We start from the raw sequence: 57,671 nt of genomic DNA, 5'->3' as shown, positions 1-57,671 counted from the left end.
GTCAATGTACGTATTATTGCGGCCACTCACCAACATCTAGAACAACTAGTAGCGGCGGGGGATTTTCGTGAAGACCTCTTTCATCGCCTCAATGTTATTCGAGTACACCTACCGTCACTCAAAGATCGCCGCCAAGATATTCCTCAACTCGCGCACCACTTTTTACAACGTGCCGCTGATGAACTGAGTGTTGAAGTTAAATCACTCCATCCACAGACCGCAGAAAAACTGACCCAATTACCGTGGCCGGGTAATGTACGTCAATTAGAAAACATCTGCCGCTGGCTAACAGTAATGGCAAGTGGTAATGAAATACTACCATCAGATTTACCGCCAGAAATCATCGAAACAACAGTGACAACGCAAGCTAACACTCAACCTCAACACTGGCATCAAGGCTTAGAACGGTGGGCGCAACAGGCTCTACAGCAAGGCGAAACTGACTTATTAGCAGAAGCACTGCCCCAGTTTGAAAAGATTCTGCTTGAAACGGCCTTGCAGCATACACATGGCCATAAACAAGAAGCGGCAAAATTACTCGGCTGGGGAAGAAACACCCTCACTCGTAAGCTCAAAGAATTGCATATTTATGATTAAAATCCATGAGCACTGCACAATCCAATGGTGACGACAATTTGCACCAACGCACATTTATCTGCAACAGTGGTGAATGTCATTTAGCGATTGCGTATACTTACACCACCATTATCTTTGGAAAGTATAATAATCATGATAAACAAAGATCTTCCACTTACGGATATTCACCGCCATCTTGACGGCAATATTCGCCCTCAAACTATTTTAGAGCTTGGTCAGCAATTTAATATTATCCTGCCCGCAACAGAAATTGAAGCCTTGCGCCCACACGTGCAAATTGTTGAAGCAGAACCAAGTTTAGTCGCTTTCCTCAGTAAATTAGATTGGGGTGTAGCGGTATTAGGTGATTTAGAGGCTTGTCGTCGTGTTGCTTACGAGAATGTTGAAGATGCACTTAATGCTCAGATTGATTACGCTGAATTGCGTTTTTCACCTTACTACATGGCAATGAAACACAACCTGCCAATTGCAGGTGTGGTAGAAGCCATAGCTGATGGTGTTGCCGCAGGTTGCCGTGATTTTGGTATTAAAGCAAACCTCATTGGTATCATGAGCCGTACATTTGGTACTCAAGCTTGCCAGCAAGAACTTGATGCGCTACTTAGCCATAAAGACCAATTAGTGGCGATTGATCTTGCCGGTGATGAACTTGGTCAACCGGGTACCCAATTTATCTCACACTTTAAACAAGTTCGTGATGCAGGGTTACAGGTAACCGTTCATGCAGGTGAAGCAGCAGGACCTGAAAGTATGTGGCAAGCGATTAATGAGCTTGGTGCCGTCCGTATTGGTCATGGTGTTAAAGCGGTTAACGATCCTAAATTAATGGATTACCTTGTTGAGCATCGTATTGGTATTGAATCTTGCATTACTTCTAATATTCAAACCAGTACTGTAGCAGACATTACTCAACACCCTGTTAAAGCTTTCCTTGAGCACGGTATTTTAGCTTGCTTGAATACTGATGATCCTGCGGTTGAAGGGATTGAGCTGCCTTACGAATATGAAGTTGCTGCACCTAAAGTCGGTTTAAGCACCGCCCAAATTCGCCAAGCACAAATCAATGGACTAGATCTAGCATTCTTATCTGCGGCAGAAAAGCAGGCGCTACGAGATATCGCCAGCAAACGTGGTTAATCACAACAAGTCATAATAACGTCGCGCTAACGACCAATAATGCACATAACAAAACGCCTCGGTTTCACGTGAAACCGAGGCGTTTTTTATAACAATATTACTAAGAATTAACTAAGGATTAGATAACCCGTGAGAACTGCTGCTGGCGAGCACGATTACGTAAATATTTATCAAAACACATACAAATATTACGAATCAACAACCGCCCTTTTAGCTCAACATAAATGATATTGTCACCCACAGTCACTAATTCATCACCAATGAATGTCTGTAGCAATTGTAAGTCTTCGCTAAAATAGCTATCAAAATCAATATTAAATTCAGTTTCAATCGCACGTTTATCTAATTGGAAATTACAAATTAATGCTTTAATCACTTCACGACGTAACAAGTCATCAGCGTCTAAGGTTACCCCTTTCCACAATGCCGTTTGTTGTTCTGCCATTTGGCTATAATACAATTTCAATTCTTTTTGGTTTTGCGCATAACAATCACCAATCATTGAAATAGCAGAAACACCCATACCTAATAAATCACAATCACCTTGGGTGGTATAACCTTGGAAATTACGGTGCAAAATACCATCACGCTGCGCAACCGCTAATTCATCATCCGGTAACGCAAAGTGATCCATACCAATAAACTGATACCCTGCCCCCGTTAACGTCGCAATCGTATCTTGTAAAATGGCTAACTTTTCTGTTGCTGACGGTAATTGATCTTCATGAATTTTACGTTGAGCGGCAAACAAGGTCGGCATATGAGCATAGTTAAACACTGATAATCGACCCGGTTTCATGATTAACACTTGCTGTAATGTCTCAGCAAACAATGCTTTGGTCTGTAATGGTAAACCATAAATTAAATCAAGGTTGGTTGAGCGATAACCTAACTCACGCGCGCGTTCCACCATCGCAAAAATAAAACCTTCATCTTGCTCGCGGTTAACTAACTTCTGCACGTCTTTATTAAAATCTTGCACCCCGATACTTAAGCGGTTGAAGCCTTCATTGCGAAGGTGGTCAAGAATACTCAATTCAATTTCACGGGGATCAACTTCAATACTGATTTCAGCATCAGCATCAAAATTAAATGCACTGCGTAGTGCTGTCATTAAACGACTAATTTGTGCCGCCGTTAAGAATGTAGGCGTACCGCCGCCCCAGTGCAATTGACTCACTTGACGATCACCAAGTAAGGTCGCACGTTGCTTAATTTCTTGCTCAAGCACATCTAAATATTGATCTGCTTTATCTTGATGGCGCGTAATAATTTTATTACAGCCACAGTAGTAACAAAGCTTGTGACAAAATGGGATATGGATATAAAGTGATAGTTTACGATCAGGATATTGCTGACATGCCATCTCAAATTCAGCAGAAGTAAATGCTTGATTAAACTCTAGTGCGGTCGGGTAAGAAGTATAACGCGGGCCTGAATAATTATATTTTTCAATCAGGGCCTGATCCCAAATAATCTGCTCATTTGACATGACATTGTTCCAATTTGGTGAAGATAGAATAAATAGAGTGTGTCACCATTTGACGAAAAGTAAAACCTATCCCTGTTGTTCAATTTACACTCTGAACAAAAACAAACACCGCCAATAAATGGCGGTGTTAATAATAACGATAATGAGTTAAACCTTGGTTGACAGGATGGCATCTAATTCAAGTTTAATATCAGCTTGTAGACGAGACTCAGCTTTCATGCGTTCAAGATCAAATCGCATTCGGCTTTGTTTTTCTATTTGCTGACGCGCATCGCCACGCGGCATATCTTTAACGACTTGATACAAATCAGTTAATGCCGGATACGTTGCTGCAAAATCAACATGTTTATCTGCTTGCAACACTTCCATTAATTTATATAACCGAATCGCGGCTTCAGACATATCACACTGTTCTTGTTTACATGCCATTGCGATAATAAAGACGCTTTCTAATATATTGTCGTTTCTAGCTTTAATTGCTTCAGCTTGTTGCTCAGCAGCGCGGGCTAAAAACAATTTATGCCGTTGTTGCTGTTTAGAAAGCTTAACTAATAACAATCCAGCGTATATTGCTAATCCAACCACAATGACGCCACCAATAACAAACAGAAGTGTTATTCCCTGCAACGGTTACTCCTTATCGAAATTATCAAAATCCATATTTTCAAATTGCGCTAATAAATCATCATCTGAACGAGGCTTTGACTTAGCTTTAGCGCTTTCTTTCACTGGCGCAGCAACGTCTTCAACAACATCTAATAAACCAAGTTGCTTCATTAAACGTTCAATGCGATCTAACTTAAGGTCAACTTGCTTTTGCAAACCAGCCCCTAGTTTTTCACCAGCATCAATACGATCTAATAACACCATCAATTGAGCATCATTTTCAAGCATTGCAAGCTCTTGCTCTGCTGATAAACGACGCTGTTGTTTATTTTGTGGTTTTTTAGGCTCAACAATAAGTGGAACTAATTTTTTACTGCCTAAACGTGGATCTTTTTTCTGGCCACCATTACGCTGCTTATTATCTTCAACAGCTGAATGACGACTACCTGATTTTAAGCCTTTACGTTTTTTCGCCTTTTGGCGTTCACGTGTCTCAACATCAACTTTAGTATTTGATTTTTCACGGTATACAGCAGGGCCTTCAGAACCTACGGTGCGCGCTCTTTTTTTACGGGTCATTACTGGGGTTTCCTCAGCAAAATCACATCATTTCCAACAAACTCAACTTCAAGGCCATCTCGTTGTGCTAAAAAGCAAAACGTATCATGACAAAAAAAGCTAACATGGGTTGGGTCGTTCTTGTAGTACCAATGCGCAAAGGCATCAGTGTCGGTTACTAGTTTAGTCATAATCCCAAGCCAACCGCCGGGTTTGACTAAACGTAGCAACAGCCCCCATTCCTTCGCAGGCTGATAAAAATGCTCGATTGCTTCTGTGCAAGTAACAAAATCATACTGACCCTTTAATACTACAGATTGTGCTGCAAAATAAGGATCGTAGATTGTCATAGTATACCCCATTTCAGTCAACATCACTGACAAGGTCGGCCCGGGGCCGCTACCAAAATCCAACCCTAATAACGGGGGCGGTGGTAATCGTGTCACAAGTGGTGTTGCTAACCGCCCTAAAAATTGTCGATAATTATCATCATCAGGGTTATTCCGATGTTGATCATAAACAGATTTTTCTTGGGACGATATTAAATGGGTTGTCGGATCGGCATAAATTAATGCACATTGTAAACAGCGAAAATAATCACGTTTAGTATCTGCTACTAGCCATAAATTATCTTTACTACCACAAAGTGGACATCTATCCATTGTCTTCTCCACAACGACTGAATGTTTACGAACAGCAGCAGCGGTGTAAAATCGAGCGGGCTATTCTATACCCAATTGCAGTTAAGATGTAGTTCTGCTGACAAATTGTTCAATTTATTCAGCTATTATATCGGGATAAGAAGTAAAATATCACATGTAAATCATGAGAATAACCTTCACTCACACCAAAATTTAGACGAAAAAAAAGCAATAGGTCTGCACCTATCGCTCTATGGGGTAAGCTATGAGCTTATAATTCTGTCTAGTCTTTCCGTAACCAGCAAGCAACGTCCCGGTTTAACAAATATCCATTTATTATAATTGCGGTCCATGCCAATATTGTTCGTCACTATCCTAGTGAATTTTCGCATCCATTTTTACCCATCCATGGTGTAACAACTTATCCTAAGTTGGCGATCCCTATCGCAATGTTACGCTCCAATAACTATACCACCATCCTTATGCGATACATCGTCCTGATGTACCTGAGCTATATTACTATAGCTACCCTCTATTCCTTGAGTGTCTACCTTGACAATCCCTACGCATCCCGCGTCTATTCTAGTCTCCTGACCAGACGTCCTGTGCTTCCTTTAAGCATCCAATGCTTAAGCTATCCTAGCGCTTCCTTCCTGTGTCGCATTCCTTGTCGACAGGGAGTAATTTACCTGAAGTCATTATTAAAACAATGTATCAAGATCACACTTTTCAACACGTATTTATCAGCAATAAACAAGTGTCTGTTCTATAAAACAAAAAAATAATCGACTACAGATCAAATCATTATAATTACCATCAGCAATGGTCAATCTCTTACAGCGCTACAGGCGAATTCACCGTTACTAAAACATTAAAAAAAAGTAACGTCAGGCAACTTTTCACATAAAACGGCTAATACCGTCATTAATGCAACCCACCAACATAAGCAGAGAGTGCTTCAATTTCATTATCATTAAGCTTAACCGCCGCCGAACGCATCATTGCATTGAGGTCGTTATTACGTGCGCTGGAGCGAAATGCTTGTAATTGTAATTGAATATATTGTGCATTTTGACCCGAGATTTTGGGGAACCCCGATAAGCTGGTGCCATTACCGCGTGGGCCATGACAACTGATACACGCGGCAATACCCCGGTCGGAATCGCCAAAACGGTATAATGGTTCCGCAATCGCAATCACATTCTCAGGCGTGGTATTACCAGAAATAGGCAGAGAAGAAAAATACGCACCGAGATCGGCCATATCGGTAGCTGATAATGCCGCAGCCATACCCGCCATAATTGCATTACTACGACCTTGAGCACCGCTACTGGTCACGGCTAATTTATAATCAGCAAGTTGTTTTACTAAATAATCAGCATGTTGGCCTGCTAACTTAGGGTATTGTCCTATTATTACATTACCATCATTACCATGGCATGCGACACAAGTGGCGGCTTTTAATTTACCCGCATCAATGTCTCCTTGTGCCCAAGCCGAATAACTTGCCATCAGAGTAAATATTAAAACTAATTTTTTCATGACATTCCATTTATAATTATAGAGCTTCCGTACCACAAGTAATGCTCAGTGACATGGTATACAATACGACCATAAACCAAACACGGTTTAATATATCTTAGACAATTTCACAAAAAAGCGCTTTTTTTACAACATCAGCGCTTGACGGAGTTAACAGTGAATCAACCTCTCAACTATAGAAATACCAGTTTTATCACAAGTGCACCGGACATTCGTCACTTGCCACAAGATGCCGGCGTTGAGATCGCATTTGCTGGTCGCTCCAATGCGGGTAAATCAAGTGCACTAAATCGCCTAACCGATCAAAAAGGTTTGGCTCGTACTTCTAAAACCCCAGGCCGTACGCAATTAATCAACATGTTTGAAATCATTAATGGCTGTAACTTAATTGACTTACCAGGCTATGGTTTTGCTCAAGTACCGCTTGAACTCAAACTAAAATGGCAAAAAGCTTTAGGTGAATACCTGCAACGCCGTGAATGTTTACAAGGTTTAGTGGTATTGATGGATATTCGTCACCCAATGAAAGACCTTGATCAGCAAATGATTAATTGGGCAATTGAAAGTAGTTTGCCAGTATTAGTACTATTAACTAAAGCTGACAAATTAAAAAGCGGTGCGCGTAAAGCACAAGTATTAAAAATCCGTGAAATGTCGAAAGAATTTGGCGGTAACGTTCAGGTTGAAGCTTTCTCTGCATTGAAGGGAATTGGCGTAGATCAAGTACGTAATAAACTTGATGAGTGGTATGCACCAGAACTAGAACGTCAGCGTGTATTGGCCGCTGACGATAGTGAAGTTTTTAATCTGCCGTCAGCAGAATAAACACCACACTAGACTAAAAATACCCCACCGTCATTGGTGGGGTAAATACAAATAAGTAACGTTAACAAATCGTTGTAATAACTTTCAAGAAATGCCCCCATTCGACACCTCTCTGCGTTAAATCTTCTACTACTCCTGATCACGCGACATTATTTTAAACAAAAAACAAGCTCACTAATTGTTAATAATTTAATCTTTTTGTGGAATAAAATTACATCGTCAATTGTTTAAAAAAAAACCAAAAAAAAAGCCATTCTCAATGCCGAGAATGGCTATTCCATGTCTTTGTTTGTCGGCAAGTCATTATTACTGACCCACAAAACCAAATATGAACAAGAAGCTGTAATCATTATAGCCTGCCAATTTTAAATTTAAAGTATTTACTCTAAAAAATATGCTAACAAATACAAATCAGCCTCGAAAATAGATCAACCAACCAAAAATAAGTGAGACTTATCATAAAAAAGCAGCAATATTGTTACTTTAGCGTGAAAAACAAACACAAATAAGCCGCGACAAACATCGAAGATAGAAATAATAAAAAAGGAAATTAATGCGAGAATATCGCTATAGCGCAGATAAATTTGATGTTGGCACCATAAAAAACGCCCCAGTCCAATAAATAGACTGGGGCAGCTGAATCAGCCAAATCCAATAACGTGAAACAAAAGGTCTGAAAGATAGAACATCTTACCTCTGTACCCTACGTCATCAACTGTATATCAATTGCTCAGTTTTTGGAAGTCTTTGTTGTAGTTTTTTTTCATAATATTGTAAGTAATTTTTACATATTCGTTCTTAATTTTAACAAAAAAATAGCTAATCTTACGATCAGCTATCATTTTTTGATCAAGAAATAACAGTATTAATTAGTGGGCTTGATCCCAGTTATCACCGCAACCAGTATCGGCAATTAATGGCACGGCTAACGTTGCCGCTTGCTCCATTAACTCACGTACTTTAGCGGTAACGCTGTCTAATACTGAAGCTTCTACTTCAAACACCAATTCATCGTGTACTTGCATTAACAAACTAACTTGCCCTTGTGGTTGCTGTTGTACCCATTCATCAACGGCAATCATGGCAAATTTAATAATATCAGCAGCTGTACCTTGCATTGGAGCATTGATTGCTGCTCGTTCAGCCGCTTTTCGACGTAAACCATTACGCGCTTTAATATCAGGAAGATACAAACGACGACCAAATAAGGTTTCAACATAACCAAGTTCAGCAGCACTATTACGGGTACTTTCCATGTATTCTAAAACGCCGGGGTAGCGTTCAAAATACACATTCATATAGTCTTGTGCTTCATTACGACCCATATCAAGTTGCTTGGCTAAACCAAATGCACTCATGCCGTAAATTAAACCAAAGTTAATGGCTTTCGCGCGTCGACGTTGCTCAGTACTCACATCATCAATCGCTAACCCTAAAATTTCAGCGGCGGTTGCAGCGTGAATATCTTTACCATCTCGGAATGCATCCAGCAGCGCTTGGTCACCCGAAAGATGCGCCATAATACGCAATTCAATTTGAGAGTAATCGACTGCCAGAATTTTATAACCCGGTTTAGCAACAAATGCTTGGCGAATACGACGCCCTTCTTGATTACGAACTGGAATATTTTGTAGGTTAGGCTCGCTTGATGATAGACGCCCCGTCACCGTTCCAGATTGATGATAAGAAGTATGAACACGGCCTGTTACTGCATTCACCATTTTAGGTAACTTATCAGTATAAGTGGATTTTAATTTCGCTAAGCCACGGTATTCTAATAACAATTTAGGTAATGGATAATCTAACGCCAACTCTTGTAGTACTTCTTCATTCGTTGAAGGCGTACCTGAAGGAGTTTTTTTAATAACCGGTAATCCCATTTTTTCAAATAGAATCGCTTGTAATTGCTTTGGTGAACTTAAATTAAATTCTTCACCCGCTAATTCATAAGCCAGTTTTTCTATTTCATCTAATCGCTGTGCTAATTCGATCGATTGCGCCCCTAACAAAGCAGAATCAATGTAAACACCGGTACGTTCCATGCGAGATAATACTGGCACTAACGGCATTTCAATTGTTTCAAATACTTTATTCAGCTTTTCATCTGCTACAACTTTTGGATATAACGCATGATGAAGACGTAGCGTAATATCAGCATCTTCAGCAGCATACGGTCCTGCTTGCTCAAGATCGATTTGATTAAAGGTTAATTGTTTCTTACCTTTACCGGCAATCTCTTCAAAACTGATATTTTTATGCTCAAGATAACGTAGCGCTAAGCTGTCCATATCATGGCGACCAACAACGCTGTTATAAACATAAGATTCAAGCATGGTATCAAATTTAATACCCTGCATATCAATGTCATAGCGTGCAACAATGCTGGCATCAAATTTTAAATTTTGACCCACTTTAGCTAAATTTTTATCTTCTAATAATGGTTTTAATTGTGCTAAGACCCAATCACGATCAAGTTGCGCTGGCGCATCAAGATAATCATGAGCAACAGGCACATACGCCGCTTTGCCTTCTTCAACCGCAAATGACACCCCAATTAAATTAGCGGTCATGTAATCAAGACCATCAGTTTCAGTATCAAATGCAAATACATCGGCATTTTTTAGCTGGGTTAACCAATGATTAAAACTTGCTTCATCAAGGACGGTTTCATAACCACTACGATCAATCGTTGGCGCAATGATTTTAGGTTCAGTTGGCGCAGTTGCTGCACTTTCATCAGCAACAATGCGGCCATCACTGCCATCCAACATTTCGGTTAGCCAGCGACGGAACTGTAATTTACCAAACAATTCAGTTAGTGCATCAATGTCTGGTACACCTTTACATAATTGTTCAGGGGCAAGTTCTAATTCAACATCAAGCTTGATCGTCGCTAACTTATAAGACATATAAGCCGCTTCTTTATTATCAATCAGCTTTTTAGCCATGGTTTTTGAGCCACGAAAGCCTAGCGCTGCAATATCATCAAGATTGGCATACAAAGTATCTAAGCCACCAAGACCTTGCAATAACGCTGTCGCCGTTTTTTCACCAACACCAGGAACGCCAGGAATGTTATCAGCCTTATCCCCCATTAACGCTAAGTAATCGATAATAAACTCAGGGCCAACACCAAATTTTTCCTTAACGCCAGCGGCATCCATCACCACATCCGTCATGGTATTGATCAAAGTAATATGTTGATCAACCAACTGCGCCATATCTTTATCGCCAGTACTGATCAATACCGGGATTCCTAGCTTAGAGGCCTGTGTTGCTAGCGTACCGATCACATCATCCGCTTCAACGCCAGAGATCGCGATCAACGGTAATCCCATCGCTTTGATCACTGCATGTAATGGTTCAATCTGGCCACGAAGATCCTCCGGCATCGGTGGGCGGTTAGCTTTATATTCAGGGTAGATATCATCACGGAATGTCTTACCTTTAGCATCAAAGATAACCGCAAAACGATCAGTTGAGAACTGACGTAACATGCTGCGTAACATATTAACCACACCATAAATTGCACCTGTTGGTTCACCATCTGAATTAGTGAAATTAGGGGCGGCATGGTAAGCGCGATAAAGGTAAGAGGATCCATCGATAAGGATCAATGGATTTTCAGGAATCGTAGCCATAAGGTTATTCTTATATCCGAGCGAAAGTAGTTCAGGTTAGGTCTATTATCGACCAATTTTATCCCTACACCACAGAAAAAATGCAATATTTACTAGAATGCCATGCTCAACCGCAACTGTTAACTGCTGTTTTGTGTTATTCATCCATTTTCTGTGGATAACTTTGTTAGTATTTAATTTACGCCAGTTGATCGTTTTTTATCTGAAAATAAAAATTACTCATGATTGTATTTATTTTCATATACTTAATAAGAAAGCTTAAATTAGATCCTCGATCCCATATTGATCATTGATTGTGGACAACCTTAGCTAGATAATCTTAACCAAGCCAATAATAACAACAATATAAGTCTATTTGATTAGTTAGGATGCCATTATGAAGAAAATTGCGGTAATTTTAAGCGGTTCAGGGGTATTTGATGGAACCGAGATCCATGAAGCAGTATTGGCTTTATTAGCCATCGAGCAACAAGGGGCAAGCTGGCACTGTTTTGCTCCCAACATCGATCAATATCAGGTTATTAATCACCTTACTGGTGAAGTCAGTCATGAAACCCGTAATGTTTTAGTCGAATCAGCACGAATTGCACGCGGCAATATTTTTGATGTCGCCACCTTGAATATTAATGACTATGACGCCTTGTTAGTACCCGGTGGATTTGGTGCCGCCAACAATTTATCTGATTTTGCACTCCATGGCAGCGCATGTCAGATCAACGAAGACGTTAAACAAGCCTGCCAAGCGTTTGCTCAAGCCAATAAACCTGCGGGTTATTTATGTATTGCGCCAACCTTGATCCCGCAGATCTATGGTCCCGGCGCAAAAGCCACGATCGGTAATGATCCTGACACTGCTGCTGCATTTAATACCATGGGAGGTGAGCATATTCAGTGCCCTGTTGATGATTTTGTGTTGGATCAGAAACGACGTCTATTAACCACACCGGCTTATATGTTGGCAACCAACATTAGTGAAGCGGCAACAGGAATCAATAAACTGGTACGAGAGCTAATAAAATTAGCATAAACGGCATAATAAACAGTAAACGCTTAAAAAAGAAAAAGCGACGCACTGTGTGATGCGTCGCTCAGCAAAAGTAGTAATCGGTTTTTAGCCCTACACTAAGCACCATTACCAAGCTGAAGTACACTGGAAGCAATGTGAGCAATGTCGTGCCTCAAGCATCAGAAAAAGGGGTTTCTCTGTTGTTTGAAAGCATGCTAATAATAACCATTCTCAACTAAAATGCAATATCTAATTGAGATTAATTCCCACTTAGAGCCACTGTATAACCTACCTCAACAAAAAAGTATTATCTCTTATTTAATCACGCTTGCCGTGTCAGAAAGTGATGATTGCTTTAATGTGGTTAGCTTATTAATTAAATAGTTAAGCAACACCCCATATAAAGGTACAAATAAACCCAAACTAATAATTAATTTAAAGCTGTAATCCACCAGCGCAATTTCAGTCCAATTTTGTGCCATAAAAGCGTCAGGGCTGTGATAAAACGCAATACTAAAAAAGGCAGTCGTATCAAGTGCATTACCAATAATGGTCGATGCTGTTGGCGCAATCCACCATTGCTTCATTTGACGTAGGCGATTAAACACCGATACATCCAATATTTGTCCCAATAGGTACGCCATAAAACTCGCGATCGCAATACGGGCAACAAAAAGATTGAATTCGGCCAAATGAGCAAAGCCTTGATATTGACCTTGAAAGAATAGGACTGACAACACATACGACACAATAAGAGCCGGAGCCATTACTCGCCAAATAATTTTACGAGCCATTCCGGCACCAAAAATACGTACCGTTAGATCTGTTGCTAAAAAAATAAACGGAAAGGTAAATGCCCCCCAAGTGGTGTGATAACCAAAAATAGTAAACGGGAGTTGAACGAGATAATTACTTGATGCGATCACTACTAAATGAAACGCGACCAAATATGATAAAGCCTTGTGCTGTTGAGCTGCCGAAAAAACAGTCGTTGTTACATTGAATGTAGCTGTATTAGCTGTTGTTGCGTTGGATTTGAATAAAGCAGTCATGAAAGACCTTTTTGTCATTGGGGGGAGGGAACCCAAACATTTTCATTGCCAGCGATAACCACCAGCAACACCAGGGCGGCGATTATACAGCACAGCATTTATTTGCCTAGTAGTAAGACAATAACTGTTGAATAAAAATTAAAGGCTCAATGTCATTCAAGGTCAGTAACTCCAGCCACATCGACGCGGTGTAATATTCAGCTTTAAGTAATAACTGACACCCTTCAAAGTCAATTAGCCACTGTTGAAGGTCAGCACTTTGCTCTTGTTCAACCAAGGTTGCATCTAAACGCTGTAATAATGCCATTGCAACCACAGCAAAATCATCAAATTCAAACACTGCGGGGGTAACAATTAACGTTCCCTGTTCAAGGTTTATTTGAAGCCAATTAACATCATTATCCATCATGTATTACCGCTAATTATGCTCATCGGCCGCCATTAAATGATCGCCAATCAATTGCAAAAATACCACCCCAAATTTTTCTAACTTACGCTGACCTACCCCATTTATCGCCAAAAACTCACCTTTTGAACTTGGTAAGCGCTCCGCCATTTCCATCAAACTAGCGTCATTAAAGACCACATACGGTGGAATATCATCGTCATCAGCAATCGCTTTACGTAGCTTACGTAACTTCGCAAATAATTTTTTGTCATACTGACGATTAGCCATTCGATCCACTTTACTGCTGCGAGCAGCAGTATCAAGCCGAGGAACCGCCAATGATAACGCCATTTCGGCGCGTAATAATGGTCGTGCTTGCTCTGTAAGTTGCAATACTGAATTACGGCTAATATTTTGGGTTAAGAATCCACGATGAATCAATTGGCGTAAAATACTGACCCAATATTCATGGCTATATTCACGCCCAATACCATAGGTGGTTAATTTATCATGGCCGTATTCACGAATACGTTGATTCTGCATTCCACGTAAAACATCAATAACATATGTAAGACCAAAATTCTGATTCACACGGTATACACACGATAAGGCTTTTTGAGCGGCTTCAACGGCATCAAATTGTTGCGGGGGATCAAGGCACACATCGCAGTTCCCACACGGTTGACGTTGATCTTCACCAAAATAATGTAATAACACTTGGCGACGACAACTTTGCGCTTGAGCAAATGCACCCATAGCATGCAGTTTATGCAATTCAACATCACGCTGTGCATCATGAGGTTTTTCATCAACACAACGGCGTAACCACGCTAAATCAGCTGGGTCATAAAGTAATAACGCTTCTGCGGGCAAACCATCTCGTCCAGCACGTCCGGTTTCTTGATAATAGGATTCAATATTACGTGGAATATCAAAATGAACCACAAACCGCACATTGGGTTTATTGATCCCCATTCCAAATGCTACCGTCGCGACGACCACATGAATATCATCCCGCTGAAAAGCCTCTTGAACAGCGCTGCGTTGTTGATACTCCATGCCAGCATGATACGCCGCCGCTCGAATACCACTTTCACACAATTTTTCGCTGATCTGTTCCACTTTCTTGCGGCTATTACAATAAATAATCCCGCACTGACCGCGCACCGTCGCCAAATAGCGGCTTAATTGTGTTAACGGTTTATGTTTTTCCCATAGGGTGTAGCGAATATTAGGTCGATCAAAACTGCCTAAATAACAATGAGGATCGGTTAACCCCAACCGACTAATAATGTCTTGTCGTGTTGCGTCATCAGCCGTCGCCGTTAACGCCATCACGGGCAACGGTGAAAATTGCTGTTTCAGTAGCCCTAATGCCGCATATTCTGGTCGAAAATCATGTCCCCATTGAGAAACACAGTGAGCCTCATCGACAGCAACCATCGCTAAATCAAGTTGCTGCAACCGTTCAATAAAATCACGCATTAGCACCCGTTCAGGCGAAGCATAAACTAACCGTAACTCGCCAGTTTGCATCGCATCAAACGTCGCTTGAATCTCTTCACGTGACATCGCTGAATGAATACAGCCAGCACTAACACCATTGGCATTTAATTGGTCGACTTGATCTTTCATTAGCGAAATAAGCGGTGAGATCACCAAGGTTAATCCCGGCATCATTAACGCTGGAATTTGGTAACACAATGATTTCCCGCCCCCCGTAGGCATAATCACCAAACAATCATTACCTGCCGTGATCGCATCAATCACGGCTTGTTGACCTTGCCTAAATTCTTGATAGCCAAATACATCCTGCAAAATTTCTTGGCTGGATAATAATGATGGCAATACGGACAAAGGAGCAACAGCTGACATGGTAAGACTCTTCGCTAAACAGGGCAGCCATTCTATACCTAAATGAGCATTAGATGCGAGTCAGCTCCTCGTTTACGCATTGATTCTTCTGATACCAAAAACACATACCTTAGCCATGATCAGCCACCTTATGCGGTAATACATCGTATCGTACTAACCGTTATCAATACCGTTTTCAGCTGCAATTTCTAGTTATTGTTTAATTTATCCATTTTAATGTAATACCTTTGCTGGTTATTACGTTCTCCATTCCCCAAAAAACAATTAACTAGATAATTAATAAGAAAAATAAATGATAACCTATCAAATACTCTCTTTTTTTTCATTGGTTAGTTATTCAACAATCATTACATTAACCTCAACCTGAAACGTTGAGAGCTCATGTTATTATTGTTATTTACTCCGTTAATCTCTTTATTAGCGCTCTAATTAATTAAAACCAACATATTGAGTAAATAATATTCGCGATATTCCTTAAAAATAATGAGATATACGGGGTTTTTTCTGCCATCATTAATCACATTAAAAGACTACATAGCGTCCCCCCTCTTTTGCGTTGCTGATTACAAGGATCTGTTATGCTCAAAATTACGCCATCACTATTACGTCTCATTACAATGTGTAGCTGTGCAGTTCCTATCTTTGCCGTTTCCGCGCAACAGCTCAGTGATACCATCATTCCTGAAACTAGCGTCGCTCAACAACCCTCACAATTAGTCCAAGGCAAACAATGGATGATTACCAGTGCTAATCACTATGCCAGTGAAGCGGGTGCAGCAATATTACGTCAGGGAGGGAATGCCGTTGATGCTATGGTCGCCACCCAATTAGTTTTAGGCTTGGTTGAACCGCAATCATCCGGCATTGGTGGCGGTGGGTTTTTAGTGTATTGGGATAGTGATAATCACCAAATGACGACCTTTGATGGACGCGAAACAGCACCGTTTGCGGTAACACCACGCCTATTTCAAGATAAAAATGGGCAACCCTTAGCGTTTTATGATGCCGTTGTCGGTGGCCGCTCTGTTGGTACACCCGGTACGATTAAATTATTGTGGAATAGCCACCAGCAATACGGGCAATTAGACTGGAAAAAACTGTTTCAACCAGCCATCAAACTGGCTAAAAATGGCTTTATTGTGAGCCCTCGTTTAGCCGCATTAGTCGCGAAAGATGCCACTCATTTACAACGCTGGCCTGTCACTAAAAATTATTTTTTTGATGCCCAAGGTAAACCGATTCAAGCGGGCCAAAAATTAATTAATCAACCTTATGCCGATACCCTGCGTAAAATTGCCGATTATGGTCAAAAAGCATTTTACCAAGGGGATATTGCACGAGAGATAGTTAATACCGTTCAAAATGCCATCGGTAATCCTGGGGTACTCAGCAGCATTGATTTAGCCAGTTATAAAGTTAAACAACGGGCTCCAATATGCGCCCCTTATCACCAATATCAAATTTGTGGCATGGGACCACCCAGCTCAGGCGCATTAACCCTTGGCCAAATTATGGCGATGCTCAATCATTTCCCATTAGCTAAAATGGGCGCTAATGATATTGCTAGCTGGCGCTTGATTGGTGATGCATCTCGATTAGCGTTTGCTGATCGCGGCCGTTATATGGCAGACAGTGACTATGTACCGATGCCAACCAAAGGCTTACTTGATCCGGCTTACATTCATCAGCGGGCGCAATTATTAGCCACCAATAAAAAATTAACCAACGTCGAAGCAGGATCACCACCATGGGATCATGCCAATCTTCAAACGACTGATGAAGCCATTGAATTACCGTCTACTACCCATTTTGCGATTGTTGATCGCCAAGGTAACGTGGTCTCTATGACCTCAACCATTGAAAACAGTTTTGGTTCACGGTTAATGGTCGGTGGCTTCTTACTTAATAATGAATTAACCGATTTTTCATTTCGTAGCCACATTGATGGCAAACCCATTGCAAATCGAATTGAACCGGGCAAAAGACCGCGTTCATCAATGGCACCGACGATTGTGATGCACAATAATCAGCCCGTATTAGCGATTGGATCGCCCGGTGGCAGTCAAATTATTGGTTATATTGCCAAAACCTTAGTGGCTTACCTTGATTGGGGGATGGATTTACAGCAAGCCATTAGCTTACCTAACATCAATAATCGCTTTGGTCCCTTTGAACTTGAGCAAAATACTTCAGCCACAGCGTGGGCACCTAAGTTTGAACAATTAGGTTATAAAACCGCAGTCAAAGATCTTAATTCAGGTATTCAAGCGATCAGTATTGCGCCTCAGCAGTTAATTGGAGCGGCCGATCCGCGCCGCGAAGGTAAGGTCATCGCTCAATAAACACATAAAAAAGCCCGCCAATGATTAACAATAAGATTAATCACTGGCGGGCTTATTTGTAAATAACGATTATAGTGCGGTTAACTTAGCGTATTGGGTCACTAACCACTTAATCCCTTCACCATTAAAGGCGACTTGCACACGGCTTTGGGCGCCACTGCCTTCAAAGTTAATGATAGTCCCTTCACCAAATTTAGAATGCTGCACTCGCTGCCCTAAACTAAAACCGGTTTCATTGAAGTTATTATTCACTTGAGTTTGGCTAAAACGGCCACTGCTCACTGGACGCGAAACTTGTGCCTTCATTCGTACTTCCTCAACATATTGCTCAGGAATTTCACGAATAAAACGCGATGGCTTATGGAAATTATCTTTACCGTATAAGCGACGCATTTCTGCATAAGTGATATACAGTTTCTTCATTGCCCGTGTCATGCCGACATAACACAAGCGACGCTCTTCTTCTAACCGATCAGCTTCTTCAATGGTGCGAGAGCTTGGGAACATCCCTTCTTCTACACCCACCATAAACACCACGGGGAATTCTAATCCTTTAGCACTGTGCATAGTCATCAATTGCACCGCATCTTCAAAGGCATCCGCTTGACCATCACCCGCTTCTAACGCCGCATGAGCTAAAAAGGCCGATAACGGGCTCATTTCTACCGCTTCTTCTGGAATTTCAAACTGACGGGTTGCGGTTACTAATTCTTCTAAGTTTTCGATTCGCGCTTGGGCTTTTTCGCCTTTTTCTTGTTCATACATTGCCCGTAAACCAGAGTGACGAATAACATCATCCGTCTGTTGGTACATTGGCAATTCAGCAGTGTCATCTTCTAACGCATTAATCAATTCAATAAAACGCTGTAATGCATTTGCCGCACGGCCTGCTAATACTTTTTCATCTAATAACGCTAAACTCGATTGCCACATGGTTAAACTACGATCGCGTGCAGTTAAACGAATCGTTTCTAAGGTTCGATCACCTAAACCACGGGTTGGCGTATTGACGACGCGTTCAAATGAAGCATCATCATTACGATTACCAACAAGGCGCAAATAAGCCAACGCATCTTTAATTTCTTGACGCTCGAAGAAACGCATACCGCCATAAATACGATATGGCATTCCAGCCTGAATTAAGGCTTCTTCTAATACTCGCGATTGAGCATTACTACGGTATAAAAAGGCAGTATCACTAAGGCTTCCACCTTGTTCACGCCACTCTCTGATTTTACCCACAGCAAAGCGGGCTTCATCAAGTTCGTTAAAGGCAGAATACAAAGAAATAGGCTCGCCATCGCCATCTTCTGTCCATAAATTCTTACCCATACGGGCAGTATTATTGGCAATTAGCTCATTAGCAGCATTAAGAATATTGGCCGTCGAACGGTAATTCTGCTCTAAAAATATCGATGATGCGTTGCTGAAATCATTTAAAAAACGCTGAATATTTTCAACTTGCGCACCACGCCAACCATAAATCGATTGGTCATCATCACCGACAATCATCACATGACAATCAGGACCCGCCATTAACCGTAGCCATGCAAATTGAATATTGTTGGTATCTTGAAACTCGTCGACCAAAATATGTTTAAAGCGCGCTTGGTAATGTTCACGAATATGCTTGTTATCACGTAATAACTCAAACGAGCGCAGTAATAACTCTGCAAAATCAACTAAGCCCGCACGATCACACGCTTCTTGATAAGCGGTATAAATGCGTAACCACGTTTGCTCAACAGGATCGTTATAGGTTTCAACGTGCTGTGGGCGTAAACCTTCGTCTTTTTTACCGTTGATATACCACGCACTTTGACGAGCAGGCCAATGTTTTTCATCTAAATTCTGCGCTTTAATCAAACGGCGTAATAACCGCATCTGATCATCAGAATCTAAAATATTAAAATCGTCAGGCAGGCGTGCATCTAAATAATGGGCGCGCAGCATACGGTGACATAAGCCGTGGAAAGTACCATTCCACATACCAGCACTTGAGCCATGCATTAATTCATTAATACGCCCCCGCATTTCTGCGGCCGCTTTGTTGGTAAATGTGACCGACATAATCGAGTACGGGGAAGCTTGTTCAACAGCCAACAACCAAGCAATACGATGCACGAGCACACGGGTTTTACCGCTGCCTGCTCCCGCCAATACTAAGTGATTACCCAACGGCGCAGCCACCGCCTCGCGTTGTTTATCATTGAGTCCATCTAATAGAAGTGAAACGTCCATCGCTATCTACTGGTTATTTATACAATGCTGATGATTATACCAGCCCCAATAAAGATTGCTTCGGTATCTTTATTGCGATTTTCGCAAAACTCGGAAACATAAAAATAACATACACATTAAAATAATTAACATTCAAGTGTAATAAATTTCGCTGTCACCCTGTCTACTATTCTGAGAGCGTATTAATGCCACTACAAAATACCGATTAATAGCAAACCAACACTCAATCATAATCAAGGAACTATCATGAAAAAGACCAATATTGCTTTAGCTTCAGCAATGACAGGATTGATCGCACTAGCAGGAACATTAGCTTCAACAACTGCCGTCGCTGACGAAATGGGCAAAAAAATGGCCAAAGAAAAATGTTATGGCGTCAGCAAAGCAGGTAAAAATGATTGCGCCACTAAAACCAGCTCTTGTGCGGGCTCAGCTAAAGAAGATGCTCAAAAAGATGCGTTTGTAGTTGTGCCTAAAGGACTCTGTGATCGCCTCCATGGTGGTTCAACTAAGGAAGCATAACGTAGTGGATTTTTCATCTCAGCAATCTATTGGGGTGGGCTTACGTTCGCCTCATATTATTGACATAATCACTCAACGACCACAACTTGGGTGGTTAGAAATTCATAGCGAAAATTATTTCAATCCCCATTCATTAGCTCGCCAACAATTGCGTCAATTACAATCAAATTACCCAATTAGCTGTCATGGTATAGGGCTGTCGTTAGGCTCTGCCGATCCGCTTAATATTCAACATTTACAACAGCTCAAACAATTAATCACCGAAACAGAGCCTTTTTTAATTTCAGATCATCTCAGTTGGAGTTCGGTTGATGGTCACTATTTTAATGACTTATTACCGCTGCCCTACACCGAAGAAGCGTTAGATAATTTTTGCGATAAAGTGATGCAAGTTCAAGATGTACTCCAACGGAAAATGTTAATTGAAAACCCATCGAGTTATTTGCAGTTTCAACACTCAACCATTCCTGAGTGGGAATTTTTAATGGCGGTACAACAACGAACGGACTGCGGGTTGTTATTAGATTTAAACAATATTCATGTCAGTAGTTTTAACCATGGTTTTGATTGCCAAACGTATTTAGCCGCGATCAATCCAGCTGTAGTACAAGAAATACACCTTGCTGGCTTTATTCGTAAACAGCTACCTCACGGTGAGATCTGGATTGATACGCATAGCCAACCTGTCAGTGATGAAGTATGGCAATTGTATCAACAGTGGATCCGTAATCATGGTAGCGAGACGCCAACATTAATTGAATGGGATGCTGATATTCCCCCACTGGCAATCTTATTGGCTGAAGCGAATAAGGCTCAAGCAATTATCGAGAAGGAGTACGCCAATGCCACCATCAGCAACCACGCTTAATTTGCAGCAATTACAACATCAATTTGCGGCGGCATTGCATTATCAACCACATGATTTAGCCACTACCGTCGTCAATGATCATTTCAGTGCAGAGCAACGGCTACAACTGTACTGTAATAATTTTATTATTGGCTTAACCGACATTCTGACAAGTGTCTATTCCACTGTGAGCGCCATGATTGGTGACGATTGTTTCAACCTCCTCGCGCGACAGCACATTCTTAATCATCCGTTACCACAAGGGGATGTCACCGTTTATGGCGCTCACTTTAGCGATACCATCGCCGCTCAACCGACATTGGTTTCCACTCTGCCTTATTTGATCGATTTAGCGCGGCTAGAATGGCAACGTGATTGTGTCAGCCGCTTAGCTTGTCACGCTGGCAACCTACCGTTAGAGAAATTACGTCAACTCGAACATCAAGCTAGTCACGTTACTCCGCAGCAATATTATTTTCATATTCCAATCTCAACTGACACCTTTAGCAGCCAATATGCGGTGCTATCACTGTGGGAAATCGTTAATCAAACCCATGGTGACCACCAGCAGCAGCAATTAGCGACATTAAATATTAATCAACCGCAAACCGCCCTGATGCAACATTACCAATGGCAAATTTGGCAGCAGCATGTCACGCCAGAATTAGTCACTTTAGTTGCTGACTGTCAGCAGCAACGCCCAATTGCGGCCTTAACACCGACGCAATTAGATCTGCTACCACAGTTATTACACCACCACTTAATTGACGATATTCGTAAGGTTAATAGTGATGATTAAATGTATTCGTACCATCGACGTTTTTTTTCAACAGCTCGTACAACCGCTGCAACCACTATTATTACTTTTTTGTCGAGTATGGGTTGCCAGTGCGTTCTTTAAATCCGGACTGATCAAATATAACAGTTGGGATAGCACCCTGTATTTGTTTGAGTACGAATATCAGGTGCCCGTCTTACCTTGGCAATGGGCCGCCTATACTGGGACCGCGACTGAATTAATGGTGCCGATTTTTTTAGTGCTCGGACTATTTACACGGCCGATGGCAATATTATTATTTGGCTTTAATGTGATTGCGGTAGTGTCATACCCCGCGTTATGGGCGCAAGGATTTTATGATCACCAATTATGGGGAATGATGTTATTAATCACTGTATTTTGGGGTGCGGGGAAACTCTCAGTCGATCACTGGATAAATCAGCATTATCGTAATAGCAATATCATACCGTAAACGGCTGAGCACCCAACAAGGCTAATCGCGATGGGTGCTAAATCGTGGACATTTACTCGGCGGTTAAGCCGACCAATGGTAATAATTCAGCAAGCGCACTAATTTCAATATCAGGTAAACAATTACCCGTGGTCGACGTTAATACTCGCTGCTGATCGTTATACCAACAAGCGTGTAAACCCTGTTGTTTGGCACCAAAAACATCCGTATGCAGATGATCACCCACATGCAAAATTTGTTCAGCTGGAATATTTAAATGATCAATGGCACAGGTAAATAAATCCGCTTTCGGCTTGGCTAATCCATCCCGTCCTGCTTGGTAAATGGCACTAAAATAATGCGCAAGCCCTATCTGTTGCGGATCAACATTACCATTAGTGATCCCGACCAACGGAACTTTAGCACTCAACAATGCCAACACGCGGTGGGTTTCAGCGGGAACATCAACTTTATTGCGCTCAACCAAGACTAACGCTAACCCTTGGCGAGCCGCTAATTCGGCATCTTTAAGTCGCCATCCCAACTGCATAAAGTTAATTTTTAACGCTTCATAACGCCACGCACTAACATCATGGATCAAACAAGAATCAACCGCAGCAAGTTGCTGCTTTAAGTGCTGCCAATTATCACGACTAATCACCATTGAGGCGGGTAATAACTGAGCTAGCCAATCAAACATCGCTTGTTCTGCACGTACAATCACCGGATGGTTATCATAGAGCGTGTCATCAAGATCAAACGTAAGGGCATTAATCTGGCCTAACTGACGATAAAATTGCATGGTTGTTCCTAAACGTGATAAAGCATTAACGGCGTTTGGCGCGAGGGTGAGCAGCATCGTAAACTTTGGCTAAATGCTGAAAATCAAGATGGGTATAAATTTGAGTAGTGGTTAAATTCGCATGGCCCAATAATTCTTGTACTGCACGTAAATCGCCACTGGATTCCAACATGTGGGTTGCAAAACTATGGCGTAATTTATGCGGATTAATATGGCTTGATACGGCTTGCTTCTGACCCCATTCAGCCATTCTTTTTTGAACATTGCGGTTTGAAATGCGATGTCCAAGTTTAGACACAAACAATCCTGTTTCATCGGCATGGGCAATATTGCCACGTAATTTAAGCCAATTAGCAACCCATTCACGAGCTAAACCTGCAAATGGCACAATCCGTTCTTTATCACCTTTACCAATGACCCGTAAATCGCCTTTGGTTAAACTAATATCACGCACATTCAAATTAACTAATTCAGATAGACGTAAGCCAGCGCCATACATTAATTCCATCATCGCTCGATCGCGAATGGCTAATGGATCGTCATCCTTCACCTCAAGTAATTGATTCATTTCATCAACATCAAGATTTTTAGGTAACGGGCGCGCTTTTCGTGGTGCAGACACCCCTTTGGCCGGATTGGCGGGCAATATTTGTTGACGCACTAAATAATCAAAAAAACTGCGTAATGCAGATAATCGCATCGCCAAACTACTGGCTTTAAGACCACTACGCATCCCTTTACTGGCAATTTGCCGTACCCAACCTGCATCGACTTGTTGCCAGTTTTCAACCCCAAGCTCTAACAATTGTTCGGCTATACAGGTTAATTGGCGTTTATAATTTTGCTGAGTATGAATGCTAAGTTCACGTTCACTACGCAAATATTCATAAAAAAGCGCTAAAGGTTGTTCAAAACTTGGGGGAAGCGTAGTCACAGAAACCTCGGTCATGAGTGTCATTAATAACAATGACCCTCGTTAAAGATCATTATTGAATAAATTGACCATCAAATACATGGGCAACGGGACCGGTCATAAATAACGGTTTGCCTTCACCTGCCCATCGAATATATAAATCACCACCCGGTAAGCAAACTTTTACATTTTCATCGAGTAAGCCTTGGCTACGACCAATCGCAACCGCGGCACAAGCACCACTACCACAAGCCTGTGTTTCACCTGCACCACGTTCATAAACACGTAACTTTACCGTTCCACGATCAATCACTTCCATGAAACCAGCATTAACCCGCTCAGGAAAGCGCTCGTGGGATTCAAGTAATGGCCCTAATTTTTCAACAGCGGCGGTTTCAACGTTATCAACAATAGTAACGCAATGAGGGTTGCCCATACTGACCGCACCACAAAATAGCGTTTGTTCACCAACACGCAATAAGTACGTTTTTTCTGCCTGTTTAGCTCGCATCGGAATTTTAGCCGGTTCAAAATTAGGCGCGCCCATATTGACCGTAACTTGGCCGTCACTTTCTAACTTCAATACCATTTTTCCCGCTTTAGTGCTCACGGAGATATGGTATTTATTGGTTAAGCCTTTCATTGATACAAACCGTGCAAAGCAACGGGCACCATTACCACACTGTTCTACTTCACTACCATCAGCATTAAAAATACGGTAATGAAAATCCGTTTCAGGATCATAAGGCGGTTCAACCACCAATAACTGGTCAAAACCAATACCACGATGACGATCCGCTAAACGGCGAATCGCATCCGGTGAAAAAAATACATTTTGTGTTACACAATCCACAACAACAAAGTCATTGCCGAGCCCATGCATTTTGGAAAAGTTAATCTGCATGATGTTCCTTAATTATTAAGCATCAGTTGCGACGACAATCATTCAACAAGATATTCATGTTGCCAAAGTTGTTCTAACGTTTCACGTGCACGCACTAAATGTACTTGCTCACCATCAACCATCACTTCAGCGACACGAGGGCGAGAATTATAATTAGAGGCCATCACGAAACCATAAGCACCCGCAGACCTTACCGCAAGTAAGTCATTTGGCGCTAAACATAAATGGCGATCTTTACCAATAAAATCACCCGTTTCACAAATAGGCCCCACTAAATCATAACACTGCGGCTCCCCCTGACGTGGGATCACTGGCACAATATCTTGCCAAGCTGAATATAATGTCGGCCGAATCAAATCATTCATCGCCGCATCAACAATGGCAAAGTTTTTATATTGAGTGTGTTTTAAAAATTCCACTTTGGTCAGCAATACTCCAGCATTCGCTGCAATCGCACGTCCTGGCTCAAAAATCAGTTCAAGTTCAGGGTAAGCGACCAAACGTGATAACAATGCCGTCGCATATTCTGCGGGTAATGGCGGTTGCTCATCGTTATACGTCACCCCTAAGCCACCACCGAGATCTAAATGTTTAATCTCAATCCCAACCGATTTCAACTCATCAACTAATGCTAACAAACGCTCAGTCGCATCAATAAAAGGTTTTACTTCCGTCAACTGTGAACCAATATGGCAATCCATCCCAACCACGTTAAGATGCGGTAATTGCTGTGCTAATTGATACACTTCAAGCGCACGTTCACGCGCAATACCAAATTTATTATCGCGTAGACCTGTTGAAATGTACGGGTGAGTATTGGCATCAACATCAGGGTTAATGCGTAATGAGATCGGTGCAATTTTCCCTAACTGACCCGCGACATGATTTAAGCGATCGAGTTCTGGTTCAGATTCAACATTAAAACATTTAATTCCCAGTTCAAGCGCCCGTTGCATTTCTAACGCCGTTTTACCCACGCCAGAAAAAACCACTTTAGCCGGATCACCGCCCGCTGCTAAGACACGCTCTAACTCGCCTAAAGACACGATATCAAACCCCGAACCTAAACGAGCAAGGACATTTAATACCCCAAGGTTAGAATTTGCTTTTACCGCATAGCAAATCAAATGCGGATGAGTGGCAACCGCGTGATCAAAAGCATGCCAATGGCGTTCCAACGTTGCACGAGAATACACATACAGCGGTGTGCCATATTGTGTCGCTAACTCAGCCAATGCGACGTCTTCCGCCCATAATTGTCCATCTGACTGGTAATTAAAATAATCCAATGTTGTCCTTCCCTGTCTGGTTGACTACTAAATTACGACTCAATCATCATCGCAGTTAATGTATTATTGTGGTTGATGTTGTTGTGGTGCGTCTTTTGGCATGTACAGTGGGCCACTTTGGCCACAGCCAGTTAAAATTAACGATCCTAAGACCAAAATTGCTAATAAACCTTTATGCATAATTCAAAGCCAGTGATTATCCGTCCAATGACCTCTATAATCGCACCAAGAACAAGAAAAGCAATAGGACGCAATAGGATGAATGATACTGAATTCCACCAACTGGCTGATCTAGCACTAATGCAGATTGAAGAAGGCATCGATGAATCCGGTGTTGATATTGAACCAGAAACCACAGGTAACGTGCTGACATTAGAGTTTGCCAACCGTAGCCAAATTGTGATTAACCGCCAAGAACCATTACATGAACTATGGTTAGCTTCAAAATCAGGTGGTTACCATTTCAAATACACCGGTAGTGAATGGCGTTGTACCCGTAGTGATAAAGAATTATTTGCGCTACTAAAACAAGAATGCAGCATACATGCAGGTGAGACTGTCGCTTGGTAATGCGATTTACTCTAAATAACTGCCATAAAAAAAGCCTTCAATATAATGAAGGCTTTTTTTCGATACTGCGTAAACAATAAGATTAATTAAAACTAATGCCATTATTTGTCGATTCAGTATTATCCTGACGGCGAGACACTTGGCCACTCTTAAACGGCAATACTTGTAGCTCACCTTTGTCGTTATGGGCAATATCGTAAAACTGCGGCAAATTAAAGTTAATAAAATTAGCACTATAACTAAAACGATCTTGCGATGAGGTATAAAAACGGTTTACACCATGAACCATCTCATCTTTATTGCCATTGCATTGACGATACACTTCCATTTGATTGGTTTCATCTAAAATATAGATATTGAAACCTTGATCGCAATCTTCAAAAAAGAACTGAATCAACCCTTCACTGGCGTAAGCATCAACAATTTCCGGCGGATGCGGCTCATCGGTTTTACCCATCACCACTTTCGGAATATCGCTAACTTTATTTGATGAAATACAGCTATAAAAATCGACTGAATTTTCAAGTCGCTGCACTGACACGCCACGACGTTCAAAAAATAAGCCATAGGTTTCATCAGCCATATGCACCGCTTTAAAACGACGCCGTTTTTCTTCTTCAACCGGTTTTAAGCGCATTTCAATACACTCAGCCACTAATTGATAAACCACATTACGAATTAAACCCCGCATATGTTTGCTGTAACAAAACACATCAATCGCTTCCGGTGGAATCGCATCATGATGCATTTTACCCAACATGGTTTTTAGTGCATCGAGCATCGCATAATTACCACTGAAATTCAGGGTTCGCACTTCATTCCACGAATTACGGTAAATCAAGTCAACACTGCCGACTAAGCATTTTTGTTCCGGCCCATAACTGAAAATATCCGTAGTTTTAAAATCAAACCGTACTGAGCGGTTTTTCAGTTCTGTGGTTGGATCGTTTTCTAAATTAACAAACAACCCTAATTGGCGAATCTCACACGGACTTGATAATGCTTGTAAACCGGGATGTGGGCGACGAATTGGAAAGGTATTACGAATATCACTGACCAACTGATATAACTTATCCAATTCCATATCAGCATGACGAGCCACAGTATGCAAATGGGTCGATTCTGTTAGCAAACCATTAAAATAGCTCCACGCGACTAATTTCGATAAGTAGCGGTTATGCTCTAATGATGGCTGGCCTAAAATATATTTCGCTTCTATTGGCTGCTTATATAAATACCAACCCGCAGTATTGGTTCGCCCTTCAGGTACCTGAATAAAGCTCAGATCAGGTTCATGCAAATCTGGTGATATTTGCGGATTTAATAATGTTACCTTGCCAGGAAGGACCTCAAACGCCGCATATAATTTACGCGCCAAAATACTGATATCTTCAGGGCTAATCGCCGAGGTAATATCATTACGACGTGCAAAACGAATTAAATTACGGTAACTGAGCATTAACGCATCAAGCAGCTCGTTATGGGCTTGCTTAACTTGAGAGACTTTCCAATTACGGCGATTATCAAGTGCTGCGACAATATCCGTTGACCATTGCCATTGCTCAGTTAAATGTTGCAATGCCTGTCGACGCCACACTACGGAACCTAATGCTGGTTTACGAGTGAGTTTTTCATGGGTTTTAAGATAAAAACAGCGACGTACTAAATCGAGACGACGATGGTCATCAATGCGTTCTAAATAACGGGTTACTTTTTCCAGCATCAAATAATAAGCATCCATACAGTATTCACTGCGATCTTCGGCAAAGAAACGGCGCTTACCATCAAGGCTTAATAATTGAGTATGTGGGTATTCCCATGAATAAGCTTCAAGCAAAATTGCTTTTAACACTGATTTATAAGGAGAATCGATGCTTTTGTATAACTGCCATAAACTGGAACCAAAATATTCTTCGGCAGGAATACGCATCAAACCACCAAAATCAATCCATTGGTCGCGCTGAATATGCCCTTTCGCAACCAGATCATCGATATATTGGTCATAGCACTCTTCCATCTCTGGTGGCACCATAAACCATAATAACGGTAATCCAGCCAAACACACGGCTGAACGATAAAATTCATCTAACAGTAATAAATGCTGACTTGAGCCACAGTTTTCACCGGTCATGGCCTCAGAAAAGTTTTCACGGAAACGGTTTTCGTCGATCAAAAAGAAGTTAGCCTCAACCCCTTGTTCCATCGCCCATTGAGAAACCAAGCTACATTTACTATCGAGAATTTCTCGGCTTTGACAGTTTAATGAAGTGGGGATGCACACCCAAATATCGAGATCGCTGGTGAGACTTTGTCCCATAGAAGAAGTACTACCCATGGCATAAAGGCCAGTGATTGGGCAGTCGGCATCAGCAACCACGATCGGGTCAATCGGCATTTTTGCTGTACGCGCACAATTATTAACAAATTGCTGTTGCACGTCAGTGGCGACAAAATGCGCAATTCCCTGCGGCACTTGTTGATCAAGATACCCTGGCAAGGCTGGGTGGTTATAATGTAATAAGACAGGTAACAGATCAAAAATCTGTACCGATGGCTCATTCATTGCTAAACGCGCACGTTCAATGCGAAGCTCAGTCAATGAGTCCAGTCTACCTTTTAGCGTCTTGATATAATTTTGCAAATTACTCTTCCAAGAGCTAGCAGTGTTAGTGCGGCCCGCAGTTTGACATTAATAGCGTAAATTTTATTCAAAATGAGAAAAAAACGTGATCAATGTATCATTTTTAATACCTACGGTAAAGATAATGCCAAGCGTCGCCAATAACAACTGTCTATGATTCATCCATAATAGTCAGCCTCTACATCGTCTTAATAACGAACAGCCAGCATTTACGCTGTAATTAGAAACTGATCAACGACTTATTGCGATAAATATCACATTTTTTAGAGCAGATGGCTACACAATAACGCTTGGAATCAGGAACCGCAATACACGAATTATCATCCATGCTTAGGTAGTGGTAGGATACTAAGCAGAAAAAATAATAACCTTGGTTAACGGACCCTCTTTACTATGATGACAACCCAACCGATTCGCATTGCGACACGCAAAAGCCCATTAGCCATGTGGCAAGCAGAATTTGTCAAAGCTGAACTAGAACAAGCTCATCCAGGGCTCGTTGTTGAGCTGTTACCTATGGTAACAAAAGGCGACATTATTTTAGACACTCCTTTAGCAAAAGTGGGTGGCAAAGGCTTATTTGTCAAAGAATTAGAAGTGGCAATGCTTGAAGGTCGCGCTGATATTGCGGTGCACTCAATGAAAGATGTGCCCGTGGAATTTCCTGAAGGACTTGGCTTAGTCACAATTTGTGAACGTGATGACCCACGAGATGCTTTTGTATCAAACAACTACGACTCAATCGATGATTTACCCCAAGGTGCGATTGTTGGTACCTCAAGCTTACGCCGCCAGTGTCAGCTTCGATCTCAACGTCCCGATTTAATCATTAACGACTTGCGCGGTAACGTGAATACTCGTTTACGTAAGCTTGATGAAGGCCAATATGACGCCATCATTTTAGCAACTGCTGGCCTAAAACGCCTGAAAATGAATGATCGTATTCGCTGTGAAATTGCTCCAGAAATAAGCTTACCTGCTGTCGGCCAAGGTGCTGTTGGTATTGAATGCCGTTTGAATGACCAACGCGTACGTCAATTGCTGGCACCATTAAATCATCAACCAACAGCCACTCGCGTTTTATGTGAGCGCGCAATGAATAACCGCCTTCAAGGTGGTTGCCAAGTGCCGATTGGTAGTTATGCAGAACTACAAGACGACACCATTTGGTTACGTGCACTTGTCGGTGAACCTGATGGCAGCATCATTGTTCGCTCTGAAATTAGTGGTCCAATTGCGAATGCAGAACAATTAGGTGAAACCTTAGCGGATGAATTATTAGCCAACGGTGCTAAAGACATCCTTGATCGCTTATACGGTAACGCCTAATGACGGTGCTGATCACCCGCCCTGCACCAGAATGCGATCAATTGGCCGCACAACTTAACCAAGTGGCGATCAGCGCTATTGCTCAACCTTTACTTGAGGTTCAGCAAGGAAAATATATAAATAAATTAACAGAACAATTTCAACAACTGCAACAAGGCGACTATATCATTGCCGTTAGCCACCATGCAGTACGTTTTGCGGCTGATTACTTGATTTCACAAGGTGCAGAATGGCCAAAAAACATGCATTATATAGCCGTTGGCGATAAGACCGCTAAGGCGTTAACACAAGCCTGTAAGCAACCCGTGAGTTCACCACAAGGTCGGCATGATAGTGAAGCGCTATTAGCCTTACCTGAACTTGCGAATATTCGCCAACGCCGAGTCTTAATCTTACGAGGTAATGGTGGTCGCGAGTTAATCTATCAAGCATTAACCGCTCGTCAGGCCCAAGTCAGTTATTGTGAAACTTATCAACGCAACTGGCTGACTCTCGATGCAACACGATTAGCTCAACAATGGCAGCAACAGCGCATTCACGCTCTAGTTGTCACAAGCAGTGAACAATTAATATACTTAACGGAATTAATTCCAACTGAAGATTTGGCTTGGCTTTATAATTGCCACCTTTTCGTACCAAGTCGACGAATCGCAGACCAAGCATCGACACTTGGCTACAAGCATATTTCCACCGTGGGAAGCGCCGCCAATCAGGCCTTATTCACGTTCCTAAAAAGCAACGTAAGCTAATGGAATAATTAGGATGACAGACAAAAAAATCAACACAAACCAAACAGCAGCACCAGCAGCTAAAGACAAGCCTGCTGTTAGTGCCTCAAAAAATAGTGCATCAAACGCAACCAAAGCAGCGCCAGCCGCCGCTAAACAAAAAAAATCAGGCAGTAAAACGGGTTGGGTCGCTATTGCATTAGTATTAGCACTAGGCGGTGGTCTTTACTATCACGGCCATCAGCAAGGCTTACAACAACAACAGCAAGTTGCCGCCTTACAACAACAAATTGCGACCATGAAAGCCGCCATGCAAGCTGACCAACAGCAAACCATTTCAATGGTGAATGACGAGCTTAGCACTGCCCAGCAAAAAGTTGAGCAAGGCATTAGCCAACAGCAAAAATCGATTGATTCCATTCAAACGGCGATTGCTGATTTAAAAGGCCAAGAGCCTAACGATTGGTTATTAGCAGAAGCAGATTATTTAGTTAAAATGGCTGGCCGTAAACTATGGTTAGAACATGACGTTACCAGCGCAACGTTATTATTAGAAGCGGCGGATCATCGTATTGCTGAGCTTAACGACCCAAGCCTTAAAGGTCTTCGTCAAGCAATGAGCAATGACATTACGGCATTAAAATCAGTCACAGTGGTTGATCGTGACGGTATCGTATTGCGTCTTAACAGCCTAGAAAATAGTATTGATAACCTACCGTTAGCCAATGCGATTTTAGCTAAAGCTGAGCCACAACAAAATCCAACCGTTAGCCAATCGGTTAATGATTGGAAAAATAATTTAATGACGTCACTTAAAAACTTTAGTGAAAATTTCATTACTTACCGCAAGCGTGATGGCAGTGTTGTACCGTTATTATCACCGCAACAAGATTTCTATCTTCAGCAAAATATCACCAACAAACTTGAGACAGCTATCGCTGCGGTATACCGCGATCAAGGCCAAGTTTACCGTGATTCAATTGCCACAGCGATCAAGTGGTCACAACAGTACTACGACTTATCATCACCAAAAACACAGAGCTTTATTGCTGGCCTACAACAACTAGAACAACAAAATGTGGCGGTTGATTACCCAGCGAAGTTGCAATCACAAGCATTGATCACTCAACTAGTGAACCAAGTGTTACGCAATAAAATGACGGCCATTAGCGAGCCTGTTGCAGCAAAAACAACCCAAGCGGCACCTAAAAACGTAGCACCTGCGGTAAAAAAAGCGGTTGAGAAACCCATCAAACAAGCAACTGCAACTGAAAACACAGCAACAAAGAATAAAGCGGCAGTGACTTACACAACGAAAGAGGAAACCAAATAATGATTAAATTGTTGTTATTGGTCATCGCTCTGATTGCCGGTATCATTGTCAGCCCAGATCTTGCAGGCCATCAAGGCTACGTATTGATCTCGTTTGCCAATCAAACTATTGAAATGAGTTTAACCACACTAATCATCGTTGCAATTGCTATCGTTGCGATCTTTTTTGTACTTGAATTTATTTTACGTCGCTTGTTTTCTTTTGGTAGCTCAACCCGTGGTTGGTTCAGCGGTCGCCAAGTTCGCAATGCACGTCGCAATACCGCAGAAGGCCTATTAAAAGTTGCAGAAGGTGATTGGAAAGCCGCTGAGAAAATGCTGTCTAAATCAGCAAAATTTAGCGATGCACCAATTCTAAACTACTTAGCTGCCGCAGAAGCCGCGCAAGGACTGGGTAAAACCCAACAACGCGATCAATATTTGCAACTCGCAGCAGAGCAAGACACTGAAAGCCTTGCTGTTGCACTGACTCGCGCTAAGCTTCAAATTCGTCAACAACAATTTGAACAAGCACTCGCGACCTTACAAGATGTGCAGCCAACCAGCCCACATAACCCAATGATACTGAGCCTATTAAAGCAGTGTTACTTGCAATTAGAAGATTGGAAAGCACTGCAAGTATTGCTACCCCAATTAACTAAAGCTGATGTAATCACCGCCGCAGAAGCCACCCAACTGCATCTTCAAGCACAATGTGGTCAAATGCACCACCTTAGCCAACAAAACGGCAGTGATGGCTTAATGGGTTACTGGAACAGTCTCAATCGTAAAGACAAACACAATCCAGCTCTCGTGGCGTGTTTTGTTAAACAGATGATAGTTCGCCATGCTGATGCTGATGCATTTCCTATCTTGCGCGATAGTGTTAAGAAAAATCCTGAACAGGCGTTAATTAGCTTAATGCCACAATTAACACTGCCAGATCGTCATCCCGCCATTGTGAGCCTACAAGATTTATTAGCCAGCAACGGCAATAATCCAGCCTTACAAAGTGCATTAGGGCAGATGTTAATGGCGGATCAACAGTGGCAACCGGCTAAAGAGCACTTAGAAAAAGCGATCGCGTTACGTCCAGACGTTACCGATTATGCTCACCTTGTGGCAACGCTTGAGCAACTTGGCGATAAGCAAGCTGCGGCTGAAGTATCTCGCCAAGCGCTACAATTAGCAAAACCCAATCAAGCTTAAATTTTAAGCCTAAAAAAGCGCCTTAATGGCGCTTTTTTTTCATCTAAATAACAACTTTAACATTAACATGTTTCTATATGTAAACAGCCTTTACAAGGTATATCTACCCCATTGCTCTTAACCAACAAACACTATTCAATAGCAGCTTACCCCTTTTTATTTAACATTTGGATAACTGTTATGGATATGCTTCCTTGGATCATTGTTTCAGGTATTGTAGTATCTGTGATTGTTGGCGTAATGATGGCTGTATTAATTAAACACGCTGATTAATAAAAAACACCAACAAAAAAGCCTCCCAATGGGAGGCTTTTTTACACATAACCATTAAAGCATTTATTCTAAATCATGATATTAATTCGAGTGTTTGTTTCGTCTTACGTAATTGCTTATCAAATTTCTTCACTGCTTTAGCCGCTTTTTTTAAAAGCTTATTTTTTTTCTTAGCTAACTTTTTCAGTTTATCTGTCTGCTCTAACAACCTCTCTGGTTGTTCAAGCTCCTCTGTTTGCTCAGCAATGGTTACCCTTTCAATTCGACATTGCCCAACCGCGGTTGGCATAGGTAAGTAGTGAACATTCATCATATCAGGAGCAGGCGCTACTGGGGCTACCAACGTCACTATAGCTGGTGCTATTGGTGTTAATGTCGCGGCCGTTGATGGCGCAGTATTAGTTAAGCGACTTGGTTTACATAAATAGTTTTTGTCACTCGCCACCCGTGTACAGCTGGCACAAATAAATGTTGGTTCACTGACTATCTTAGTGATCATCGCAAATTGATCGGCAATTTCAGCACGACGATACTTACATAAAGATTTAACCATCAACGACACCCTCACTCACAATAACCAGTTCCACGACATTAAACGATAACTATTCGTAATTCCATTATTGAGTGTGCGCTTCGACGCTAAATTTGTAAATTTTTATTTTAGTTCGTCATTATTCTTCATGCCCGCTTTCACATAAATATCAAAGCGGTTTTTCTTGGTTTCAATCGCCATCGACGGTTTAGCATTTGCTAAAAATTCAGCATAATCCGGACGCTTAACCACTATCCGTTTCGTCGCTAACGCATACGCTGGTGCAAACAATTCATCAGCATCTAAATCCGCACCAACCAGTGTTTGGAATACGCGCATTTCTTTTTTAACTAATGCCGATTTCTTTTTATGCGGGTACATTGGATCTAAATAAATCACTTCAGGGGCAACAAAATCTTTATCGGCAGCTAACTGTAATAAAGCATCTTGGCTCGATGCATGTAATAACTGCATCCGCTCACTGACCCAATGACCAATTTCAGGATCAGCTTTGGCGCGGGCTAAACCATCATCAAGTAATGCCGCAACAACCGGATGGCGCTCAACCAGTTGAACCTTACAGCCTAACGACGCAAGCACAAACGCATCACGACCTAAACCGGCGGTGGCATCTAACACCGTTGGCGTTAATCCATTTTTTAGCCCCACCGCTTTAGCAATCGCTTGACCACGACCACCACCAAACTTACGACGGTGTGCCACCGCGCCACTGGCTAAATCAACAAATACAGCACCAAGTTTAGGCTCGTCTAACTTGCGCAGCTCTAATTGATTAGCGGTTAACACTAACGCAAAGCAGCTGTGCTCATCATGTGTCAATCCCCAGCGGGCGGCGAGTTGATCTAATTCAGGCTGACGTTGAGGAACTTCACAAAGTAAGGCTAGTTGCACTGCATTCTCCGATATCAAACAATATCTATCTCATTATTAGAGATAGAAGCTATGGCGGCGAATTATAGCACTACAAATCAAGCTTGGCTCTGGTATCACAACCTAACATAAGGATAAGATAGACCTTGGTCTTAGCCAGCGAATAACTTACTTCGCTAGAAAGGAATTGTAATGAATATAGCTGTTCGCATCGATGATTTAGATCGCGATATTCTTAACGCGTTAATGACGGATGCGCGAGTGCCCTATGCTGAAATGGCAAAACGCTTTAATGTCAGCCCCGCAACCGTCCATGTACGGGTTGAAAAAATGCGTGCCTCTCAAATTATTACCGGGACAGAGGTTATTGTTAACCCGAAATTATTAGGCTATGACGTGTGCTGTTTTATTGGCATCAACCTTTATGCTGCGCGTGATTACCACTCAGCGCTTGAAAAACTCAATCAACTCGATGAAGTAGTCGAAGCGTATTACACCACTGGCGCTTACAATATTTTTGTGAAATTGATGTGCCACTCGATTGAAGAATTACAGCATGTATTGATCAATAAACTGCAAGCAATTAAGGAAGTACAATCAACTGAAACCTTAATTTCACTGCAAAACCCGATCAATAGAAACGTGAAACCATAGCGATAATTTGCCACAAAAAAAGCGAGCCAAAGCTCGCTTCTTACTGACTCTAAAAATAAAGCTTATTTTTTCAAGTTTAACCCGCGCTCAGCGCCTTCTGCTGCCAACCATTCTGCTACTGTTTTCGCAAAATAGGTCAACACACCATCAGCACCTGCACGCTTAAAGCACATTAATGATTCCATTACGGTTTCACGCTCTTTAAGCCAACCATTTTGGAATGCAGCCATGTGCATCGCATATTCACCAGACACTTGGTATGCATAAGTCGGTACTTGTAGTTCTGATTTCACTCGGCGTACCACATCTAAATATGGCATTCCTGGCTTAACCATCACCATATCAGCACCTTCACTGATATCCATTGCCACTTCATGCAACGCTTCGTCACTATTGGCAGGATCCATCTGGTAAGTTTTCTTATCACCACCTTTAAGATTAGCCGTAGAACCGACAGCATCACGAAACGGGCCATAGTAATTCGACGCATATTTAGCTGAATAAGCCATAATTTGCGTATTAATATGACCCGCTTGTTCTAATGCTTCACGGATTGCACCGATACGACCGTCCATCATATCTGAAGGTGCGATAACATCAGCACCCGCATCAGCATGAGATAACGCTTGTTTGATCAAAATCTCAGTGGTGATGTCGTTAAGCACATAACCTTCATCATCAATGATGCCATCTTGGCCATGAACCGTGAACGGATCTAAAGCCACATCAGTGATCACACCTAACTCAGGCACATGCGCTTTTAAAGCACGTACCGCAGTTTGTACTAAACCATCAACGTTATACGCTTCTTCTGCTAATTCAGATTTAAACGGTTGTGATACCACAGGAAATAATGCAATCGCAGGCACACCAAGACTAGCGATATACGCCGCTTCTTCTAACAATAAATCAATTGATAAACGCTCAATACCCGGCATCGAAGCGACACTTTCGCGACGGTTAGTGCCTTCAAGGACAAACATCGGATAAATAAGATCATTAACTGATAACTGGTTTTCCGCCATCAAACGACGACTAAAATCATGCTTACGAACTCGACGCATACGACGTCCAGGAAAAGCGCCTTGAATAGATACTGACACGGTAAACTCCTTACAGATTAATGAATATTGATAATATCACTCACACCACAAAGGTGGGATTAAATTGCAAAAAAAGCTTGGCTCACTTGGTAAGAATTATTGACAACTTGTACCGCAGACTCACCACGACACTCGGCAATAACGGCAGCAATATGCGGTAAATACACTGGCTCATTACGGCTTGATTTGGGCTTAGGACGATAATCTCGTGGCAATAAATAAGGACCATCGGTTTCAATCATTAATCGCTGACTAGGAATTTCTTTAACGATTTGTCGCAGCTCAGTGCCACGGCGCTCATCACAAATCCAACCAGTAATACCAATATGTAAATCAAGTGCCAAACAATCATGTAATTCTTGCAGTGAGCCAGTAAAGCAATGCACAACCGCGGCGGGTAATTTATTCCGCCATGGTTTCAAAATAGCTAAAAAGCGTTCATGCGCATCACGGCAATGCATAAACACCGGCAAGTTAAGCTCTGCGGCTAACGCTAGTTGGGCTTCAAACACCGCTTCTTGTTGCGGACGTGGTGAAAAATCCCGATTAAAATCCAACCCACACTCACCAATCGCAACCACTTGTGGCAATTGCGCTAAAGCTCGAATTTGTGGCAAAGCAAAATCTGTTACCGATATTGCATCATGAGGGTGAACACCCGCGGTGCTATAACAATAGTCAGGCCATTGCTGAGCCAACTGCTGTGCAGCAATACTTTCTTCAAGACTGGTGCCAGTAATGATTAGCCCTTTTACACCCACGGCTTGAGCGCGAGCAATAACATCAGCGCGATCTTTATCAAAGCGATTATTGGTAAGATTAATGCCAATATCTATCATTTTTTATCATCCCTTGATGAACACGTATTCCCAGCAGTATATCGAGCTCAGCATTGACTGACTATGCGATAATTACACCAATATGCAGACACAAAAAAACCGACACTAAGGTCGGTTTTTTTCATCATCACAGGGGATAAACCCTATTCTTTGCTGATGCTCTTTACGTCTTGCGCTTCATCTTCATCGCCATATTCGTCTTCATCATCTTTACGAATGTAAAAACGAGAGAAGAATAAACCGACTTCAAAGAGCAAGCACATTGGAATCGCTAACAGAGTCTGAGATAAAATATCAGGCGGTGTTAACAACATACCAACCACAAACGCAGCCACAATAATATATGGGCGTTTACTGCGTAACGTTTCAGGATCGGTCGCACCGGTCCAACACAACAGAATAATCGCTACAGGGATCTCAAATGCAATACCGAACGCCATAAATAACGACAATACGAAATCGAGATAACTAGAAATATCTGTTGCAACTTCAACCCCTTGCGGAGCGACGCTGGTAAAGAATTTAAACACCAATGGAAACACAACAAAATAAGCAAACGCAACACCGGCATAAAACAGCAATGAGCTGGAAACCAGTAATGGCATAATAAGCTTACGTTCATGCTTGTATAAACCCGGCGCTACAAACGCCCACAGTTGATACAAAATCATTGGTACAGCAATAAACACAGCGGTAACTAAAGTGAGTTTTATCGGTGTAAAGAACGGTGACGCAACATCAGTTGCAATCATAGTGGCACCGATTGGCATACGCTCAACCAAAGGTGCTGCTACAAACGCGTAAATGTCTTTCGAAAACCAAACTATACAGACAAAAACCACCAGCACGCTGATGAGAGAGCGCAGAATCCGTGTACGCAGCTCAAGTAAATGGCTGAATAACGGCTGCGAATCTTCGACAGTCGACATAGTGATGTAATTTATTCCTGCTTATTAGAAGTCGTTGCTGAGGGTTGCTCGCTTTTATCAGCATAGGGACGTTGCACATCAGAAGCGACTTTTTTAAGTTCATCAACCGACTCTTGCAATTCAGGCGCTATGTCCTTCATTCCCATTTGCTCAGCTTTTTTTAAATTGGCTTGCAGTTCCTGAATTTTCAGTTCCTGGGTCAATTCATCTTTGACTGAGTTTGCCATATTACGGGCTGCACCTATCCACTGCGATACGGTACGTATCGCAACGGGTAGGCGTTCCGGCCCCAGTACTACCAATCCCACCACGGAGATCAGCACTAACTCCCAGAACCCGATATCAAACACGTCTTAAACCTGCTCTTTGTCTTTTTGACTCGTTTTAGTCTGATCAGCTGCTTGCTGTTCATCCGTAATATTCTTTTGTTCAAAATCTGCATCTGTTGTTTCTTTTTTAGCAGCAGGTGCTGAATCTTCATCACCAATCGCTTTTTTGAAACCTTTAACAGCAGAACCTAAGTCGCCACCTAATGTACGTAACTTCTTAGTTCCGAACAACAGAACAATGATCAGTGCAATAATTAACAATTGCCAGATACTGATACCACCCATGCTTATTCTACCTCAGCTTTATGTGGTTAATAATGGAGTGCGTTGTGACACGCAACTATAAGTATAGGCGAAACCTACGGCGACTATTGTCGACAGGCTCGCCATCCCAGCAACCAAAATACCGATCCTGCTCCAGCTGCGATAGCAGGATAGGTGGTAACATGATCACCGAAAAGTATGGCAGCACACACCATCATGGTGGCACCAATACCAAAATAAAATCTTGCCTTACCTTGGTTACGCCGACTATCCATGAAATTATCATAGAGTGTATCGAGTCGTTGATTCATAACCTTGCCTTGGCGCAAACTGTCGTAAAGTAATTCCGGTAATTCCGGTAACTTTTCGGCCCAAAATGGCGCTTTTTTCTTTACTGCATCAATAATGGCTTGTGGGCCAACTTGACGTGACATCCAATCTTCTAAAAACGGTTTTGCTGTTGCCCATAGATCAAGTTGTGGATACAGTTGCCGTCCAAGACCTTCAACATAAAGCAACGTCTTTTGTAATAACACTAATTGCGGCTGTACTTCCATATTAAATCGACGTGCAGTATTGAACAAATTCAACAACACATGCCCAAATGATATTTCACACAACGGCTTTTCAAATATCGGTTCGCATACTGCACGAATAGCAACTTCAAACGCATCAATATTGGTATCAGCGGGTACCCAACCTGAATCAACATGCAATTGGGCAACTTTACGGTAATCTCGATTAAAGAAAGCCAGTAAGTTTTCAGCCAAATAACGTTTATCTTCGCGATTAAGCGTACCGACGATACCACAATCTAAGGCTATCCATTGTGGATCATGTGGATGCTCATAGGAAACAAAAATATTCCCTGGGTGCATGTCTGCGTGAAAGAAACTATCACGGAATACCTGAGTAAAAAATATATTTACCGCATTTTCTGATAATAATTTCAGATCAGTGCCATTGGCTTTTAATGCTTCAAGGTTAGAAACCTGAATCCCGTAGATACGTTCCATCACCAGCAAATTAACACTGCTATAATCAGTAAAAACTTCCGGTACGTACAGGCTATCATCGCCTTCAAAATTACGTCGCAGTTGGATCCCATTTGCCGCTTCACGCATTAAATCAAGTTCATCAAGTAAGGTTTTTTCATATTCCCTTACCACTTCAACCGGACGTAATCGACGCGCTTCTGGTTGCAGTCGAGAAACTATCTCGGCCATCCTGTACATCAGCTTAATATCCGCTTCAATAATCGGACGAATATCAGGGCGAATGACTTTAAATACAATTTCGCGACCATTTTCTTTCATGGTGGCAGTATGGACTTGTGCAATCGAGGCTGATGCTAACGCGACTTCATCAAAATCATCAAACCATTGCTCTACCGGACCACCTAATGATGCTTCAATGGTACGCTTTGCTAATTGACCATCAAACGGGGCCACCTGATCTTGCAATAACGCTAATTGATCAGCGATATGCGGCGGAAACAAATCACGCCGAGTCGACATCATTTGACCAAACTTGATCCACACCGGACCTAATTCTTGTAACGCTAACCGTAACCGCTCACCCAAAGGTTTATCTGGATACTGGTTTTTAATCCAAAATAACGATTTACGTAATTTTTTTGGCAATTCTGAACGTGGGTCTTGTGGAATAAAATCATCCAAACCATAACGCAATTGCACTTCAATAATACGGTAAAGACGTTTAAATTCACGAATAGTCATCATGGCTATTATCGCTCAAGTAGCTGATTTAATCGGGCCTCAAAACAGGCAACATCTGATTTCAAGTCATCAACTTGATCAGAAAAATAGGCTATTTCTAATGGTTGAGGTAATAATTTCCACTCTTCCGTTAACGTCTGAGCTAAATTCCGCTGGCGCTTACGCAACCGCTGTTGAATAAACCGACTACTCGATTTCACCCCACTCACCACAGTATGGGCAATAACATCACCACTATAGTGCGACAATTTTTCTTCAATATCCGGTTGTAAACCACTTAACAGACTTGAAAAATGTTGCGCTAATTGTAGATCACCTTCAAGGGATAACTTATCGGCTTTAATTAGCTGGGTCACATTAGCTTGTTGGCGTAATTCAGGGAGCGCCGTTAAATTGAGGGCCAATTGACAATCAACCTCGCCCTCATAAGCCGCTAACACATCGATTTGCTGACTAAAGATAAAATATAGCGTTTTACCAAATTCATTCAGAGTCACGCTGATCACTTTACCGCGTAAGCGTGATAAACGACGTTGACTATCCACATCGTCTTTTACTAATTGATTAAGCGCCGTTTCTACCGCGCCAGTAACAAATGCATCTATTGGCATAGGGGCCTCAGAACTTATAACCACGGTGCAAAGCAACAATACCGCCAGTTAAATTGTAATACGTTGTCTGATCAAACCCAGCATCATCCATCATTCCTTTCAACGTTTCTTGGTCAGGATGCATGCGAATAGATTCAGCCAAATAACGATAACTTTCGCTATCATGTGCAATAATTTCGCCGATTTTCGGTAATAAATGAAAAGAATAAGCATCATATATTTTTGATAAAGGCTCAAGAACTGGCTTAGAAAATTCCAACACTAATAAACGGCCACCGGGTTTTAATACGCGGTACATCGAACGTAAAGCTTGTTCTTTATCAGTAACATTACGTAAGCAGAAGCTGATCGTAATACAATCAAAATAATTATCAGGAAAAGGTAGCTCTTCTGCGTTCGCTTGTACGTAACCAACGTTACCCACAATGCCACTATCACGTAGCTTACTACGGCCAACTTTTAGCATTGAATTATTAATGTCAGCTAAAATAACCTGACCACTGTCACCAACCATTCGAGAAAACTTAGCGGTTAAATCACCCGTGCCACCACCTAAATCAAGCACGCGTTGACCACGGCGCACACCACTGCAATCAATCGTAAATCGCTTCCAAACGCGATGAATACCCATCGACATTAAGTCATTCATAATGTCGTACTTTGCCGCTACTGAATGGAATACTTCAGCAACCATCGTTGCTTTTTCCTCTTTGGCCACGGTACGAAAGCCAAAGTGGGTGGTATCTTGTGTGGTGTCCGTCATGCTCAATCCGTTATGTGTCCTCGCGCTCATTCCATTATCACAATAAAATAGCTGCCGAGTATTAAATTCATTTATTCAACTGGCTTAGTGTACTTGATGGTTGTCGTTTGCTCAAAGTGGTTTACTCCTTAAGCACTACAAATCATGCTCTGATACTGATGTTATATGTGAAAAACCTCTCGTATCATGTAGTTGTGACTGTGATTTCTCAACTAACTGCGGGCTAATATCACGCTTCACTTCCACCCCTAATAATTTAAAGCTTTCCGCTTGGCGAATAACATTCCCTCGTCCACTGACTAATTTATTCATGGCGCTATGATAACTTTGACTGGCTTTATCTAATGACGAACCTAATCCTTCCATATCCGTTACAAACAAGCGTAATTTGTCGTATAACTTACTCGCTCGATCAGCGATTTCTTTGGCGTTTTGATTTTGATGTTCGTTACGCCATAAATTATTAATGGTTCGCAATGCCACCAGCAACGTGGTTGGACTGACTAGCATAATATTGAGATCCATCGCATCACGAATCAATTTAGGATCTGCGGCAATCCCAGCTTGAAAAGCAGGTTCAACCGGAATAAACATCAACACATAATCGAGACTTTGGACGCCATGCAGCTGATGATAATCTTTGCGACTTAAACCTCGCATGTGTGCTCGCATTGAAGCAATATGCTCACTCATTGCCAGTTCCCGCTCCGCCACGGTGTCTGCATTAAAGAAACGTTCATAAGCAATCAATGACATTTTGGCATCCACTACGACATCTTTTTGCTGCGGTAAATGCACCACGACATCCGGTTGATAGCGTTTACCATCTTCATTCTCAAGGCTAACTTGAGTTTGATATTCATGCCCTTCACGCAAACCCGATTCGGTTAATACCCGCGCTAATACCACTTCACCCCAATTACCTTGTGCTTTGTTATCCCCTTTAAGTGCTTGAGTCAGATTAACCGCTTCCTGCGCCATCTGTTCATTAAGCTGTTTAAGATGATTAATTTGATGCACTAGAGTATGACGTTCGCGGGATTCTTGAGTGAAGTTATCGTTAACTTGTTTTTTGAAACTTTCTAATTGCTCTTTCAATGGCATTAATAAGCTTTGAAGGCTGATTTTATTCTGCTCATCAACACTACGGGTTTTGTGTTCAAATAATTTATTGGCAAGGCTTTCAAATTGTACCCGTAATCGTTCTTCCGCATTTTCTAGTAGCTGAATTTTTTCTTCGGCTGATTTTTGTTCTTCAAAATGACGCGCATCTTGCTCACGTAAATCCGCTTCAAGACGAGCATTAATGACACGAGCGTTATCTAATTGTGTGGATAAATACTGTTTTTCATTTTGTAGGGCGTCAAAATGGCGCATTTTTTCAACCGCAGCCGATAAATTACCATGCAGCTGTCGAATTTCATGGGTCAAGCGATCACGTTCATCATCCATCTGTTCGAGTTCTTGATTACGTTCGTTTAACTGCTGTTGTAATTGCTGCCCACGTAATTGCAATAACCGCGTATCAGCCTCTGCTTGCTGCTGATGTAATTGCAATGTTTGTTCAAAACGTCCTTTTAACCATAGCGTGGTAATAACACTTGCCACTGTCGCGCCAGACATTGCCGCCAATAGGGAAATCATGCTACCACTCAACCATTCCGTCATATCAAATACTCTAAAAAACCACAGAATCCATTTCTATGATAAGGCTAAGTGGATACTGGATAAATGTCCAGTTCAGTGATATTCATTAGTCACACTATCACTCGTTGATAGAAGCTATTTATGCTTAACGACCCTTATTTTATGTTAAACATCCAGATAACATTTAATGTCATTTTATTGTGATAGATAGTCAGACTTACACCGTTACCATCCATTATTATTCACCATATAAAAATAAAGCCTGTCAATTTATACTGACAGGCTCAATAACATTAAGATAGATCTAAAAGGTGCTCTCTTTATTCGTTAGTCACAGGTGTCTGATACCAACTTTTTCCCCATTTTGACCACAAAATAAAGAGCCCAGGAATCAATAACCACATCTGTAATGTCATCAATATTGGTGTTGCCAGATCAAGACGTTGAGTCAAACTCACCATCACCCCTGCCCCACTCATCTGAAATAAACCTAATAATGCTGCCGCAGTACCCGCACGATCACCAAACGGTGCCAATGCTTTACCTGCTGAAGCGCCCAAAACAAACGCAAACCCAAAGGAGCAGATAAAAATAGGCACCATAAATGCCCATGCTTGATTAATCGAACTCAACGCCAACATTAAACCACCAGCGACAGTTAAAGTAATCAGTCCAGCTTGTAATGTTCCGCGAGTACCAAAACGATCCATAAATTTCGGCGCGACCATGCAAGCAAGAATATTTAACGCCGCATTAATGCCAAACCATAACGTAAATTGGTTCATATCTGCCCCAAGATGGCTCATTAACCACACCGGAGCCGAAGTGACATACGCTAAAATTACCGCCATTGATAACATGCATAAACTGGCATGATATAAAAACGTCGGTTCACGTAATACCGACCAATAACGACTTAAACTTAACGCAGAACCACTAACATGGGTGTTCGCTGGACGGGTTTCTTTAAACATCGTCATAATGAATAGCCCTGCCACTAATGCAAAGCCCGCCATAAAACTAAAGTTCGAACGCCAGCCAAACTCATGGGTTAACCAAGTACCTAATAATGGTGCTAAAGCGGGAATAAAACAGATTGCACCATTTAAATAACTGATCATTCGACCACTCTTTTCTGCGCCAAAACTATCACGCACGCCAGAGAATGCCGCCACAGACGTTGCACAAGCACCAAAACCTTGTAATAAACGCGCCGTTAATAACATGTCTAAATTGGTGGCTAAATACGCCATTAAGGCACTAAAGCCATAAATAACAATACCAGCTAATGCAATCGGGCGACGTCCAAAGCGATCCGCTAATGGACCTGCCAATAATTGCCCTAATCCTAAGCTAAACATAAACCATGTAACGGTATCTTGTACGCGTACCGCACTAACCCCAAAACTATCAGCAATAGCAGGGAAAGCAGGCAAATAAATATCAATAGCCAATGGGCTAAATAACACCAAAACCACCATTAAAATGATCAGTTTGGTATCCGTTGAAGATGTTGTTGACGAAGTCATATGACGTTCCTAAAAGATGATCGCGCCAAGTTTACGGTTTTAGAGATATGAATAGAAATGGTATATATTCAATAGCGCTTTTCCTTTTGGGAATATCAACACCCCCTGCCATTCACCACCAACTCATCCCTGATAACACGATCGCGCTTAAAATATAATAAATGCTAATCAATTACTGATTCGTTAATTGAAGCCAATCGCCAAACACGCTAACGTAACTACATTAACTTAATAACTCAGCGAGTTATTCGCTTCCGTTATTCAAGTTCACCGTGTATGCCATCGTTAAGATGACGCTTTAACTAAAGGACGAAAACATGCAAGCAGCAATTTCGCAACGTGTTGAACAAATCCGCCACTGGCTCACTGAAAATCAGTTAGATGCATTATTGATCCCTCACGAAGATGAGTTTTTAGGCGAATACATTCCAGATCATAATGAACGTCTACACTGGCTAACCGGATTTACTGGCTCAGCAGGCGCTGCCATTATCACCCGTGATGATGCTGCTGTTTTTGTTGATGGTCGATATGTAGTGCAAGTACGTAAACAAGTACCAGCGGAAGTATTTCAATACTGCCATCTTATTGAGCAACCACCAGTACAATGGGCATTAGAGAATTTAGCCGCTGGCAGTAAAGTGGCGATTGATGCTCGCCTTCATAGTGCAGCATGGCTTAAAAATGCCACCACCACTATTGATGGTGAATTAGCCTTAGTGTGTATTGATGAAAACCCCATTGATCAACTGTGGTTAGATCGCCCAGCGCCTGTATTGTCTGACGCTCAATTAATGGGACTCGAATTTTCTGGTCAAGCAAGTACAGATAAACGCCAACAAATTGCTGCCTTACTAACTACACAAAAAGCCAGTGCTGCCTTTTTAAGTCAACTCGATAGCATCGCATGGTTACTCAATATTCGTGGTGATGATGTTCATTGTCTGCCAGTATTATTATCAGCGGCAATTATTCACAGCGATGCTTCAGTTGATTTTTATATCGACCATCACCGCTTACCAGCAGGCTTTGCCGCCCATGTCGGTGATGGCGTGACTATCTGTAAACCGGAGCAACTAGCAACTGGGCTAGCCGCTCTTGCAGGTAAACGAGTACTGTTTGATTCAACAAATAGTAACGCATGGGCAGCGCAACAATTAACAGAGGCAGGAGCCCTATTAATTGAAGCAGCAAACCCAACCTTACTGCCAAAATCGACTAAAAATGCCACCGAGATGGCGGGTATGAAAGCGTGTCATATTCGCGATGGCGTCGCAATCAGTAAATTCTTAGCCTGGATTGATGCGCAAGTTGCGGCAGGTCATTTACTGGATGAAGCCCAATTATCAGATCAACTGTGGCAATTCCGTCAGTTAGATCCAAGTTGCAGTGATGTGAGCTTTGATACCATTTCAGCGGCAGCAGGCAATGCGGCAATGTGCCACTACAATCACCTTAACCAACCACAGCCAAGTAAACTGCAAATGGATACCGTGTACTTAGTCGATTCAGGTGGTCAATATCCAGACGGTACTACCGATATTACTCGTACTATTGCCATTGGTCAGCCGGGTGAAGAGGTGAAGCAAGCCTTTACTTTAGTTTTAAAAGGTCATATTGCATTAGCATCAGCGCGCTTTCCAAAAGGCACCACAGGTAGCCAACTTGATGCGCTAGCCCGTCAACATTTATGGGCATATGGATTTGATTATGATCATGGTACAGGTCACGGCGTTGGTCACTTTCTAAGTGTTCATGAAGGACCACAACGGATAGCTAAAGCCTACAATCCTGTTGCATTACTACCGGGGATGGTGCTGTCGAATGAACCTGGATACTACCGCGCTGATGCATTTGGTATTCGTATTGAAAACCTTGAAGCAGTAGTAGAAGTGGCAACCCAAGGCGATATGTCGGTAATGGGGTTTGAATCGCTAACTCGCGCACCGATTGATAAGCGTTTAATTGATTTAAGCTTATTAACAGATATCGAACTCGCGTGGCTTAACCATTACCACCACACCGTGTTTGAGGTTATTAGCCCAGCGTTAAGCGGTGATGATTTAGCATGGTTAACTCAAGCAACAGCGCCATTACAACGCTAATTATAACGGCGTATTAATAACAATATAAAAAAGCCAATGCACATTCTGCACTGGCTTTTTATTAACCAGAATAAACCGCGTCCCAATCTTTCCACACCACCTCAAAGCCACGCCGCTTCACTGCCATCGCCACCTCTGCCACACTGCGATCATCACTGATTGCAAATTGCTCTAACTCTGGCGTGTCATCAGCATAACCACCCGGTTGAGTTTTCGAACCAGCAGATAGACTAGTCACTCCTAATGGCAACACATTATCGCGAAAATGGGCTGATTCACGAGTGGATAACGATAACTCAACATCATGATTAAATAACCGATAAGCACAGATCAATTGCACTAACTGGCGATCAGTCATCACCGATTTAGGCTCAATGCCGCCCGTGCAGGGTCGCAAGCGTGGAAATGAAATAGAATAACGACTTTGCCAATACTGACGCTCAAGATAGGTCAAATGGCTCGCAACAAAAAAACTGTCCGTGCGCCAATCGTCCATTCCCAGTAACGCCCCAATCCCTATTTTATCGATACCGGCTTGCGCTAATCGATCAGGCGTCTCAAGCCGATAATTAAAATTGGTTTTATTGCCGCGTAAGTGATGCTTAGCATACGTTCGAGCGTGATAGGTTTCTTGATACACCATCACCGCATCTAAACCTAAACCTTTTAGCTCTCGATATTGCTGTTGTTCCAACGGCTGAACTTCCATCGCAATATGATTAAAGTGAGATTTAATTTGAGGCAGTGTATGTCTAAAATAGTCCATCCCAACTTTGGTTTGATGCTCACCCGTAACCAACAACACGCTATCAAACTGAAGAGCTTTGATCGCTTCACATTCACGCTCAATATCGGCGGTAGTTAATGTGCGTCGCTTAATTCGATTTTCCATTGAAAAACCACAATAAGTACACGCATTGGCACACAAATTAGAGAGATATAATGGCACATAAAAATGTATCGCATAACCAAACCGCTGCCGAGTTAATAACGCTGCTTGTTGCGCCATTGATTCTAAATAAGGCTCAGCCGCGGGTGAGATTAACGCTTTAAAATCGTTAAGATCACACTGCGATTTAGCCAGTGCACGTTCAACATCAGCAGCCGTTTTAGCATAAATCGATAATCGAATATCATCCCAGTCCAATTGCTGCCATACATCAACAAAACTCATTCTCACTCCTTAGCATTCACTATCGAGAAAAGCCGTTAATGGACTCGATGCAACAGCATGACTCACTGTACCCGCTAACCCTGCTTTATAAGCCATACGACCACTGATCACCGCCCATTTAAATGCCTCAGCCATCGCAATTGGATCAACAGCAGTCGCAATAGCCGTGTTAACTAAGACAGCATCTGCTCCCATTTCCATTGCCGCAGCAGCATCAGAGGGTGCACCAATTCCTGCATCTATAATCACCGGCACCTGCGCTTGATCGATAATAATTTGCAAAAAATCACGTGATACTAAGCCTTTATTTGAACCTATCGGTGCCCCTAATGGCATCACCGCTGCACAACCCTCCTCTTCTAATCGTTTACACAATACCGGATCAGCATGACAATAAGGCAAAACCACAAAGCCTTGTTTCACCAACGCTTTTGCAGCTAACAAGGTTTCAATCGGATCGGGCATTAAGTATTTGGGATCAGGATGAATTTCTAACTTTAGCCAGTTAGTACCTAACGCTTCGCGAGCTAATTGCGCAGCAAATATGGCTTCTTTAGCATTTTTAGCCCCCGAGGTATTGGGTAATAAATTCACCCCAGCGACAATTAATGGCGCTAAAATATCATCCGCTTGATGGGATAAATTGACCCGTTTCAGAGCCATGGTAACCAATTGGGATTTCGAGGCTAATAACGATGCGGTCATTACATCACGATGAGAATATTTTCCAGTTCCAGTAAACAACCGCGAATCAAATATTTTATCAGCAATAGTGAGCATGTTAGCCTCCGGCTATAACTTGAAAGAGCGTGATCTGATCGTTATGGTTCAACACTGTTGTTGACCATTCACTACGCGTAATAATGGCTTGATTTATCGCAATTGCAGCGCCCACAGTTGGCAGGGTTAATTGCTCGACTAACTCGGTTAAGCATTGTTGTGATTGACACTCCACAGCTTGATTATTTAACCAGACGGTTATCATTGTCATTAAACAGCACCTCCATTAACAAAATGGTGATCACCACAAACTGGACACTGTTGGTCAATATTGATTCCAAATTGGCGCCACTGCCCTTGTGATCCATCAAATTGAGAAAGGTAATTCACATCAACCATCTCCGTCTCAACAATCGCTTTTATGACGGCGAGTGCCTGCATGGTGCCAATAATTCCCACTACAGGTCCCACAATGCCACCACTGCGGCAATTACGCACTTTATCCGTATTTGGCACAGCTTTAGGCAATAAACATTGATAACAAGGTCCAATCCCTGCTCTAAAGTCAAACGTCATTAACTGTCCTTGCCAGCCTATGGCAGCCCCTGACACTAAGCGTTTTCTCGCAGTAAAACAGACATCATTAATCGCGTAGCGGGTCGAAAAATTATCACTGCAATCAACCACAATATCAGCTTGATCAACTTCCAATGCTAATTGCAAACCCACTAATCTAGTTGTGACCGCGCGGTAACAATTAAGTGGATTTAACGCCCGCATTTGAGCACACGCAGCCTGCGCTTTATTACACCCAACATCTGCTTCACGATACAAAACTTGGCGCTGTAAATTCGACACGTCAACCACGTCATCATCAGCAATGACAATCATACCTACGCCAGCCGCCGCTAAATAAAGTCCAACAGCAGAGCCTAAACCACCACCGCCAACAATTAACACCTGAGTATTTTTCAGTTGTTGCTGTCCTGATTCCGCAATATCAGCCACCATCAACTGGCGGCTATAGCGCATAAACTCAACATCAGAGAGCGCAGTGTTTATCATCCCGCCCTCCCGCAGCCATAGTTTCAACGTTGGGCACTAATATCTTGTGCAATTCAGTGATCGCTAGAGCAGGATCCGTCGCTTGAGTAATCGCACTCACAACAGCCACCCCAGAAACCCCTGTGCGCCACACTTTTGCTGCACGCTCAATGGTAATGCCACCAATTGCCACGGTTGGCACTCGATCACCAATCAATTTTTGATAAAGTGCTAATCGGCTCACACCTTGGGGTAATGACGGCATATCTTTAGTTGATGTCGCAAAAACATGACCTAAAGCGATATAACTGGGTTGATACTCAAGCGCACGTAAAATTTCATAATAACCATGGGTAGAGATCCCAAGCCGTAATCCCGCTTGTTGAATCGTGACTAAATTAGCGCTATCAAGATCCTCCTGACCAAGGTGAACCCCATAAGCATGATGCTTAATTGCCAGCGGCCAATAATCATTAATGAACACCTGAGCTTGAGCTAACTCACCAGCAACAATGGTTTGTTGGATTTGGTGTTCCAGATCGGATACTTGGGGGTTTTTGATCCGTAATTGGGTAGTTTTAACACCTAGCTGTAATACCCGCTCAACCCAATCAGCGCTCTCTAGCACAGGATATAATCCAAGCTTACTCGATCCTAAAGCCGCAAATGGAGCCACTTCTTGATCATCGGTTAACCATCCAAGTTGTTTTATTTGATGATAATTTATCGTTAAAGCACGAGGAAAGACTTTAGCTTCGGTTGGCCAAATCAGGTCGCCTTGAGCACGCTGATTATGATCTTGATAACTTCGCGCATGGGCTCGCGCTAATACCACCGCATCCTCTAATGGATAATCAAGTGCGAGTGCCACCAATAACATTGCTCGTTGCGCCTCACTAGCACCACTATGACGACAATACACGGCTCGAGCCTGTCCTTGATGATGCCAAATATCAACACAACCATCATTTGCAGGAAACCCACAGACCACTAAGCTAGGATCAGTAGCAACTTTTTGTTGCAACTCAGCTAATTCAGTAAAAGGGGCAAGCCACTGATCCCAAATTTGATACGTTGGGGGAGGACAATCTTCATCTGCGGCCACAAAATTAAACGCTAATGAACATTCTTTGGTCATGGTCTTAATATGAATTAACGACTCATTGCTATGCACCGTTACTGTCACCGTGTCGCCCAGTTGGTATAACTCAGCGGGTATTAGCAATGGTTCAATGTGCATTAACAACGGCATTAAGTGATTGGGTAACGATAAGGTGCTCATTTACAAATCCTCTTTAGCAGGGTGATACAACTCACTGCCACGAGCACGAAATTCAGCCGCTTTTTGTTGCATACCGACACTAGAATTATCACTAACAGTAATATCTATCGGCTGTAACCCTTTAGCATAATCACGGACTTCTTGAGAAATTTTCATTGAGCAAAATTTAGGGCCACACATTGAACAGAAATGGGCCACTTTGCCTGATTCTTGCGGCAAGGTTTGATCGTGATAATCTCGAGCAGTTTGTGGGTCGAGGCCTAGATTAAATTGATCTTCCCAACGAAACTCAAACCGTGCTTTTGATAATGCGTTATCACGAACTTGCGCTCCGGGGTGGCCTTTAGCTAAGTCTGCCGCATGCGCACACAGCTTGTACGTGATCAAACCGACTTTTACATCATCTTTATTGGGTAATCCTAAATGCTCTTTCGGTGTTACGTAGCACAGCATTGCACAGCCATACCAACCAATCATGGCCGCTCCAATACCTGAAGTAATATGATCATAACCAGGCGCAATGTCTGTAGTGAGAGGTCCAAGCGTATAAAACGGTGCTTCATGACAATGTTTAAGTTGCTCATCCATATTGGCCTTAATCATATGCATCGGCACATGACCTGGCCCTTCAATCATCACCTGAACATCATATTCCCACGCGATTTTTGTTAGCTCACCCAGTGTGCGTAATTCACTGAACTGTGCTTCATCGTTGGCATCAGCAATAGAGCCGGGGCGCAAACCGTCCCCCAGTGAGAGCGAAATATCATATTGGGCACAAATCTCACAAATACTGCGGAAATTTTCATACAAAAAACTTTCTTGATGATGCGCTAAACACCACTTTGCCATAATTGAACCACCACGAGAAACAATCCCAGTCACCCGTTTAGCCGTCATTGGTACATACCGTAATAAAACGCCAGCATGAATGGTAAAGTAATCGACACCTTGTTCAGCTTGCTCTAATAACGTATCTCGAAAAACACCCCAATTTAGATTTTCCGCAACACCTTTTACTTTCTCCAATGCTTGATACATCGGCACGGTTCCAATTGGTATCGGGCTATTGCGAATGATCCATTCTCGCGTTTCATGAATATTACGTCCCGTTGATAAATCCATCACCGTATCGCCGCCCCACCGAGTCGACCATACTAATTTCTCAACTTCTTCCTCAATGGATGAGCTCACGGCAGAATTACCAATATTGGCATTAACCTTTACTAAAAAATTGCGCCCAATGATCATCGGTTCCACTTCAGGGTGATTAATATTGGCAGGAATAATCGCTCGCCCAGCGGCAACCTCTTGGCGCACAAATTCAGGCGTGATTTGTAAAGGGAGATTAGCACCAAAATTAACGCCGGGATGTTGTTGGTTTAGCGTTTCATCATCATAGTGCACTCGTCCCATGTTTTCACGGATCGCAATATATTCCATTTCAGGGGTAATAATCCCTTGCCGGGCGTAATGCAGTTGAGTAACACACTTACCGTTATCAGCACATCGAATTGGAGCGCGCTGATTAAAACGCAATGAATCCAAACTCTGATCATGTAAGCGCTCATTGGCGTAGTCAGAACTTAATTCAGATAATAATTCAGTGTCATTACGCTCAATGATCCACGCTTGGCGTACGGGTGGAAGACCACGATAAATATCTATGGAGAGCTCAGGATCGGTATAAAATCCAGAAGTATCATAAACACGAATCGATTGGTTCGGTTCAAAAATAGGGTTTTGTTTAGGACCACTAATAAGGCTATCAGCTAAAGCGATCTCTCGCATCGGTACTGAAATATCAGCTCGACTACCAGTAACATAGACTTTTCGTGAATTAGGATAGGGTTGAGCCGTTAATGACTCGATAAATTGTTTCGCTTCCAATCTCGCTTGCTTGCGATTCGACACAGCAATTTCCTTTAATGTTATAGGGAAAAGTGCTTATCAGATGGGCGTAAACAAGAGCTATGCATACAGTTATGCGTCATCAAATACGTACAGTGATCCTCAATAAGGATATGCAGTAAAGATAACCTCTTGCTCCCTTCGCAGGTATTAGCCTGATCAGGTTCAACGGATCCCGCAATGCGGTCTCAGCCATATGGCACTCCGACAAGTAAGTGAATGAGTATAAGTACTTTGGTTGTGATCGCAACATTTTATTAACAACGAACGACGTACAGTGACAGATAGCAAAAAGCCGTGCAATTACACGGCTTTTTATTTCAAAACAATCACTACAATATTTATTGTGAGATAAGTACATCACACTTAAGGTGCTGAGCTAATGTTTCACTTACATCACCAAAGATGTGAATAGTAGATTTGTGATAACCCGTAATAACCAACTTAGCTTCAACTTTTTCAGCCAATTCTTCTATGTGCTTAGTAATATCACCATTGGCAATATGTAGTCCCGCAACAGGGTAAGATGAAGCAGCCGCTAACTCTGATAATTGTGACATCCGCTGTTTAGCAATCGCATCATGCTCTTCTTGCAATTCAATCTCAACATCAATAAAACTTACATTACCGATACCAGGCTCAACATAAGCGACATGCAGTTCAGCATTATTTTGGTCAGCAATAATCCCAGCTTTTACCATTAATTTATGAGCAGATTTATCTTCAGGATTAACAGCAAGTAATACAGTTTGATATAGCGACATAGCCTATCTCCATGAGCCAACGCCCAGTAGTTAATTTATTAGTTGTGATTATGATGCTATAAATGTAGCTATACAACCAACTATATGCCGACATTTTAATATAAGCTTAAATCAATGATTGCAGTTATCGAGAGTATTAACCAACTCAACAAGCGATTATTATGACGGTTTTTAATCATTACCTTTAACTGAAACGAGATACCAATGAGCCAATATATATTACTAGGATTCATCGCAATTGGTGGTGCATTCGGCGCCTGCTCACGATACTTAATTTCGGAGCTTTGCGTTATTTTATTTGGCCGTGGCTTCCCATACGGAACATTAACCGTCAATATTATTGGTTCGCTAATTATGGGGCTATTAATGTCGGGATTAAATCAAGGAATGATTGAGGCAGCACCATGGCGCCCAATGATTGGCTTAGGCTTTCTTGGAGCATTAACTACCTTTTCAACCTTTTCAATGGATAACATTGTAATGATGCAGCAAGGTGAGTTTATTAAAGCTGGCTTAAACATCGTACTTAACGTAACTGTCAGTTTGTTTGCTTGTTATATTGGCTATCAATTAATGATGAAAAGCTAATAAACATTCAAATATATAGCCGCCGTAAGGTAATGCCGCTCACTTAAGGTGAACGGCTTTTTTCTTTTTAGCGTACCGCTGAGGTCTCGGCTTTACTGTTCGAGGGAATGTTCTTTCCCTTCGCCCCTCTAATATCAAGCTTTCAGCGAGTTGCTGAAAGCTCTTTAATTGTCGAGGGATCGCTCCTGGTGTTGAATAAGGAAGTCCAACAAGTAAAGATGTAATACGCGCAAGACTGCCATTAAAACTAAGTTGATAAGGCAAATAATTACCTTTCAAACTAAAGCAAAGTTCCACCATTTGATAACGAATCAAATTATAGGTTAATAATATCCCCCATAGCTCTTGTTTTACGAGTTCAGGTAATCGACTACGTAACGTTAATCGATTACCAAGCATGTATTGCTTCTGCTCTCGACACCCCAACTCTATTTCCCAGTGATGACCATAAAGTTCTTTAATATCAAGGGCTAGGTGACGCATAGCATCAACCATTAAAGTTAATACTTCATACGTTTTACCTTTTATTTTGCATCTTACAAGACGTACTTTTACCGTTTCAGGCAACGCTGGCCACAATTTACGAGATCGAGGATTACTACGAAGAATGACTAATTTATCATTTCGTCCTAAGGACTGAATGACTTCATATTGCGTATTCTTTTTGAGTGGAATTAACCAATGGCGTTCAGTTCCTGTTTGATGCCACTCATTTATGAATAGAAACCCTTATCAAACATAGTGACACTATAATCAGGTGTAGTTTCTATCAATTTTTCAGCGATGATCATTTCACTGACTTTATAATCATCGAAAGCACTTCCAGTAATTAAATGGCTACTGAGTTCCATTTGACAAACCATTCTTACTTGAGGGTATTGAGTGTCTTTTTGACGCGAAAAAACTTTATTATTTTGAGGACTATCAGGTGATCTCCAAACAACGCCATCAACAGCTAAAAGGGTTAAACCATTCCATTGAGGTAGTTGCGCACTCTTAAGCCAAGATGTGGTCATTCGCTCAAAAACGGCTTTCATTGCAGGCTCTCCTAATGTTTTGTGACGTTGAGTTAACGCACTAGGAGCAACAAAAGCTTTACCTGTTCTATCAACTATATCTAGTTGATTAACTAGGTCTTTCATGGATTTTTCATTATAAATAGCCATGCCCACAAGTAACCAAACCATCGACTCTAAAGTAAGCTTTCGCTTTCTCATCGTTACAGTATCAGCCAGTGTTTCGACTTGATTTGGTTTCCAATCATTAATGATATTTAAAGCTTGTGAGACATCCATAAAAAAATCCGAGAATATTTATATTCTCGGATTCTTACATACTGCGACGATCGTTTAACCTAAATATTTAGATCTTAACTGATCGGCATTACCGCCGTAAGGCGGTTTTTTTTCATCAAGATAAATAGAATAGTGGAAACGCAGGAAACGCAGGAAACGCAGGAAACGCAGGAAACGCAGGAAACGCAGGAAACGCAGGAAACGCAGGAAACGCAGGAAACGCAGGAAACGCAGGAAACAATATATAAAGCAGAGTATATGTCATTATTTTTTTGTTATAAACGAAAAAAGGCCATCCTTACGGATGGCCTTTTAAATTTGAAGCCTGGCGATGTCCTACTCTCACATGGGGAGACCCCACACTACCATCGGCGCTATTACGTTTCACTACTGAGTTCGGCATGGGATCAGGTGGGTCCATAACGCTATGGTCGCCAAGCAAATTCTG

54 protein-coding genes, 1 rRNA gene, 1 pseudogene and 1 riboswitch (1 of these 57 running past the window's edge) are annotated in these 57,671 nt (G+C 42.0%); of the genes and pseudogenes, 17 read left to right on the top strand and 39 right to left on the bottom strand.

The window, feature by feature from the left end; all coding sequences use genetic code 11:
* Positions 1-597 carry the 3' end of a nitrogen regulation protein NR(I) gene (gene glnG / locus C9J51_RS15485; protein WP_107275237.1) on the top strand. 816 nt of this gene lie to the left of the window's left edge, so only the last 597 of its 1,413 coding nucleotides appear in the window; its start codon lies off the left edge, out of view; the stop codon is at positions 595-597.
* Between the two features lie 132 nt (positions 598-729).
* The gene (add, locus tag C9J51_RS15480) at positions 730-1,734 is read left to right on the top strand and encodes an adenosine deaminase (RefSeq protein WP_045040176.1); all 1,005 of its coding nucleotides are present in this window, start codon (positions 730-732) and stop codon (positions 1,732-1,734) included.
* 118 nt (positions 1,735-1,852) lie between these two features.
* Here add and hemN read toward each other — a convergent pair whose 3' ends face one another.
* The 5 genes from hemN to C9J51_RS15455 form a co-directional block, all read right to left on the bottom strand.
* Positions 1,853-3,226 (bottom strand): oxygen-independent coproporphyrinogen III oxidase, encoded by a 1,374-nt coding sequence (hemN, locus tag C9J51_RS15475; protein ID WP_045036846.1) that lies wholly within the window; start codon positions 3,224-3,226, stop codon positions 1,853-1,855.
* A 147-nt stretch (positions 3,227-3,373) separates the two neighbouring features.
* Positions 3,374-3,853 carry a DUF2489 domain-containing protein gene (locus C9J51_RS15470; RefSeq protein WP_045036847.1) on the bottom strand — a complete coding sequence of 160 codons (480 nt, stop codon included), beginning with the start codon at positions 3,851-3,853 and terminating at the stop codon, positions 3,374-3,376.
* 3 nt (positions 3,854-3,856) lie between these two features.
* Entirely contained in the window at positions 3,857-4,411 is a 555-nt protein-coding gene (gene yihI / locus C9J51_RS15465) for a Der GTPase-activating protein YihI (protein ID WP_045036848.1), read from the bottom strand.
* A complete protein-coding gene (locus tag C9J51_RS15460; protein WP_045036849.1) occupies positions 4,411-5,052 on the bottom strand; it encodes a class I SAM-dependent methyltransferase in 642 nt (213 codons plus the stop codon). Before C9J51_RS15460 ends, yihI begins: the two co-directional genes overlap by 1 nt.
* 903 nt (positions 5,053-5,955) lie before the next feature.
* The gene (locus tag C9J51_RS15455) at positions 5,956-6,573 is read right to left on the bottom strand and encodes a c-type cytochrome (protein ID WP_045040177.1); all 618 of its coding nucleotides are present in this window, start codon (positions 6,571-6,573) and stop codon (positions 5,956-5,958) included.
* Positions 6,574-6,729: 156 nt separating this feature from the next.
* Between C9J51_RS15455 and yihA the strand changes: the two genes are divergently transcribed.
* Positions 6,730-7,398 (top strand): ribosome biogenesis GTP-binding protein YihA/YsxC, encoded by a 669-nt coding sequence (yihA, locus tag C9J51_RS15450; protein ID WP_045036851.1) that lies wholly within the window; start codon positions 6,730-6,732, stop codon positions 7,396-7,398.
* 641 nt (positions 7,399-8,039) lie between these two features.
* On the opposite strand, the gene C9J51_RS19795 is transcribed toward yihA, so the two are convergent.
* Positions 8,040-8,087, bottom strand: coding sequence for a hypothetical protein (locus tag C9J51_RS19795; protein WP_438616993.1), 48 nt, complete (start codon positions 8,085-8,087; stop codon positions 8,040-8,042).
* Positions 8,088-8,267: 180 nt separating this feature from the next.
* Positions 8,268-11,039 (bottom strand): DNA polymerase I, encoded by a 2,772-nt coding sequence (gene polA / locus C9J51_RS15445; protein WP_107237803.1) that lies wholly within the window; start codon positions 11,037-11,039, stop codon positions 8,268-8,270.
* 376 nt (positions 11,040-11,415) lie between these two features.
* Between polA and elbB the strand changes: the two genes are divergently transcribed.
* Complete coding sequence (elbB, locus tag C9J51_RS15440) at positions 11,416-12,066, top strand: isoprenoid biosynthesis glyoxalase ElbB (RefSeq protein WP_045040180.1); 651 nt, start codon at positions 11,416-11,418, stop codon at positions 12,064-12,066.
* Positions 12,067-12,359: 293 nt separating this feature from the next.
* Here elbB and C9J51_RS15435 read toward each other — a convergent pair whose 3' ends face one another.
* From C9J51_RS15435 to recQ, 3 genes are all read right to left on the bottom strand, one after another.
* Positions 12,360-13,097, bottom strand: a complete 738-nt coding sequence (locus C9J51_RS15435) for a 7-cyano-7-deazaguanine/7-aminomethyl-7-deazaguanine transporter (RefSeq protein ID WP_082301494.1) — start codon at positions 13,095-13,097, stop codon at positions 12,360-12,362.
* Between the two features lie 106 nt (positions 13,098-13,203).
* Positions 13,204-13,506 (bottom strand): DUF3630 family protein, encoded by a 303-nt coding sequence (locus tag C9J51_RS15430; RefSeq protein ID WP_045040181.1) that lies wholly within the window; start codon positions 13,504-13,506, stop codon positions 13,204-13,206.
* Positions 13,507-13,515: 9 nt separating this feature from the next.
* On the bottom strand, positions 13,516-15,360 hold the full coding sequence (gene recQ / locus C9J51_RS15425; RefSeq protein WP_045040182.1) for an ATP-dependent DNA helicase RecQ: 1,845 nt from the start codon (positions 15,358-15,360) through the stop codon (positions 13,516-13,518).
* A 617-nt stretch (positions 15,361-15,977) separates the two neighbouring features.
* Here recQ and ggt point away from each other — a divergent pair.
* Complete coding sequence (ggt, locus tag C9J51_RS15420) at positions 15,978-17,702, top strand: gamma-glutamyltransferase (RefSeq protein WP_407675588.1); 1,725 nt, start codon at positions 15,978-15,980, stop codon at positions 17,700-17,702.
* A gap of 69 nt (positions 17,703-17,771) precedes the next feature.
* On the opposite strand, the gene uvrD is transcribed toward ggt, so the two are convergent.
* Complete coding sequence (gene uvrD, locus C9J51_RS15415) at positions 17,772-19,943, bottom strand: DNA helicase II (protein WP_045040184.1); 2,172 nt, start codon at positions 19,941-19,943, stop codon at positions 17,772-17,774.
* Positions 19,944-20,189: 246 nt separating this feature from the next.
* Between uvrD and C9J51_RS15410 the strand changes: the two genes are divergently transcribed.
* From C9J51_RS15410 to C9J51_RS15395, 4 genes are read left to right on the top strand one after another with little or no spacing between them, the layout of a single operon-like run.
* Positions 20,190-20,465, top strand: a complete 276-nt coding sequence (locus C9J51_RS15410; protein ID WP_045036857.1) for a BufA1 family periplasmic bufferin-type metallophore — start codon at positions 20,190-20,192, stop codon at positions 20,463-20,465.
* Between the two features lie 4 nt (positions 20,466-20,469).
* Positions 20,470-21,333 (top strand): MNIO family bufferin maturase, encoded by an 864-nt coding sequence (gene bufB, locus C9J51_RS15405; protein WP_373455737.1) that lies wholly within the window; start codon positions 20,470-20,472, stop codon positions 21,331-21,333.
* The gene (locus C9J51_RS15400; protein ID WP_045040186.1) at positions 21,308-22,111 is read left to right on the top strand and encodes an HvfC/BufC N-terminal domain-containing protein; all 804 of its coding nucleotides are present in this window, start codon (positions 21,308-21,310) and stop codon (positions 22,109-22,111) included. Before bufB ends, C9J51_RS15400 begins: the two co-directional genes overlap by 26 nt.
* Positions 22,104-22,562, top strand: a complete 459-nt coding sequence (locus C9J51_RS15395; protein ID WP_045036860.1) for a DoxX family protein — start codon at positions 22,104-22,106, stop codon at positions 22,560-22,562. The genes C9J51_RS15400 and C9J51_RS15395 overlap by 8 nt, the downstream gene beginning before the upstream one ends.
* A gap of 52 nt (positions 22,563-22,614) precedes the next feature.
* On the opposite strand, the gene yigB is transcribed toward C9J51_RS15395, so the two are convergent.
* The 5 genes from yigB to lptM all read right to left on the bottom strand — a co-directional run bounded on the left by yigB (position 22,615) and on the right by lptM (position 26,629).
* The gene (gene yigB / locus C9J51_RS15390) at positions 22,615-23,343 is read right to left on the bottom strand and encodes a 5-amino-6-(5-phospho-D-ribitylamino)uracil phosphatase YigB (protein ID WP_045040188.1); all 729 of its coding nucleotides are present in this window, start codon (positions 23,341-23,343) and stop codon (positions 22,615-22,617) included.
* A 25-nt stretch (positions 23,344-23,368) separates the two neighbouring features.
* Positions 23,369-24,292 (bottom strand): tyrosine recombinase XerC, encoded by a 924-nt coding sequence (gene xerC / locus C9J51_RS15385; RefSeq protein WP_045036862.1) that lies wholly within the window; start codon positions 24,290-24,292, stop codon positions 23,369-23,371.
* A gap of 37 nt (positions 24,293-24,329) precedes the next feature.
* On the bottom strand, positions 24,330-25,160 hold the full coding sequence (dapF, locus tag C9J51_RS15380; RefSeq protein ID WP_045040189.1) for a diaminopimelate epimerase: 831 nt from the start codon (positions 25,158-25,160) through the stop codon (positions 24,330-24,332).
* Between the two features lie 38 nt (positions 25,161-25,198).
* Positions 25,199-26,449, bottom strand: a complete 1,251-nt coding sequence (gene lysA / locus C9J51_RS15375) for a diaminopimelate decarboxylase (protein WP_045036864.1) — start codon at positions 26,447-26,449, stop codon at positions 25,199-25,201.
* 63 nt (positions 26,450-26,512) lie between these two features.
* Entirely contained in the window at positions 26,513-26,629 is a 117-nt protein-coding gene (lptM, locus tag C9J51_RS15370) for an LPS translocon maturation chaperone LptM (RefSeq protein ID WP_080175487.1), read from the bottom strand.
* Between the two features lie 78 nt (positions 26,630-26,707).
* Here lptM and cyaY point away from each other — a divergent pair, with 78 nt between their 5' ends.
* Positions 26,708-27,019, top strand: coding sequence for an iron donor protein CyaY (gene cyaY / locus C9J51_RS15365; protein ID WP_045036865.1), 312 nt, complete (start codon positions 26,708-26,710; stop codon positions 27,017-27,019).
* Between the two features lie 82 nt (positions 27,020-27,101).
* Here the strand turns inward: cyaY and C9J51_RS15360 are convergent, their stop codons facing one another.
* Positions 27,102-29,660, bottom strand: coding sequence for a class I adenylate cyclase (locus C9J51_RS15360; protein ID WP_045036866.1), 2,559 nt, complete (start codon positions 29,658-29,660; stop codon positions 27,102-27,104).
* 396 nt (positions 29,661-30,056) lie between these two features.
* Here C9J51_RS15360 and hemC point away from each other — a divergent pair, with 396 nt between their 5' ends.
* The 4 genes from hemC to C9J51_RS15340 are packed head-to-tail and all read left to right on the top strand — an operon-like array spanning position 30,057 to position 34,237.
* Positions 30,057-30,989: a hydroxymethylbilane synthase gene (gene hemC, locus C9J51_RS15355; RefSeq protein WP_045040209.1), complete on the top strand. Its 933-nt coding sequence runs from the start codon at positions 30,057-30,059 to the stop codon at positions 30,987-30,989.
* Positions 30,989-31,738, top strand: a complete 750-nt coding sequence (locus C9J51_RS15350) for a uroporphyrinogen-III synthase (protein ID WP_045040190.1) — start codon at positions 30,989-30,991, stop codon at positions 31,736-31,738. Before hemC ends, C9J51_RS15350 begins: the two co-directional genes overlap by 1 nt.
* Before the next feature lie 13 nt (positions 31,739-31,751).
* Positions 31,752-33,050 carry a uroporphyrinogen-III C-methyltransferase gene (gene hemX, locus C9J51_RS15345; protein ID WP_045040191.1) on the top strand — a complete coding sequence of 433 codons (1,299 nt, stop codon included), beginning with the start codon at positions 31,752-31,754 and terminating at the stop codon, positions 33,048-33,050.
* Entirely contained in the window at positions 33,050-34,237 is a 1,188-nt protein-coding gene (locus C9J51_RS15340; RefSeq protein WP_045040192.1) for a heme biosynthesis HemY N-terminal domain-containing protein, read from the top strand. Before hemX ends, C9J51_RS15340 begins: the two co-directional genes overlap by 1 nt.
* A gap of 346 nt (positions 34,238-34,583) precedes the next feature.
* Here the strand turns inward: C9J51_RS15340 and C9J51_RS15335 are convergent, their stop codons facing one another.
* Positions 34,584-35,063, bottom strand: a complete 480-nt coding sequence (locus tag C9J51_RS15335) for a hypothetical protein (protein WP_045040193.1) — start codon at positions 35,061-35,063, stop codon at positions 34,584-34,586.
* Positions 35,064-35,165: 102 nt separating this feature from the next.
* A complete protein-coding gene (locus C9J51_RS15330; RefSeq protein WP_045036871.1) occupies positions 35,166-35,954 on the bottom strand; it encodes a class I SAM-dependent methyltransferase in 789 nt (262 codons plus the stop codon).
* A 171-nt stretch (positions 35,955-36,125) separates the two neighbouring features.
* Here C9J51_RS15330 and asnC point away from each other — a divergent pair, with 171 nt between their 5' ends.
* A complete protein-coding gene (gene asnC / locus C9J51_RS15325; protein WP_045040194.1) occupies positions 36,126-36,587 on the top strand; it encodes a transcriptional regulator AsnC in 462 nt (153 codons plus the stop codon).
* Positions 36,588-36,649: 62 nt separating this feature from the next.
* Here asnC and hemB read toward each other — a convergent pair whose 3' ends face one another.
* From hemB to C9J51_RS15275, 10 genes are all read right to left on the bottom strand, one after another.
* Positions 36,650-37,690: a porphobilinogen synthase gene (gene hemB, locus C9J51_RS15320; protein WP_045036873.1), complete on the bottom strand. Its 1,041-nt coding sequence runs from the start codon at positions 37,688-37,690 to the stop codon at positions 36,650-36,652.
* A gap of 59 nt (positions 37,691-37,749) precedes the next feature.
* Entirely contained in the window at positions 37,750-38,529 is a 780-nt protein-coding gene (locus tag C9J51_RS15315; protein WP_045040195.1) for a TatD family hydrolase, read from the bottom strand.
* A gap of 143 nt (positions 38,530-38,672) precedes the next feature.
* The gene (gene tatC / locus C9J51_RS15310; RefSeq protein WP_045036875.1) at positions 38,673-39,458 is read right to left on the bottom strand and encodes a twin-arginine translocase subunit TatC; all 786 of its coding nucleotides are present in this window, start codon (positions 39,456-39,458) and stop codon (positions 38,673-38,675) included.
* Positions 39,459-39,469: 11 nt separating this feature from the next.
* Entirely contained in the window at positions 39,470-39,808 is a 339-nt protein-coding gene (gene tatB, locus C9J51_RS15305; RefSeq protein ID WP_045036876.1) for a Sec-independent protein translocase protein TatB, read from the bottom strand.
* A gap of 3 nt (positions 39,809-39,811) precedes the next feature.
* Positions 39,812-40,072, bottom strand: a complete 261-nt coding sequence (tatA, locus tag C9J51_RS15300) for a Sec-independent protein translocase subunit TatA (RefSeq protein ID WP_045036877.1) — start codon at positions 40,070-40,072, stop codon at positions 39,812-39,814.
* Positions 40,073-40,155: 83 nt separating this feature from the next.
* Positions 40,156-41,793 carry a ubiquinone biosynthesis regulatory protein kinase UbiB gene (gene ubiB / locus C9J51_RS15295; RefSeq protein WP_181314827.1) on the bottom strand — a complete coding sequence of 546 codons (1,638 nt, stop codon included), beginning with the start codon at positions 41,791-41,793 and terminating at the stop codon, positions 40,156-40,158.
* A 5-nt stretch (positions 41,794-41,798) separates the two neighbouring features.
* Positions 41,799-42,401, bottom strand: a complete 603-nt coding sequence (locus C9J51_RS15290; protein WP_045036878.1) for a ubiquinone biosynthesis accessory factor UbiJ — start codon at positions 42,399-42,401, stop codon at positions 41,799-41,801.
* A gap of 7 nt (positions 42,402-42,408) precedes the next feature.
* On the bottom strand, positions 42,409-43,164 hold the full coding sequence (gene ubiE / locus C9J51_RS15285) for a bifunctional demethylmenaquinone methyltransferase/2-methoxy-6-polyprenyl-1,4-benzoquinol methylase UbiE (RefSeq protein ID WP_045040196.1): 756 nt from the start codon (positions 43,162-43,164) through the stop codon (positions 42,409-42,411).
* Between the two features lie 135 nt (positions 43,165-43,299).
* Positions 43,300-44,832: a DNA recombination protein RmuC gene (gene rmuC, locus C9J51_RS15280; RefSeq protein ID WP_045040197.1), complete on the bottom strand. Its 1,533-nt coding sequence runs from the start codon at positions 44,830-44,832 to the stop codon at positions 43,300-43,302.
* Between the two features lie 299 nt (positions 44,833-45,131).
* The gene (locus C9J51_RS15275) at positions 45,132-46,340 is read right to left on the bottom strand and encodes a multidrug effflux MFS transporter (protein WP_045040198.1); all 1,209 of its coding nucleotides are present in this window, start codon (positions 46,338-46,340) and stop codon (positions 45,132-45,134) included.
* Positions 46,341-46,657: 317 nt separating this feature from the next.
* On the opposite strand from C9J51_RS15275, the gene C9J51_RS15270 reads away from it, so the two are divergent.
* Positions 46,658-48,445 (top strand): aminopeptidase P family protein, encoded by a 1,788-nt coding sequence (locus C9J51_RS15270; protein WP_045040199.1) that lies wholly within the window; start codon positions 46,658-46,660, stop codon positions 48,443-48,445.
* 61 nt (positions 48,446-48,506) lie between these two features.
* Here the strand turns inward: C9J51_RS15270 and thiH are convergent, their stop codons facing one another.
* From thiH to C9J51_RS15235, 7 genes are all read right to left on the bottom strand, one after another.
* Complete coding sequence (gene thiH / locus C9J51_RS15265; protein ID WP_045040200.1) at positions 48,507-49,619, bottom strand: 2-iminoacetate synthase ThiH; 1,113 nt, start codon at positions 49,617-49,619, stop codon at positions 48,507-48,509.
* 9 nt (positions 49,620-49,628) lie between these two features.
* A complete protein-coding gene (locus C9J51_RS15260; RefSeq protein ID WP_045040201.1) occupies positions 49,629-50,399 on the bottom strand; it encodes a thiazole synthase in 771 nt (256 codons plus the stop codon).
* A gap of 1 nt (position 50,400) precedes the next feature.
* Positions 50,401-50,610 (bottom strand): sulfur carrier protein ThiS, encoded by a 210-nt coding sequence (gene thiS / locus C9J51_RS15255; protein WP_045040202.1) that lies wholly within the window; start codon positions 50,608-50,610, stop codon positions 50,401-50,403.
* Positions 50,610-51,404, bottom strand: coding sequence for a HesA/MoeB/ThiF family protein (locus tag C9J51_RS15250; protein ID WP_045040203.1), 795 nt, complete (start codon positions 51,402-51,404; stop codon positions 50,610-50,612). Before C9J51_RS15250 ends, thiS begins: the two co-directional genes overlap by 1 nt.
* Complete coding sequence (gene thiE, locus C9J51_RS15245; RefSeq protein WP_107275236.1) at positions 51,382-52,665, bottom strand: thiamine phosphate synthase; 1,284 nt, start codon at positions 52,663-52,665, stop codon at positions 51,382-51,384. The genes C9J51_RS15250 and thiE overlap by 23 nt, the downstream gene beginning before the upstream one ends.
* Positions 52,666-54,579 carry a phosphomethylpyrimidine synthase ThiC gene (gene thiC, locus C9J51_RS15240; protein WP_045040204.1) on the bottom strand — a complete coding sequence of 638 codons (1,914 nt, stop codon included), beginning with the start codon at positions 54,577-54,579 and terminating at the stop codon, positions 52,666-52,668.
* 116 nt (positions 54,580-54,695) lie between these two features.
* Positions 54,696-54,793, bottom strand: a riboswitch (TPP riboswitch).
* Between the two features lie 124 nt (positions 54,794-54,917).
* Entirely contained in the window at positions 54,918-55,340 is a 423-nt protein-coding gene (locus C9J51_RS15235; protein ID WP_045040205.1) for a universal stress protein, read from the bottom strand.
* Positions 55,341-55,544: 204 nt separating this feature from the next.
* Here C9J51_RS15235 and crcB point away from each other — a divergent pair, with 204 nt between their 5' ends.
* Positions 55,545-55,928, top strand: a complete 384-nt coding sequence (crcB, locus tag C9J51_RS15230) for a fluoride efflux transporter CrcB (protein ID WP_045036888.1) — start codon at positions 55,545-55,547, stop codon at positions 55,926-55,928.
* A gap of 39 nt (positions 55,929-55,967) precedes the next feature.
* On the opposite strand, the pseudogene C9J51_RS15225 reads toward crcB, so the two are convergent.
* The 3 genes and pseudogenes from C9J51_RS15225 to rrf all read right to left on the bottom strand — a co-directional run bounded on the left by C9J51_RS15225 (position 55,968) and on the right by rrf (position 57,662).
* Positions 55,968-57,223, bottom strand: a pseudogene (locus C9J51_RS15225) (IS4 family transposase).
* A 115-nt stretch (positions 57,224-57,338) separates the two neighbouring features.
* The gene (locus C9J51_RS19530) at positions 57,339-57,488 is read right to left on the bottom strand and encodes a hypothetical protein (protein WP_170073319.1); all 150 of its coding nucleotides are present in this window, start codon (positions 57,486-57,488) and stop codon (positions 57,339-57,341) included.
* 58 nt (positions 57,489-57,546) lie between these two features.
* Positions 57,547-57,662: ribosomal RNA gene (gene rrf / locus C9J51_RS15220) — 5S ribosomal RNA — on the bottom strand.
* Positions 57,663-57,671: the final 9 nt, after the last annotated feature.

Source organism: Photobacterium iliopiscarium (genome assembly GCF_003026395.1).
Classification (GTDB): Bacteria; Pseudomonadota; Gammaproteobacteria; order Enterobacterales; family Vibrionaceae; genus Photobacterium; species Photobacterium iliopiscarium.
Note: the sequence above shows the minus strand (reverse complement) of the source record. Positions and strands in the feature narration are given on the sequence as shown.

Excerpts from the sequence above, each read along its gene's own strand:
- C9J51_RS15455 (WP_045040177.1), bottom strand. The coding sequence starts at position 6,573 with ATGAAAAAATTAGTTTTAATATTTACTCTGATGGCAAGTTATTCGGCT.
- C9J51_RS15460 (WP_045036849.1), bottom strand. The coding sequence starts at position 5,052 with ATGGATAGATGTCCACTTTGTGGTAGTAAAGATAATTTATGGCTAGTA.
- C9J51_RS15260 (WP_045040201.1), bottom strand. The coding sequence starts at position 50,399 with ATGCTCACTATTGCTGATAAAATATTTGATTCGCGGTTGTTTACTGGA.
- thiH (WP_045040200.1), bottom strand. The coding sequence starts at position 49,619 with ATGAGTTTTGTTGATGTATGGCAGCAATTGGACTGGGATGATATTCGA.
- ubiE (WP_045040196.1), bottom strand. The coding sequence starts at position 43,164 with ATGACGGACACCACACAAGATACCACCCACTTTGGCTTTCGTACCGTG.
- hemN (WP_045036846.1), bottom strand. The coding sequence starts at position 3,226 with ATGTCAAATGAGCAGATTATTTGGGATCAGGCCCTGATTGAAAAATAT.
- tatA (WP_045036877.1), bottom strand. The coding sequence starts at position 40,072 with ATGGGTGGTATCAGTATCTGGCAATTGTTAATTATTGCACTGATCATT.
- C9J51_RS15430 (WP_045040181.1), bottom strand. The coding sequence starts at position 13,506 with ATGATGGATAATGATGTTAATTGGCTTCAAATAAACCTTGAACAGGGA.
- yihI (WP_045036848.1), bottom strand. The coding sequence starts at position 4,411 with ATGACCCGTAAAAAAAGAGCGCGCACCGTAGGTTCTGAAGGCCCTGCT.
- C9J51_RS15275 (WP_045040198.1), bottom strand. The coding sequence starts at position 46,340 with ATGACTTCGTCAACAACATCTTCAACGGATACCAAACTGATCATTTTA.
- C9J51_RS15235 (WP_045040205.1), bottom strand. The coding sequence starts at position 55,340 with ATGTCGCTATATCAAACTGTATTACTTGCTGTTAATCCTGAAGATAAA.
- rmuC (WP_045040197.1), bottom strand. The coding sequence starts at position 44,832 with ATGACGGAATGGTTGAGTGGTAGCATGATTTCCCTATTGGCGGCAATG.
- asnC (WP_045040194.1), top strand. The coding sequence starts at position 36,126 with ATGAATATAGCTGTTCGCATCGATGATTTAGATCGCGATATTCTTAAC.
- ubiB (WP_181314827.1), bottom strand. The coding sequence starts at position 41,793 with ATGATGACTATTCGTGAATTTAAACGTCTTTACCGTATTATTGAAGTG.
- lptM (WP_080175487.1), bottom strand. The coding sequence starts at position 26,629 with ATGCATAAAGGTTTATTAGCAATTTTGGTCTTAGGATCGTTAATTTTA.
- recQ (WP_045040182.1), bottom strand. The coding sequence starts at position 15,360 with ATGTCAGCTGTTGCTCCTTTGTCCGTATTGCCATCATTATTATCCAGC.
- dapF (WP_045040189.1), bottom strand. The coding sequence starts at position 25,160 with ATGCAGATTAACTTTTCCAAAATGCATGGGCTCGGCAATGACTTTGTT.
- elbB (WP_045040180.1), top strand. The coding sequence starts at position 11,416 with ATGAAGAAAATTGCGGTAATTTTAAGCGGTTCAGGGGTATTTGATGGA.
- C9J51_RS15335 (WP_045040193.1), bottom strand. The coding sequence starts at position 35,063 with ATGGTTAAATCTTTATGTAAGTATCGTCGTGCTGAAATTGCCGATCAA.
- polA (WP_107237803.1), bottom strand. The coding sequence starts at position 11,039 with ATGGCTACGATTCCTGAAAATCCATTGATCCTTATCGATGGATCCTCT.
- C9J51_RS15340 (WP_045040192.1), top strand. The coding sequence starts at position 33,050 with ATGATTAAATTGTTGTTATTGGTCATCGCTCTGATTGCCGGTATCATT.
- add (WP_045040176.1), top strand. The coding sequence starts at position 730 with ATGATAAACAAAGATCTTCCACTTACGGATATTCACCGCCATCTTGAC.
- C9J51_RS15250 (WP_045040203.1), bottom strand. The coding sequence starts at position 51,404 with ATGATAAACACTGCGCTCTCTGATGTTGAGTTTATGCGCTATAGCCGC.
- thiS (WP_045040202.1), bottom strand. The coding sequence starts at position 50,610 with ATGACAATGATAACCGTCTGGTTAAATAATCAAGCTGTGGAGTGTCAA.
- thiE (WP_107275236.1), bottom strand. The coding sequence starts at position 52,665 with ATGAGCACCTTATCGTTACCCAATCACTTAATGCCGTTGTTAATGCAC.
- tatC (WP_045036875.1), bottom strand. The coding sequence starts at position 39,458 with ATGTCGACTGTCGAAGATTCGCAGCCGTTATTCAGCCATTTACTTGAG.
- cyaY (WP_045036865.1), top strand. The coding sequence starts at position 26,708 with ATGAATGATACTGAATTCCACCAACTGGCTGATCTAGCACTAATGCAG.
- C9J51_RS15435 (WP_082301494.1), bottom strand. The coding sequence starts at position 13,097 with ATGACTGCTTTATTCAAATCCAACGCAACAACAGCTAATACAGCTACA.
- C9J51_RS15395 (WP_045036860.1), top strand. The coding sequence starts at position 22,104 with ATGATTAAATGTATTCGTACCATCGACGTTTTTTTTCAACAGCTCGTA.
- yigB (WP_045040188.1), bottom strand. The coding sequence starts at position 23,343 with ATGCAATTTTATCGTCAGTTAGGCCAGATTAATGCCCTTACGTTTGAT.
- hemC (WP_045040209.1), top strand. The coding sequence starts at position 30,057 with ATGACAACCCAACCGATTCGCATTGCGACACGCAAAAGCCCATTAGCC.
- C9J51_RS15270 (WP_045040199.1), top strand. The coding sequence starts at position 46,658 with ATGCAAGCAGCAATTTCGCAACGTGTTGAACAAATCCGCCACTGGCTC.
- C9J51_RS15410 (WP_045036857.1), top strand. The coding sequence starts at position 20,190 with ATGAAAAAGACCAATATTGCTTTAGCTTCAGCAATGACAGGATTGATC.
- xerC (WP_045036862.1), bottom strand. The coding sequence starts at position 24,292 with ATGACCGAGGTTTCTGTGACTACGCTTCCCCCAAGTTTTGAACAACCT.
- hemX (WP_045040191.1), top strand. The coding sequence starts at position 31,752 with ATGACAGACAAAAAAATCAACACAAACCAAACAGCAGCACCAGCAGCT.
- C9J51_RS15400 (WP_045040186.1), top strand. The coding sequence starts at position 21,308 with ATGCCACCATCAGCAACCACGCTTAATTTGCAGCAATTACAACATCAA.
- uvrD (WP_045040184.1), bottom strand. The coding sequence starts at position 19,943 with ATGGACGTTTCACTTCTATTAGATGGACTCAATGATAAACAACGCGAG.
- C9J51_RS19530 (WP_170073319.1), bottom strand. The coding sequence starts at position 57,488 with ATGACATATACTCTGCTTTATATATTGTTTCCTGCGTTTCCTGCGTTT.
- ggt (WP_407675588.1), top strand. The coding sequence starts at position 15,978 with ATGTGTAGCTGTGCAGTTCCTATCTTTGCCGTTTCCGCGCAACAGCTC.
- C9J51_RS15290 (WP_045036878.1), bottom strand. The coding sequence starts at position 42,401 with ATGCCAATAGATGCATTTGTTACTGGCGCGGTAGAAACGGCGCTTAAT.
- crcB (WP_045036888.1), top strand. The coding sequence starts at position 55,545 with ATGAGCCAATATATATTACTAGGATTCATCGCAATTGGTGGTGCATTC.
- C9J51_RS15350 (WP_045040190.1), top strand. The coding sequence starts at position 30,989 with ATGACGGTGCTGATCACCCGCCCTGCACCAGAATGCGATCAATTGGCC.
- C9J51_RS15315 (WP_045040195.1), bottom strand. The coding sequence starts at position 38,529 with ATGATAGATATTGGCATTAATCTTACCAATAATCGCTTTGATAAAGAT.